Genomic DNA, 55,539 nt, shown 5'->3' with positions numbered 1-55,539 from the left:
CTGATCGCCAGCCTCCGCACCCTGCCCTCTCCGCGCGGCTGGCTTTTCTGTCTCGCGGTCTCCGCCACGACCCTGGCGCTGATGCTGCTGATCGGCTTCGTCAGCGGCCTCTATCATCTCACCCCGACCCAGCCCGGCCTGGCCCCGCGCCTGCTGGTCGTGTTCTTCATCCCGGCCCTGGGCGAGGAGTTGCCGTTCCGAGGCCTCCTGACCCCGGGTCCCGAGTCGACCGCGAGACCCCGCGTCGAGATCGCGGTCTCCACCGCCCTCTATACGCTCTGGCACGTGGTCGAGGGCGTGACCTTCCTGAAGTCGGCCGCCAAGGTCTTCCTGCGCCCGGACTTCCTGCTGTGCTGCGCGGTGCTGGGCCTGGGCTGCGCGGTGATGAGGCGGCGCACCGGCTCGCTCTGGCCCGCCGTGCTGCTGCACTGGGCGCTGGTGGTGGTCTGGCAGACCTGGCTGGGCGGGATCAGCGCCCTGGCGGCTTAAGGACGCGAGACGGCGCCTATGCCTCGGCCGTATAGAAGGTCTTGGTCGCCGGACCGTACTTGTTGGCGCCTTCCGCGCTGTCCTCGATCATCAGGAAATAGAACGGGATCAGATTGACGAAGGGAATCCAGGTCAGGAGCCAGATCCAGCCCGATTTTCCCGTGTCATGCGCGCGCCGGAACGTCATCGCCATATGATCAACGACGCAAACCGCGCCCAAGGGCAAGGTCAACAGGACGATGACGCCGGCCAGGATCCCGCCGGCGCCCGGTGTGTCGCCCCTGGATAAGGCCGCGCCGAAGCCGAGCAGTACGAGGACGCCAAAGCCCACGCCGACCCAAGCGGCGAAATTCGCCCACCAGTGCGATCGGCGGGAACGACCCTTGAAATCGAAATTCAGGAACCAAGGCGTCATTCTATCCCCGCGCGACTTAACCAACGACTTATCGCCCACCTTGCAACAACGGTCGGGGGCGTCAATCCCTCGATCCCGCCCACGAAAAAGCCCGCCCGGCCAAGGGGGACCGGACGGGCTCTCTTCAGGACGCGGCCAGAGGGACGGAGCGGACGCGCCCCGAAACTCTAACCGTCCTTAGGCGCGGTAGACGTAGGCGGTGGACACGTAGCCGACGCCGACGCCGTCCTGGCCGACCAGGATCCACTTGCCGTCGCCGGTGCGGCCCAGGGCCTGGAACGTCGCGCCCGACTCCAGGGCGCCCAGGCGCGGGGCGCGCGGCGAGGCGGCGGCGCGCAGGTTCAGGGTCGAGCGGGCGACGTACTTGCCCTGGGTCTCGATCAGCGGCGCGGCCTGGACGCTGGTCGCGTAGCGGACGCCGCCGGCCTTGTAGATCCCGCCCACGGCCTGGGCCGCGTCCTCGCGTTGCAGGCCGCAGCCGATGGCCGAGCCGGCGCCGGCGCCGATCACCGCGCCGATGGCGGTGCCGGTCCCGCGATCGTTCTTGGCCAGGTTCGAGCCGGCCACCGCGCCGAGCAGGCCGCCCAGCACCGCGCCGACCTCCTGCTTGGAGCCCGAGGCCTTGCAGCCCAGGATGCCGGCATTGGCTTGCGGCGCGGCGGCCAGCGACAGCGCGGTGGCGGCGGCGCCCAGGGTCAGGGTGATCGTCTTGATCTTGCCGATGGTGGTTTGAGCGATCGTCATGGTGGTCTTCCTTCGTCCCTTTTCGGTTTCGCCGGGGTCGGCGACCCCGTGAGACGCACCATGGCAGGGCCAAGCTGAACGGTTGCGCGGACCGATTCAGCAGATTTCGTTCATGTTGAGATTTTTCGCGGCGCCGCGTTCCGGCGCCGCCAATCCCTCCCCCTTCGATGGGGGAAGGGAGGAATTCGCGAGCGCGAAGGACTATGTCACGCCCCCAGCGCGTACGGCCCGCCCTTGTCCAGCGCCGCCGTCCAGGCCGGGCGGGCGTGCATGCGACCGATCCAGGCGGCCATGTGCGGATAGTCGGCCAGCTTGCCCATCGCCTTGGCGACCTCGGGCACGAAGCTCATCTGGATGTCGGCCCCGGTCAGGGCCTCGCCGACGAAGAACGCGCGGCCGGCCAGGCTGTCGTTGACGAACGACAGGTGGTTGTCGATCTCGGACTGGATGCGCGGGTGCAGCGGCGCGCCGGCCTCGCCCAGGCGGCCGACATACATGTTGAGCATCAGCGGCAGCATGGCCGAGCCCTCGGCATAGTGCAGCCACTGCTGATAGCGGTCGTAGTCGGCGCTGGCCGGATCGGGCGCCAGACGGCCGCCGCCGTGGCGACGGATCACATAGTCGATGATCGCGCCGGACTCGATGACCACCCGGTCGCCGTCCTGGATCACCGGCGACTTGCCCAGCGGATGCACGGCCGTCAGCGACGGCGGCGCCAGGCGGGTCTTGGGATCGCGCGTGTGCGGGACGATCTCGTAGGGCAGCGACAGCTCCTCCAGCAGCCACAGGATCCGCTGCGAGCGCGACTCGTTGAGGTGGTGGACCTTCAGCATCTCTCTCCCCGATTTCCCACATTATGTTGCGGTGCGGCATTGCTCGCAGGTGCGAAAGGAGCCACAGTGAAAGAAAACAACTGTTTGGGCGCGGGGAGCAAGCCATGACCGACACGGTCGCCGAGAAGACGAACGAGACTCTGATCCTGCCGGGCTTGACCGGCCTGCTGCGCGAGGCCGCCGACGCGGCCGGGCTGTTCGTGGCCGAGGCCAAGCCGGCCGTGCTGGCCCACATCGCGCCCGACGGCGGCAAGGTCGACCGCAAGCTGGCCGACGTGCACCAGCACCGCGTCCACGGCTATGGCTGGTATGCCTCCTATGCCGAGCTGATGAACCAGGTCGCCGGCTGGGCCGAGCGGCTGGAGGCCGAGGGCCGGTTCGGCGAGATCGAGGCCCTGCTGGCCCAGCTCCTGTTCTCCGAATACTGCGCCCAGCTGGTCGGCGGCGTGCCGATGAATCAGGGCGAGATCGTCCGCCCCGCGCATCTGGTCGAGGACCGCGCGGTGCTGAACCGCCTCTATTCCAACGGCCTGATGAAGCTGATGGTCGAGGGTGGAACCCAGGCCGTGAAGGCCAGGATCGCCCAGCGCCTGGCCGAGGCGCGCGGTCGCCCGACCCTGGAGCAGACCGGGCTCGACGAAACCTTCGAGATGATCCGCGACCAGTTCCACGCCTTCGCCGAGGAAAAGGTCACGCCCCATGCCCACGAATGGCACCTGAAGGACGAGCTGATCCCGCTGGAGCTCGTCCAGGAACTGGGCGAGCTGGGCGTCTTCGGCCTGACCATCCCCGAGGAATTCGGCGGCAGCGGCATGGGCAAGACCGCCATGTGCGTGGTCTCCGAGGAGCTGTCGCGCGCCTGGATCGGCGTCGGCTCGCTGGCCACCCGCTCGGAGATCGCCGGCGAGCTGATCCTGACCGGCGGCACCGAGGCCCAGAAGGAATACTGGCTGCCCAAGATCGCCAGCGCCGAGATCCTGCCCACCGCCGTCTTCACCGAGCCGAACACCGGCAGCGACCTTGGCGCCTTGCGCACCCGGGCCGAGCTGAAGGGCGACCACTATGCGGTGACCGGGAACAAGACCTGGATCACCCACGCCGCCCGCGCCGACGTGATGACTCTCCTGGTCCGCACCGACCCGGCCACCTCCGACTATCGCGGTCTTTCGATGCTGCTGGCGCCGAAGCCGCGCGGCACGGACGAGGCCCCCTTCCCCGCCGAGGGCATGAGCGGGGGCGAGATCGGCGTCATCGGCTATCGCGGCATGAAGGAGTATGAGCTCGGCTTCGACGGCTTCACCGTGCCCGCCGAGAACCTGCTGGGCGGCGTCCCCGGCCAGGGCTTCAAGCAGCTGATGGCCACGTTCGAGAGCGCCCGCATCCAGACCGCCGCCCGCGCGGTGGGCGTGGCCCAGGCCGCGCTGGAGGTCGGCCTCTCCTACGCGCTCGATCGCAAGCAGTTCGGCCAGCCGATCTTCGACTTCCCCCGCGTGCACAACAAGCTGGCCATGATGGCCGCCGAGATCATGGGCGTGCGGCAGCTGACCTATTTCGCCGCCCGCCAGAAGGACGAGGGCAAGCGCTGCGATCTCGAGGCCGGCATGGCCAAGCTGATCGCGGCCCGCGTCGCCTGGGCCGCCGCCGACAACGCCCTGCAGATCCACGGCGGCAACGGCTTCGCCATGGAATACGCCGCCAGCCGCCTGCTGGCCGACGCGCGGATCCTCAACATCTTCGAGGGCGCCGGCGAGATCCAGGCGCAGGTGATCGCCCGGCGGCTGCTGGACGGCGGGAATTAAAGAGACCCTCTCCCAAAGGGAGAGGGCGGGGCCCACGCCGAAGGCGTGGGAGAGTGAGGGGTCTTACGGCCGGCGGTTTACCCCCTCACCTCCCATTGCTACGCAATGGGTTCCTCCTCTCCCAGGGGAGAGGATTCTTATTAGGGGACCCGCCATGCTGACCACCACCCGTCGCACCGCCCTCCTCTCGGCCTTCGCGGCCAGCAGTCTGGCGGCGTTCGGCGACAGGGCCCTCGCCCAGGAGACCGGCGCGGTCGGCGCCGCGGTCGACAAGCTGGCCCAAGACGTCATGGCCGCCTTCCCCGATCAGCCTGGCCTGGGCGTCGCGGTGGTCGAGAACGGCAAGGTCACCCTGGCCAAGGGGTACGGCGTCAAGACGCTCGGAACCCAGGACCGCTGCGACGAGAACACCGTCTTCGGCATCGCCTCGAACACCAAGGCCATGACCGCCGCCCTGATCGGGATGCTGGTCGAGGAGGGCAAGCTGGCCTGGGACGATCCGGTCACCAAGCACCTGCCGGCCTTCCAGATGAGCGACCCGGTGGTCACCAAGCTGATGACCGTGCGCGACCTCCTGGTCCACCGCAGCGGCCTGACCCTGGGGGCCGGCGACCTGATGATCTGGCCGGCGCCGACCCATACCCGCGCCGAGATCGTGGCGGGGCTCAAGTACCTGCCGATCGGCGGTCAGTTCCGGGGCGGCTATGCCTATGACAACGTGCTCTATGTCGCCGCCGGCGCGGTGATCGAGGCGGTGACCGGCCAGAAGTGGGAAGAGGTGATCACCGCGCGAATCTTCCAGCCGCTGGGCATGACCAGCACGGTCCCCAGCCCCGCCCTGGTCGACCGCGCCCGCCGCGCCGCGCCGCACGCGCGCCTGGGCCCGCCCGTCCGGGGCCTGGGCCGCCAGACCGTCCTGCCGTTCGACGCCAGCTTCGACGCGGCCGGGCCGGCCGGCGGGACCAACTCCACGCCCAAGGACATCGCCCGCTGGATGCTGGTGCAGCTGGGCCTGGGCATGACGCCCGAGGGCAAGCGGCTGTGGAGCGAGGCTACCGCCCGCGAGCTGTGGAAGCCGCAGACGATCACCTCCTCGTCGGAAGGGCCGACCGCCGAGAACCCCGTGCGCCCGTCGCTGCAGGCCTATGCGCTGGGCTGGTTCGTCCAGGACCATCGCGGCGAGCGCCTCTTGTGGCACACCGGCGGCCTGGCCGGCTTCATCTCCTATACGGGCCTGCTGCCCGGTCGGAAGTCGGGGATCATGGTGATGACCAACGCCGAGGAGAACCCGGTGCTGCGCACGATGCGCTACGGCGGCCCCGATCGGTTGCAAGGCCGGAGCGACTTCGACTGGATCGCCTCGTCCAAGCGCGTCCAGGCCGAGAACGACGCCCAGACCCTGAAGGACGCGGCCAAGGCCGTGACGCCCTCGTCCGGCGCCAAGCCCAGCCTGCCGCTGGCCGCCTATGCCGGCGTCTATCGCGATCCCTGGTACGGCACGGTGACCATCACGGTGACCGGCAAGGGCAAGGCCCAGGGCCTGCGGGTGTCGTTCGACAAGACCCCGCTGCTGCGCGGCAAGCTGGAGGCGTTCGACGGCGAGACCTTCAAGACGGTCTTCGAGGATCGCACCCAGGAGGACGCCTTCTTCACCTTCGACCTGAAGGACGGCAAGGTGGCCTCGGCCCTGGTCAAGGCGGTCTCGCCCCTGGCCGACTTCAGCTACGACTACCAGGACCTGCGCCTGACCAAGGTCGGCTGAGGCGCGAGACCGGCTCCACGCGCTAAACGTCGGGCGGGAAGAGGGGTCAAATACGCCTTCCGATTGCACGACGTCCCGTTTCGTGCAAGCTTGGCTTGGGCGCGCCTTGATCGCTGTCGGCGCGCCTGCAGGAGGGGCGATGAGCATCTGGGCGTGGCGGAAGGGTCCGGTCTTGGCGCTGCGCGCCATGATGCTGGTGGGCGCGCTGGCCGCCCTGACCGGGTGCGCGGCGATCAGAGGGGCGGCCAAGCCCGTGTCGCCGGTCGACACGCGCCTGGCCCTGATCAAGACGTATCCGGAAGACCAGGTCTATCGCGCCTTCTACAAGCTGTCCGACGCCTGCGATGCCGGCGAGACGGCCTGTCGCGGCGGTCTCGGGCGCACCGACTATCGCGACATGATCGTGGCGCTGTATCTCAGCGCCGCCGACGCCCGCTACGAGGAGTTTCGCCTGTCCCTGTCGCGCGAGGCCAAGGGAACCGCCTTCGGCGGAAACCTGGCGGTGCTGATCATGAATGGCGCGGCCGTGGTGTCCGGCAACGAGGCCCGACGGGCGCTGGCCGCGGGCTCCGCCGTCGTGTCCGGCGGCCAGGCGGCGGTCAGCAAGGATCTCTTCGTCGAGAAGACCCTGCCGGCGGTCCTGGCGTCGATGGACGCCAATCGCTCGACCGCCCGCGCGGCGATCATCACCAAGCTCAGGCTGGGCGCCGACGAGTACACGCTGCCGGAGGCGATTTCCGACGTCCGCGCCCTGGAAGGTCAGGCGCGGCTGGACGAGGCGGTCCAGACCCTGACCACGACGGCCGCGGCCGACGCCGCCGCCAAGAAGAAGGTCCTGGACGCGGCCTATATGGTCAAGCTGCAAGGGCCGTTGGCGGCCCGCAAGCAGGCGCTGCTGCTGGACCTGCAAGCCCTGGACGACGAGAAATTGGGTCAGGCCGCCCAGGCGCTGGGCGCGCCCACCGCCGCCGGTCGCGCCGAACAGACCGCCAGGATCCGCGTCTGGTTCAACGCCAATGTCCAGAGCGACGCCGCCTTCGACCAGGCCGTGGCCAGAGTGAAATCCCTGACCGGCAAGGAGGCGTATCACTGATGAGCGACCACACCATCGCCGCGGAGCCGAACCTCGACCTCCTCGAGTTGAATCAATGGGTCAAGGAGCAGGAGATGACCCTGGGTCCGATCACCGCGATCGGGCTCGACGACGGCCGGACGGCGGCGAGCTTCAACGTCTATGGCGATCTGGTCACCAGCCATTGGGCCAAGATCGTCTTGCGAGTCGGCGACGAATGTCCGCTCGAAGCGGGCTGGACCTTAATCTGCAAGGGCGAGGCCTATGTCAGCGGCGCGGCCACGCCCGTCTGCGTCATGCGGCCCGGTTAGGCCCGTCGAGACCTATTGACGATAAGAACTTTGCTACGCAAAGTTCCCCGGGCCGTCGGGGGGAGACGGCGCTGGGAGACACATCGCATGAACCGTTCGTTCCTCGCCGTCGGCGTCGCCGCCGCCGTCCTGACCGCGTCCGCCGGGGCGGCCCTGGCCCAGGTCCCGGCCGATCCCGCGCCGCGCATCGCCGCCCAGGCCGAGGCCATGAAGAAGCTGTCGATGATGGACGGCGAATGGCGCGGTTCGGCCTGGACCCTGACGCCCGTCGGCCGGCGCGAAGTCACCCAGACCGAGCGCATCGGTCCGCTGCTGGGCGGCGCGATCAAGGTGCTGGAGGGCCACGGCTACAATCCCGACGGCTCGACGGGTTTCAACGCCTTCGGGGTGATCTCGTTCGAGCCCTCGACCGGCGCCTACAGCCTGCACTCCTACGCCATGGGCCAGGCGGGCGACTTCAAGCTGACGCCCGCCGCCGACGGCTATGTCTGGGAGATCCCGGCCGGCCCGATGACCATCCGCTACACCGCCGTGATCAAGAACGGCGCCTGGCGCGAGATCGGCGAACGGGTCGTTCCGGGCCAGGCGCCGATGCAGTTCTTCGAGATGAACCTGAAGCGTCTCGGCGACAGCGCCTGGCCGGCGGCGGGAGCGATCCCGCCGAAGTGAGCCCGCCCGACCGGCAACGTTCGCGCGCGCGGATCGTTAGGTCCGCGTCCTTCTTGCCCAAGATGGAGGCGTTCGGATGAAGCCTTTCGTGGTCCTCGGCATCATCGCCGCTCTGACCGGCGCGCGCGCCGAAGCCGCCCCCCTGGACGGCAAGCTGAAGGCGTTTCTCCAGACCTATGTGAGAAGCGCCTCGGCCGATGACTCCGTCAGGGTGTCGGTCGCCGCGCTCGATCTGCGGGGCGACGGAACCAGCGAGCGCCTGGTCTATCTCCAAGGCCGCGACTGGTGCGGCTCGGGCGGCTGCCCGCTGCTGGTGCTCGCCCCCGCCGGGACGTCGTTCAGGCTGGTGTCGAAGACCACGGTCGTCCAGCCGCCGGTCCGTGTCCTGTCCACGCGCACGAACGGCTGGCGCGACCTCGGCGTCACCGTGGCCGGCGGCGGCGTCAAGCGGGCCTATGTCGCGCGACTGCCGTTCGACGGCGCCGGCTATGCGCCGAACCCCAGCACGCCCCCCGCCGTTCGGCTCAAGGGCTCGCCGGGGGTGGTCGTGATTTCCGCGCGGAGCCCGCGGGAGCGGCTCTTCCCGTAACGGCCCCTCAGGCCTCGCCCTTGGCACCGCCCGACCGCTGGAACAGCTGCAGCGTGCGCAGCAGGGCCAGACGCGCGCTGTCGGGATGGTGGCCGCTGGGCGCCACGAAGGCGTGGCCGGCGTCATAGAGGTAGATCGGCAGCTCCGGATGCGCGTCGCGGATCGCTTCGACGTCGTTCATCGGGATCAGGGCGTCGGTCTTGCCGAAGTGCAGGATGGTGGCGACGCGCGGCGTCTCTTCCCGATAAGCGACGATGTCGCCGCCATAGAAGGCCGAGACCGCCGTCAGCCCCTGGCAGCGGCAGGCCGCCAGCCACGCCGTCGTGCCGCCATAGCAGAAGCCCATGGCGAACACCGGGCCCTCCAGCGCATCGACGCAGGCCTGGACGCGCGGCAGCGTCGTCGCGCCCCAGCCGGTCAGCTTGCCCATCGCCATGCGGTCGTCGAGGATCGCCGGCGTCAGGTTCTCGGCCGGAAACTCCGCGTCGGCGGCGTCCATCAGGCTGGGCGCGATCACCTCATAGCCCTGCTCGGCCAGGCTGTCGGCGAGCTCACGGATGTGCGGCGTCACGCCCCAGATCGCGTGCAGCATGACGACGCCGCCGCGCCGGGCTTCCTGGGCGGGCGCGTGATAGGCGGCGAACGGCGCGCCGTCCCGGCCTGCCAGGGCGATCCGTTCGCCCATCAGAGCCGGCTCGTGAACAGCTCGACCGTCCGCTGGCGGGCCAGCTCGGCGTCGGCGAGGTCGCTGTCGGGCCGGCCGTCATTGTTGAAGCCGTGGCCGCTGTTTTCGTAGATATAGACCGGCACGTCGGGGTGGGCGGCCTCGACGGCGGCCTTGACCTCGTCGGCGGGGATGTAGGCGTCCTTGCGACCCAGATGCACGATCACCGGACAGGTCAGGGCGAACTTGGCCATGCCGCCTACCTGGCTTCCATAGTAGCTGGACGCGCCTGACAGCCCCTCGCAACGGGAAGCGGCCAGCCAGGCCATGGTCCCGCCGTAGCAGTATCCGACGATAAACACCGGCCCGCGCGGCTTCAGGAAATCGATGCAGGCCTGGATGTCGCCCATGGCGTTGTCCGGGCCGTTGCCCAGCGCCAGCTCGCGACCACGCGCGAAGCCGGCCTCGTCATGCTGGGCGACGAAGCCCTTCTGGCCGCGGTCGAACATCGACGGCGCCAGCACCTCGAAGCCCTTGGCCGCCCAGCGCGCCACGTCCGCCTGGACATACTCGTCGAGGCCGAAGATCTCCTGGATCACGATCACCCCGCCCTTGCGCTCGCCTTCGGGCTGGGCGTGCAGGGCGTCGAAGGCGAAGCCGTCATGGGCGGCGGTCAGGGTGATCATCTCGGGCATGGGCGCTCTCCCTAAAAGCGAACGGCCGGGCGTTCCCGCCCGGCCGCTGATGTTCTTTTTAGACGTTGAACCGGAAGTGCATCACGTCGCCGTCCTTGACGACGTAGTCCTTGCCTTCCGAGCGCATCTTGCCGGCCTCCTTGGCCCCGCCCTCGCCGTTCAGGGCGACATAGTCGTCGAAGGCGATGGTCTCGGCCCGGATGAAGCCCTTCTCGAAGTCGGTGTGGATCACGCCGGCCGCCTGCGGGGCGGTGTCGCCCACATGGATCGTCCAGGCGCGGGCCTCCTTGGGGCCGACCGTGAAATAGGTCTGCAAGCCCAAGAGCTTATAGGCCTCGCGGATCAGGCGGTTGAGGCCGGGTTCGGCCAGGCCCAGGGTCTCCAGGAACTCGGCGCGCTCTTCCTCGTCCAGCAGGGCGATCTCGCTCTCGATCTGGGCCGAGATCACCACGCTTTTCGCGTTGTCGCGCGCGGCGCGCTCGGCCACGAGGTCCGAATACTTGTTGCCCTTGTCGGCGCTGGCTTCCTCGACATTGCAGACATAGAGGGCCGGCAGCGAGGTCAGGAGCTGCAGCATGGCCCAGGCCTTGGCGTCTTCCTTGTCGATCTTGGCGGCGCGGGCCGGGCGGCCGGCGCGCAGCTGCTCCAGCGCCAGATTGATCAGGCGCAGGGTCTGGACCATGTCCTTGTCGCCGCCGCTCTTGGCGCGCTTCTCGACATTGGGCAGGCGCTTTTCCAGGCTTTCCAGGTCGGCCAGCATCAGCTCCATCTCGATGATCTCGAGATCGGCGATCGGGTCGATGCGGCCCTCGACGTGGGTGATGTCGCTGTCCTCGAAGCAGCGGGCGACGAAGGCCACGGCGTCGCAGTCGCGGATATTGGCCAGGAACTGGTTGCCCAGGCCCTCGCCCTTGGACGCGCCGCGCACCAGGCCGGCGATGTCGACGAAGTTGATCCGCGAGGGGATGATTTCCTTGGAGCCGGCGATCTTGGCCAGGGCGTTCAGGCGCGGCTCGGGCACGGCGACGTCGCCGGTGTTGGGCTCGATCGTGCAGAACGGATAGTTGGCCGCCTGGGCCGACGCCGTCTGGGTCAGGGCGTTGAACAGGGTGGACTTGCCGACGTTGGGCAGGCCGACGATGGCGACTTTCAGGGCCATGGAACTCTCGTGAATTTCGTTGGGCGGGCGCTTAGCACGGATGGGGCGGAAAGGCGAACCACGCCCCTTGCGCAAACCGCAACCAGTGCTGATATCGATCCGCGAAAAGGAGCCCGCCGATGAGCGTTCGACCCGTGCTGAAGATCGTCAAGGGCGTGCCCGCCTCGGACGGCGACGGCGTGCGCCTGACCCGCATGCTGGGCACGCCGCAGGCCCAGATGTTCGACCCGTTCCTGATGCTGGACTGCTTCGACAACGACAAGGCGTCCGACTATATGGGCGGCTTTCCCGACCACCCGCATCGCGGCTTCGAGACCGTGACCTACATGCTGGAAGGCCGGATGCGTCACAAGGACAACACCGGCCGCGAGGGCGTGATCGGGCCGGGCGGGATCCAGTGGATGCGGGCCGGCAAGGGCATCGTCCACTCCGAGATGCCGGAGCAGGCCGAGGGCCGTATGCGCGGCTTCCAGCTGTGGGTGAACCTGCCCGCCCGGCTGAAGATGAGCGCGCCCGGCTATCAGGAATTCGAGGCCGACAGCATCCCGGTCGAGGCGCGCGACGGCGGCGTCTCGGTCAAGGTGATCTCCGGCGCGACCGACGCGGGAACCGCCGGACCGATCGGCGGCGGGGCGGTCGACGCCCTCTATTTCGATGTCGTGCTGCCGGCCGGAACCGTCTTCGAGGAGCCGGTCGGCGACGACCGCAACGCCATGCTGGCGGTCTATGAAGGCCAGGTCCGGGTGGCGCACGACACGGTCGACGCCCTGTCGGGGGTGTTCCTGGGGACCGGCGACACGGTCCGCGTCGAGGCGGTCACCGACGCCCGCGTCCTGCTGTTGGCCGGCCGTCCGATCGGCGAGCCGGTGTTCTGGCACGGCCCGTTCGTGATGACCTCGCGCGAGGAGATCGTCCAGGCGTTCGAGGACTTCCAGCGCGGGCGGTTCTGAGGCCGGCGGCTCAGGCGGTTCGATCTTCGAGCCGCCGCCGGGGGTTCAACTCGAAGGCGCCTCCCAGTCCTCGCACAGCAGGCCATCGACCCGCTTGAATTCGGCGAGATTGCCCGTCACCACGATCAGCCCCCTCGAGCGCGCATGCCCCGCGATCAGGATGTCGTAGCCGCCGATCGACTGGCTGGCGCGCTCCAGCGTGGCGCGGATGTCGGCGGCGTGATCGGCGGCGGCGGCGTCGAACGGCAGCACCTCCAGCCGAGCGGCGAAACGCTCGACCTCTCGCCGGTTGTGATCGGGTCGCGCCGACTTCGCCGCGCCGTGCAGCAGCTCGGTCAGCACGATGGTGGAAAGACAGAGCGACTCGGCGCGAGCGTTGAAGAGCTCTCTGAGGCCCGGGGGTCGGTCGCGCAGCACGCGGATACAGAGATTGGTGTCGAGCAGATAGGCCGGCACTAGAAGGCTTCGCGCTCTTGCGCGGCGGGTTGATCGCGCGGCCCGAGGTCAATGCCCGGCGCGGCGAAGAAGTCGTCCCAGACCGCGTCCGCCGGCACGATGACGCGCCGAGCGCCCTCGCGCAGGACGACGACCGACTTCACGCCGTCCGGAAAGGCGACATCCTTGGGCAGGCGAACGGCCTGGGTGCGGTTGGATTGGAAAAGCGTGGTTTTCGTCATCGCCGCCTCTGGATATACGAGATGTATATCCCATCGGCGAGCGTCACGCCACAGGCGCTCTAGATCGGCCGCCCGGTCAGGCGCCACAGCAGCGGACGGCACACCGACATCAGCATGATGGCCGGGGCCAGCAGCACGGCGGCGGCGAACAGCTGGAACGAGTCGGCGCGCTTGATGAAATAGCGGGTCAGGCCGACGCCCTTGTGGAACTCGACCTTGACCGGGTGCTCCAGGCTGGTGTGGCCCAGATGCACGACCTCGGCCCGGGGCTGGAACAGCACCTGGCCGCCCGCGCGGCGGGCCCGCCAGCACAGATCGATGTCCTCGACGTGCAGGAAATAGCCTTCGTCGAAGCCGCCCAGCGCCTCGAAATCGCGCCGGCGCAGCGCAAAGCAGGCGCCCGAGATCGTCGGCATCGGCGCCGGCTCGGACGGCAGCGGCTCGTTCTCGCGATGGATCTCGAAATTGGCCAGCTTGGGATAGCGGCGGGTCAGCTGGCCGAAGCTGAGCACGGTGCTCATCGGCGTGACCTCGCCGCGACGACCGCCGCGCTGCTCGGTGCCGTCGATGTTCAGCACCCGCGCCCCGACCACGGTCGGCGTGGGCTGGCCCTTGAACGCCTTGACCAGGGCCGCGACGCAGCCGGGCTGCAGGTTGGCGTCGGGGTTCAGGAAGACGATATATTCGCCGCCGGCCGTCTGGGCCCCCAGATTGGCGCCGCGCGCGAAGCCGATATTGCCGTGGCCCTGCTTGAGCACCACCCGCGGCTCGGTGAGCGCCAGCGACCGCAGCATGTCCTCGTCGCGGGCGTTCGAGCCGTTGTCGACGATGACGAACTCGTCGACCAGCGGCTCGGCCAGCACGTGCCGGATGCTCTGGGTCAGCGCCTCTCCCGTCCGATAGACGACCATGACCACGGACACGTTCGGACGAGCCGGACGCGCGCCCACGGCAAGGGTCGAGACGGACGGGAGGATGCTGTTCATCAGACGGTCGCGGCCTCCCCGACGGGCTCCTTCGCGGCCGGCCGGGCCAGCCCCTGGAGACGGGCGAGATCCGGCGGCGTCGCATCGGCCTTCAGCACGCGGAGCGCTTCTTCCAGCGACAGCACGCTTTGGCCCTCGCCGCCGAGACGACGCAGGGCCAGTTGGCCGGTTTCGGCTTCCTTGCGTCCGACCACGGCGATCACGGGAACCTTGGCGAGACTGTGCTCGCGGATCTTGTAATTGATCTTCTCATTACGCAGATCCACCTCCGCGCGCATTCCCAAGCTCGTCAGCTTCTCGACGACCTCACGGGCGTAATCATCGGCGTCGGACGTGATGGTGGCCACGACCACCTGAGTCGGCGCCAGCCAGACCGGCAGCGCCCCCGCGAAATTTTCCAACAGGATGCCGATGAAACGCTCGAAGGACCCCAAGATCGCCCGGTGAAGCATCACCGGACGCTTCTTCGAACCGTCCTCCGAAACGTATTCGGCGTCCAGTCGTTCCGGCAAGACGAAGTCGAGTTGCAGCGTGCCGCATTGCCAGACGCGGCCGATGGCGTCCTTCAACGAGAATTCCAGCTTGGGGCCGTAGAAGGCGCCCTCGCCCGGCTGATCGACGAGGCGTTCGCCGGCGGCTTCGGCGGCCGTGGCCAGGGCGTGCTCGGCCTTGTCCCAGATCTCGTCCGTGCCGGCGCGAAGCTCCGGCCGGGTCGAGAACTTCACGTCGTGAAGCGTCATGCCCAGGTCGTTATAGACGCTGCGCAACAATTCGATGAACCGCGCGCTCTCCTCGGTGACCTGCTCCTCGCGGCAGAAGATGTGGGCGTCGTCCTGGGTGAAGGCGCGCACCCGCATGATGCCGTGCATGGCGCCGGACGGCTCGTAGCGGTGGCAGGCGCCGAACTCGGCCATGCGCAGCGGCAGTTCGCGATAGCTCTTCTGGCCGACGTTGAAGATCTGGATGTGACCGGGGCAGTTCATCGGCTTGACCGCCAGGACCTCGCCCTCGGCGCTCTCGCACATGAACATGGCGTGGCCGAACTTCTCGGCGTGGCCCGACTTTTCCCACAGGCTCTTGTCGAGGATCTGCGGCGTCTTGACCTCGCGATAGCCGGCCGCGTCGAGCCGGCGGCGCATGTAGTCCTCGAGCACCCGATAGAGCGCCCAGCCCTTGGGGTGCCAGAACACCATGCCCTTGCCCTCTTCCTGGATGTGGAAGAGGTCCATGGCCTTGCCCAGCTTGCGGTGGTCGCGGCGCTCGGCTTCCTCGATGCGCTTCAGATAGGCCTCGAGATCGGCCTCGGACGCCCACGCGGTGCCGTAGATGCGCTGCAGCTGGGCGTTGTTCTGGTCGCCGCGCCAATAGGCCCCGGCCAGCTTGGTCAGCTTGAAGGCCTTGCCGACGTGCTTGGTCGACGGCAGGTGCGGCCCGCGGCACAGGTCCTTCCAGTTCCCCTGGCGATAGACCGTGATCGTGTCCGTCGGCGGCAGATCACGGATGATCTGGGCTTTGTACTGCTCGCCGATGCCGTCGAAGTGGGCGATGGCCTCGTCGCGGTCCCAGACCTCGCGCGTGATCTTCTCGTCGCGGTCGACGATCTCCTTCATGCGCTTTTCGATCTTTTCCAGATCGTCCAGGCTGAACGGCTCGTCGCGCGCGAAGTCGTAGTAGAAGCCGTCCTCGACGTTCGGGCCGATCGTCACCTGGGTGCCGGGGAACAGCTCCTGCACCGCCTCGGCCAGCACGTGGGCGGTGTCGTGGCGGATGGTGTCCAGCGCCTCGGGCGCCTCGCGCGTCAGGATCTCGAACTTGCGATCGCCGGTCAGCAGGTCGGGCGTCAGGGGCCGATCCAGATCCAGCAGCTGGCCGTCCAGCTTGATCAGCAGCGCCTTCTTCTCCAGCGACTTGGAGATGGCGGCGGCGACGTCGCGACCCGTCGAGCCGTCCGGGTACTGACGGGCAGAGCCGTCGGGAAAAACCAGATCGATCATTCTTCACACATCCACTTGCGTGGCTGAGGTCGCGGAGGCGGCGGGTCGTAGCCCGATCCACCCAACGGATTGCAGCGGCAAATCCGTCGCAACGCCAACCAGGAACCCTTGAGCGGGCCATGATCCTTGAGGGCGGCCGCCGCGTACTCCGAACAGCTCGGCGCGAAACGGCACTGCCGCCCGATGAGGGGCGAAAGCGTCAACTTGTAGGCTCGAAGGCCCAGGTCGACGGTGCGGTCGTAGAAGGTCATGCCGGCGCGCGAATTGTTGCGATGCTGTTACACACCCCGAAAGGGGTCGCGATCAAGCCGCGCCGGCGGTGCTAGTTCGCGTTTCGCCGACGCCTGTGGCCTTCCGGACAGCCTCGACCGTCGCATCGAACGCCAGCAGCGTCGAGGCGTGACGAGCGGGATAGTCCTTGACCGGCTCCAGCACGGCGAGCTCCGCAAACCGGCCCACGGGAGGCGAACCGTTCGCTTTCAGCATAGCGGCAAGAGAGTCGCGCGCCAACTCGATGTCGGCGAGGTCGGCCCCGATCACGTTCTGCCCGAGGATCGCCGCGGCGGCCTGGCCCAGGGCGCAGGCGGCGACGTCCTGCGCGTAGTCGACGACCTTGCCGTCCCGGACGGCGACGTCGACCGTGATCTTGCTGCCGCACAGCTTGGCGACCTTCTCGCTGCTGGCGTCGGGCGCGGCCAGGCGTCCGGCCCGCGGCATGTTGGCCACCAGCTTGAGGATCTTGGCGCTGTAGAGATCGTCGATCATCGCGAGCCTTAAGATGGGGTCTGGCGGCGCTCGGACCAGAGGCTTTCCGCCCGATCGCGCACGGCCTCGCCCATCCGGGTGAACGCCGCCTTCAGCGTCCGCCGCTCCTCGCGCGAGACGAAGCGCAGCAGAAGGCCCATGAACAGCTCGCCGTTCGAGAAGGTGGCGTTCTCGGGACCCATGTTCTCGATCTCGAGATAGCGGATCGCGGTGACGAACCCGCCCATCCGGCTCGAGCGCCAGTGCAGCTGCTCGTAGGGCACCCAGTCCTGGACGATCGGCGTGATCACGGTCGGCGGCCGGCCGGGCAGGTGCTGTTCCAGGCTCAGGGCCGTGCCGATCTTCAGCTGGCCCTCGGCCCGGCGGTAGAGCGGATTCCAGTGCGTCCAGGCGTCGAAGTCGGACACGACCTCCCAGACGATCTCGGCGGGGGCCTGGACCCCGATACGGTGCTCGACGGCGCGTTTCATGGGGTGGGGGTTTAGCACCCAGCGCTGGGACCCACCACCCAGGCCGATCGACCATGGAAAAACGACACGCCTAAGCCGCGCTCACGCTGTCCACAACCATATGTTCATGATACGTTCCGATCATGAACCGAATGTTCGCCGTCTACATCATGGCCAGCGGGCCCTATGGCACGCTGTACTGCGGCCACACGGACGACCTGCCGCGGCGAGCCTGGGAGCATCGCGAGAAGACCCGCAAGGGCTTCACCGCCAAATACGGGGTCGATCGTTTGGTCTGGTATGAGCTCGGCGAGACACGTGAGGGCGCGGTCCTGCGCGAGCGTCAGATCAAGAAATGGCGACGGGCCTGGAAGATCGCCTTGATCGAAGCGCTGAATCCGACCTGGGCCGATCTGTACGACACCCTGAACCGCTAATTCCCCCGACTTTCCCCGCGAAAGCGGGGACCCAAGCTGAATCGGCGGGGATGGTCGCGGTCAGCGCGGCTTTGCTGACAGCTCGCTTGGGTCCCCGCTTTCGCGGGGAAAGTCGGATGAGGGCGGGCTGGAGACGCGGCCTTAGTCCTTCATCCGCCAGGTCGCGCCCGACGGGCCGTCCATCACCACAACGCCCAGGGCGTCGAGTTCGGCGCGGATGGCGTCGGCGGCGGGCCAGTCCTTGGCGGCGCGGGCGGCGAGGCGTTTGGCCAGCAGGTCCTCGACCTGGGCCTTCAGCTCGTCCGACGCGTCGCCCTCGAACCAACTGTCCGGATCGGCCCGCAGGAAGCCCAGCAGGGCGCCGGCCTCCAGCAGGCGGGCCTTGTTGGCGGCGATGGCGACGGTGTCGCCGGCGGTGACGGCCTTCTCGATCAGGCTTGACACCTCGAAGAAGGCCGAGGTCGCCAGCGGCGTGTTCAGGTCGTCCATCAGGGCGGCGATCACCTCGGCCGGGGCCTCCATGGCCTGGTCGGGGGCGACGTCCTTGGCGCGGCGCAGGGCGCCGTACAGGCGGTCCAGCGACTTCTTGCTCTGCTCCAAGAGCTCGGGCGTCCAGTCCAGCGGCTGGCGGTAATGGGCCGACAGCAGCGCCCAGCGGATCACCTCGCCCGGCACGGTCTTCAGGAGCTCGTGCGGGATGATGACATTGCCCAGGCTCTTGGACATCTTCTCCCCGCCCATGTCGAGGAAGCCGTTGTGCATCCAGTAGTTGGCCAGCACCGGCGTCCCATGAGCGCAGCGGCTCTGGGCCACCTCGTTTTCGTGGTGCGGGAAGGTCAGGTCGATGCCGCCGGCGTGGATGTCGATCGTGGTCCCCAGCGCCTTGTCGATCATGGCCGAGCACTCGATGTGCCAGCCGGGGCGGCCGGCGCCCCAGGGGCTGTCCCACTCGGGCTCGTTTTCCTTCGACGGCTTCCACAGCACGAAGTCGGCGGGGTGGCGCTTGTAGGGCGCGACCTCGACGCGGGCGCCGGCGATCATCTCGTCCAGCGGCCGGCCCGACAGCTGGCCGTAGTCGGGGAAGCTCTGGGTGTCGAACAGCACGTGACCCTCGGCGGCGTAGGCGCTGCCGTTGTCGACCAGCTTGCCGATCATCTCGACGATCGCGCCGATATGCTCGGTGGCCTTGGGCTCCAGGGTCGGCCGCAGCGCGCCCAGGGCGTCGGCGTCCTGGTGATAGGCGGCCAGATAGCGGTCGGTGACGACCTTGATGTCGACGCCCTCGTCGGCGGCCTTCTTGTTGATCTTGTCGTCGACGTCCGTGACGTTGCGGGCATAGACCACCGCGTCCTCGCCATAGAGGTGGCGCAGCACGCGATAGAGCACGTCGAACACCACGACGGGCCGGAAATTGCCGATGTGCGCGTGGTTATAGACCGTCGGCCCGCAGACATACATCGTCACCCGCTTCGGATCGGCGGGAACGAAGTCGCGCTTCTCGCGCGCCAGGGTGTCGTGGATCTTCAGGGTCATGGGGTCGTGGCGGCCTGACGTAGGGAGATGTTGCCCGATCGGCGGGCGGGCCCCATATATCGTTCAGATGCGGTCAGGGCCACGCCCAACACGACGTCCGGTCAAGATACGTCTGGTCGGACGGACGGACCGTATCCGTGAAACGGGTGGCACGCGTCATTCCAGGACGACAGGCGTCCTGGCGCAACTCAGCCCGTGGAAAGAACCCCGCCAACATGGACGCCCTGACCCGCGACCGAGCCCTGATCGGCTCCGACGACACCACCGGCCTCGACCTGGAACCCACCCAGCGCCCCTCGCGCGACGAGGCGCTGGCCGCCGTCCGCACCCTGCTGGCCTGGGCCGGCGACAATCCGGATCGAGAGGGTCTGCTGGATACGCCCAAGCGCGTGGTCGACGCGTTCGGCGAGTGGTTCTCGGGCTATCAGGGCGATCCGGCCAAGGAGCTGTCGCGCACCTTCGAGGACGTGCAGGGCTATGACGACATGGTCATGCTGCGCGGCATCGACGTGCAGAGCCACTGCGAGCACCACATGGCGCCGTTCCTGGGCAAGGCCTGGGTGGCGTACATGCCGACCGGCAAGGTCGTGGGCCTGTCGAAGCTCGCGCGCCTGGTCGAGATCTTCGCCAAGCGTCTCCAGACCCAGGAGACCATGACCATGCAGATCGCCGACGCCATCGAGGACCACCTGTCGGCCGCCGGCGTCGCCGTGCTGATCGACGCCGAGCACCAGTGCATGAGCACGCGCGGCGTCCACCACCACGACGTCTCGACCATCACCACCCAGTTCCGGGGCGTCTTCAAGACCGACAAGGTCCTGCAGCAGCGGTTCATGGACCTGGTGCGTCCTTCGAGGCGCGCTTAGAAGCGCGCACCTCAGGATGAGGAGGCTGTGCTCAACCCCTCATCCTGAGGCGCCCGCGCGGCGGGCCTCGAAGGACGCACTGCGCCCCTCTAAGCCGCCCGCCAGATTCCCTCGCGCAGCCGCGCCACGCAGGCGTCCACCGGCCGGTGCACCAGGGTCACCAGCACGAAGCTGATCAGCATCAACAGATACCAGGCGCCCATCTTCTCGATCGGCACCAGGCGCCACCCGTCCGCCTGGCTGGGATAGATCCAGGCCCCGGCGAAGGTGCCGAGGTTCTCGGCGAACCAGATGAACAGCGACACCAGCACCGCGCCCATCAGCATCGGCATCCGCCGCGCCGTCTGATCCGGCGTGAACACGAACCAGGTCCGGCCGAACAGGATCGCCGAGAGGGCGAACAGTCCCACCCGGAAGTCGATCATGTAGTGGTGGGTGAAGAAGTTGGCGTAGATGAGCACCGCCAGGATGTGGGTCGTCCAGAACGGCGGGTAGCGCTCGAAGGTGATGTCGAACAGACGCCAGATCCGCGCGATGTAGCTGCCGACGCAGGCGTACATGAAGCCGGTGAACAGCGGCACGCCGCCGATGCGCAGCAGGCTGGGCTCGGGATAGATCCACGAGCCGTGGGCGGTCTTGAACAGCTCCATCACCGTGCCGACGGCGTGGAACATGAAGATGACCAGCGCCTCGTCCCAGCGCTCCAGCTTCAGGGCCAGCAGCAGGGCCTGGATGGCGACCGAGGCGATGACGAGAAAGTCGTAGCGGGCCAGCGGCGCGTGGGCGGGCCAGAACAGGTGGGTGCCGACCAGCAGGGCCAGCATCAGGCCGCCGAACAGGCAGGCCCAGGCCTGCTTGAGGCCGAACAGCAGGAACTCGTAGGCATAGCCGTTCCACCGCGAGCGTCGCGCCCAAGGCCGGGCCCAGACGTCCAGAGCCGCGACGGCGGCCTTGATCCGGTCTTTCAGGTTCATCGCCTTCCCCAGAAGCGGCCGGAACCTAGCGCAGGCGACCCTTTCGCGCCATATGTGGCCCATGAGCACCGACCTGTTTCCGGAAGTCCACAGCAAGGCCGAGCTGGAGCGCGGGACGGCGCTCGCGCCGCGCTTCAACGGCGACGGCCTGGTCGTGGCGGTGGCCCAGCACGCCGACACCGGCGAGATCCTGATGCTGGCCTGGATGAACGACGAGGCCCTGAAGCTCACCATCGAGACAGGGATCGCCCACTATTTCAGCCGCTCGCGCGGAGAACTCTGGAAGAAGGGCGAGACCAGCGGCCAGTTGCAGGACGTGGCCGAGCTGCGGGTCGACTGCGATCAGGACGCGGTGCTGCTGAAGGTGCGCCCGCGCGGCGACGGCGGGGCCTGCCACGTGGGCTTCCGCTCGTGCTTCTACCGCGTGCTCGAGGACGGCAAGCTGGTCGAGAAGCCCTGAGGCTTGCGCGCCAGCAGGCTGGCGGCCCAGGGCTCGAACCACCGGTGCGCGGCCCAGGCGGCGACGAGCGCGGCGGGAATCGCCAGGGCGCCGAGGCCCCAGTGCGCCAGACCCAGCACGATCGGGATGTGCAGGGCGTAGAGGGCGTAGGACAGCCCCGCCAGGCGATCGAGCAGCGGGCGTAGGACGCCGACCTCGGCGCCGGCCGCGCTGGCGACCACCAGCGGGAACACCGCCAGGGCCGCGACGAGATCGAAGACCCCTCGGGCGAATTCGGGAACCGGCGGCGACAGGGTCAGAACCACCAGCGCGAGCAGCACGGCGATCGGCGCGTCCGGGACCTTGAACCTCTGGCGGGCCAGCAGCACGCCGGCGAAGAAGCCGAACACGACGCGCGGCGCGCCGGCCCACCCGTCCTGGGCGTAGGGCCCGAGCGAGCCCGTGCCGTGGCTCAGGACTAGGCCGGCATGCGCGACGCCGGCGACGAGGACGAGCCCGATCAGCCGCCGCGTCGTCAGCCACGGCGCGACCAGGGCATAGGCGAGGTTGGCCAGCAGCTCCCACATCAGCGACCACTGCGGCCCGTTCAGCGGGAAGACGTCGCGCCCGCCGGTGAACGGCGCGAAGACGAGGCCGAGCGCCAGCAGCAGCATGACCGAGACCGGGTCCTTGCCCTGGCCCAGACAGATCGCCGCGCCCAGCAACAGGCCCAGCAGCGCCATCGGATAGAGGCGCTTGAGGCGGCGGACCATGAACGCGCCGCCCTCGCCGGCCGTCAGCCGCTCATCATACGCCCGCGCCAGCACGAAGCCGCTGATCACGAAGAAGAGGTCGACCGCCAGATAGCCATGACCCAGCGCCACCGGAGGCCAGATCGCGGCGAGCGGCGCGACGGTTCGTGCATGATAGCCGAGCACCAGAAGCGCGGCGAGGCCTCGCAGGGCGTCCAGGCCGGGGATGCGGCTTGCGGTCATCCGACGAGAAAGCCATGGATTGGTTGAGAAACCCGGAAAGGCCGCGATGACAACCAGCCAGGCGCTGATCGCCTTCGCCTTCGCCGCCGGCCTGCTGACCCTGACGCCGGGCCTCGACACCGCGCTCGTTATCCGCACCGCCGCCGCCGAGGGACCGCGCCGGGCGGCAGGGGCGGCGCTCGGGATCGGTCTCGGCTGCCTGATCTGGGGCGCGGCGGCGGCGTTCGGAGCCGGCGCGCTGCTGACCGCTTCGGAAACGGCCTATGCGATCCTGAAGTGGGCGGGCGCGCTGTACCTGGCCTGTACGGGCCTTCGCATGATCGTAAAGCCGCGCGACCGGTTCGAGCCCGGCGAGATGCGCGCCGTCGACGCCGGTCCGATCGCGGCGCTGCGCCGGGGCCTGCTGACCAACCTGCTCAATCCCAAGGTCGGGATCTTTTACGTCTCGTTCCTGCCGCAGTTCATTCCGCCCGGCGTCGATCCGGGGCGCTTTGGCCTGCTGCTGGCCGGCATCCACGTGGCGGAGGGCCTGGCCTGGTTCGCCGTCCTGATCGCCGCCACCGTGCCGATCGCCGGCCTGCTGCGCGTGGGCGCGGTCGTGCGTTGGCTCGACCGCGTCACCGGCGGGGTCTTCGTGGCGTTCGGCCTGCGGCTGGCGCTGGAGCGGCGCTAGACTTCCTTCAGCGGCTCGACGCCGCCGGTCTTGGCCGGGGTGACGACGAAGCGCTTCAGGACGCTGGTGGTGTAGTCGGTGGCGTGGATCGTCGAGACGGCGATCAGTTCGCCGGTCGCCTTGCCGTGCTCCAGGGTCAGCAGCAGGAAGCCCTTGGCGGCGGGGTGGACGTACTTGACTTCCTTGTTGCGCTGCACGAAGGCCTCGCCGATCGGCGCGCCGGGGATGGCGTCGCCGTAGCCGGGCGAGGTCACCGACGTCGTGCCGAACTCGGCGGCCACCAGCGTGTCGCCGGCGTCGTTCCACAGCTCGTTGGCCCAGAACATGTGGCTGTCGCCCGACAGCACGATCGGCCGCGCCTTGGCGGCGGAGAAGATATCGTAGACCCGCTGGCGGTCGGCCGGATAGCCGTCCCAGGAGTCGAGGTTCGAGGGGATGTCATAGGCCGACATCGCCGCCGACTCCGCCACGCGCTTCTGGACATAGGCCGGCAGCTTGGCCATGGCGGCGGCGTAGGCCTGGTCGCCCATGGTCTTGCGCAGGTCGGCCGGCGCGACGCGGGCCATGACCACCTGGTTGCCCAGCACCTGCCAGGCGACGCCAGCCTTCATCGACTCGCCGACCGACTTGGCCAGCCACTGTTCCTGGCCCTCGCCCATCATCCGGCGCGAAGGATCCTTCCACTTGGCGATGAAGGCCGCCGCGTCGGGCTTGCCGTCGACGAAGGTCAGGTCGGTCTCGTAGCTCAGCTGATGAGTGCGGGCCGTCAGGCGGGTCTCGGTCATCAGCAGGGTGGCGACGTCGCCGAACTGGAAGCCGCGCCAGGCGGCCTCCGGCAGGGCGCCGGGGGCGGGCTCGCGGATCGGCATCCACTCGTAATAGGCCTTCAGAGCCGCGGCCTTGCGCGTGGCCCAGTCGCCCTCGGTGGCCGGCTGGTGGTTCTCGGCCCCGCCGGTCCAGCTGTCGTTGGCGGTTTCGTGGTCGTCCCACACGACGATCCAGGGCGCGCGGGCGTGGGCGGCCTGGGACGCGGGGTCGGTCTTGTAGAGCGCGTGGCGCTGGCGATAGTCGGCGAGACTCAGGATCTCGCGCGGGGGCTGGGGCGTGCGCAGCTTGGCGACCGGCGAGTTCATGCCGTAGTCGCCGGGCGCGGCGCCGTACTCATAGATGTAGTCGCCCAGATGCAGCACCGCGTCGACGCGCTTGAGCTTGGCGATCGCGTCGTAGGCGTTGAAATAGCCGTTCGGATAGAGGCTGCACGACACCACCGCCAAGACGGCGTCGGTGGTCGGGCCGACCGGCAAGGTCTTGGTGCGGCCGATCGGCGAGACCGCGTCGCCCGCCTTGAAGCGGTACCAGTATTCGGTCGCCGGCTTGAGGTCCGGGCCGGTCAGGTCGTGCTTGACGGTCCAGTCGCGGGCGGCCGGCGCGACCAGGCCCTTGGTCCGGCGCAGGATCGTCTTGAAGGCCGGATCCTTGGCCACTTCCAGCTCGACCGGGATGTCGGCCGTGGTCGCCTGCTTGGGCGTCACGCGGGTCCACAGGATCACCGCGTTCGGCCCGGGATCGCCGCTGGCCACGCCGTGCTCGAACGCCACGGGTCCGGCATAGGCGCCGGCGGGGGCGGCGACCGCCTCGCTGGCGGCGGCGGCGCCGGACACGCCCAGAAGACCCAGAAGCTTGCGGCGATCGATCGTCATGGCGCTCTCCCCGAACGGCTTTGGCGTACGAAACAGCAGGATGGCCGCGCCGTCATCCCACGATGCGCTCGCGAGACGACGGCGACGGGCCTTAGTGGCGGAAGCTGACCCCGATCCCCATGATGCGCGGCTTGCCGGCGATGAAGGTCGGGATGCCGAAGCTGTCGCCGGTGTTGCCGGCGTCCTTCAGATAGTGGACGTCGCCGAGGTTCTCGACGAAGGCCTCGACCTTCCAGCGATCGTCGACCGCGCCGAAGCCGACGCACAGATTGAGCAGGCCATAGCCGTTCTGGAATTCGTCGACGATGGTGTCGGGGAACAGGCCCGAGGCCTGCAGGTCCGAGCGGTCGTTGTCGTCGTCGAAGAACATCTTCGAGCGCCAGGTGTAGGTCGGGGTGAAGGTCACCTTTCCACCGAGCGCCTCGCGGCTGAACAGGGCGCCGAGCGAGACGGCGTGGTCCGGCGACAGGCGGAAGTGGTTGCCCGCGCGCAAGCCGCTCTCGAGACGGGCGTGGTTATAGCCGTAGGTCCCGAACAGGGTCCAATAGTCGCCCGCCTGGAGACGCGCCTCGCCCTCGAAGCCGTAGGCCTTGGCCTTGCCGGCGTTGAGCGTCACGACCTGCGCGCCCTGGCGGAAGCTGGTGGCGAAGTTGTCGTAGTCGTAGCGGAACACCGCGCCCGACAGATAGAGGCGGCCGTCCATCAGCTTGCCCTTGGCGCCAGCCTCGTAGCTGTCGACCGTCTCGGCGTCGACCACGCTGAAGCGGGCGGCGCCCAGGGCGGCCGCCGGGGCGCTGGCCGAGATCACGTCCGGGCGACGGCCGCGGGCGTAAGAGGCGTAGAGGCTGAGGTTCTCCGACTGGGCGTAGCGGCCCACCAGGCGCCAGGTCAGGCCGTGGTCGTCGATCTTCTTATCGTACCTGTCGCCGTTGTTGGAGGTGGGCTGCGAGATCAGGCCGATCTTGGGGAAGGCCGGATTGTTCACCGCGTTCGGCTGGGCGGCGAGGAACAGGTTGGTGGGCGTCGGGGCGTTGATCAGGACGCCCAGGATCGAGCCGCCGTTGTCGACGCTGGAGCGGAAGCCCGCTTGGCGGTCCTCGGTGGTGTAGCGCAGGCCGGCGGTCAGCTCGAACTTGTCGGTCAGCTTGAACGTGCCGTCCGCATAGACGTCATAGGCGGTGTTTTCGCCATAGTTGGCGAAGGTCTCGCGGTGGATCGGCTTGAGGTTGGCGGCGATGCCGGGCGCCAGGATCGAGGGCACGCCGAAGCCCAGTTGCAGCACCTGGGTCAGGTAGGCCGGATTGGTCAGATAGGCCAGCGGCTGCGGGTTGGGACGGCTGATGCCCAGCGGCGAATTGCCGGCCAGCAGGGCCAGCACCAGCCGCTCGTCCATCTGGCCCGGAATGCGCCACGAGCCGGTCTCGTGGAAATAGTTGGCGCCGACGAAGCCCGAGAAGCGGCCGCCGGCGTCGTAGCGCAGGCGCAGTTCCTGGCTCTGCTGACGGCCCTTGGCGTCCTCGGCGAAGGTCAGGATCGGCAGGCTCGCGCCATCGGGATCGAACACCTCGGTGGAGTGGAAGGCGCGGGCGGCCGTGATCGACGACAGGGTCAGGCTGTCGCTCAGGCGATACTCGGCCAGGGCCGTCACGCCATAGACCTTGCGGTCCAGACCCAGCGGCTTGCCGCCCTCGAAGCCCGCGCCCGGCGCCAGGGTGGCGGCGGAGCTGACGCCCGTATCGCCCAGCACCGCGCCGGTGACCGGGTTCGTCGGGTTGAAGGTGTGGCTCTTGAACGAGGTGCCGGTGGTCTTGTCGACCTGATAGTTGCCGATCAGGTCGAACTTCAGGGCGCCTGGCTCGACGTGGAAGGCCGCGCGGACCGCCTGGGTGTCGGTCGAGTTGTAGGCGTCGCCGCCGGCGGCGTCCTTGACGTAGCCGTCTTCCTGACGCGAGCGCGCGGCCAGGCGGAAGGCCGCGCCGCCGGCGCCCAGCGGGGCGTTGATCATCGCCTCGCCGATCACCCGGCCCTCGGTCCCGACCTCGGCCTTGGCCGACCAGTCGAAGCCGCCCGGATTGGCCTTGTTCTGCACCAGGTTCACCGCGCCGATCAGCGCGCCGCGCCCGAACAGCGTCGATTGCGGTCCCTTGGCGACCTCGATCCGCTCCATGTCGAACAGCTCGACATAGGAGCCGCGCGAGCGCGAGATCGGCACGCCGTCCTGATAGATCGAGACCCGGGTCTCGTCGGTGGCCGAGCCGCTGTCGGAGGTGATGCCGCGCATCACGAAGCCGGAATTGTTGTTCGACTGGTTCTGCACCAGGAAGCCGGGGGTGAAGGCCGACAGCTCGTCGAACGCCTTGACGCCGATCGCCTCCAGGAACTTGCCGGAATAGGCGGTCACCGCGATCGGCACCTCGACCGGATCCTGGGCGCGCTTCTGGGCGGTGACGACCAGCTCGCCCAGCTGGGTCGGTTCGGTGTTGCTGGCGGGCGTGGTTTCGGCGGCGAAAGCCGGCGCGGCGGCGGCGAGGGCCAGAAGGCTGGCGGTCAACAGCGTGGTGGTGCGAAAGGCGCGCATCGACTATCCCCCAGGATACGAACTCGGGCCCGCCCTAGGCACGGCCGATGTCGGCGACGCGACGAGCGTGTGACGGAGCGATGAAACCCCCGGTGAATGGCGCGGACGACACACTGGATGATGACATCCTGGACGACGGCGCCCTGGAGACGAGCGACGCGGGCGATCGCCTGATCGCCGACCTGCCGCAAGCCCTGGCCGGCCAACGCCTCGACAAGGCGCTGGCCGCGCTGTTCCCCGACCTGTCGCGCGCCCGTCTGCAGGCGCTGATCGGCGAAGGGCGCCTGGCCGTGGACGGACAGGTTCTGACCGACGTCTCGCGCAAGGCGCGGGTCGGAACCTACGCGCTGAGCGTGCCGCCGCCCGCCCCTGCCGAGCCGCTGGCCCAGGCCATTCCGCTGACGATCCTCTACGAGGACGCGCACCTGATCGTCGTCGACAAGCCCGCCGGCATGGCGGCGCATCCCGGCCCCGGCACGCCCGACGGCACGCTGGTCAACGCCCTGCTGCGCCACTGCGGCGCCAGCCTGTCGGGCGTCGGCGGCGTGGCGCGGCCCGGCATCGTCCACCGGCTGGACAAGGACACCTCGGGCGTGATGGTCGCGGCCAAGAGCGACGCGGCCCACCAGGGCCTCTCGAAACTGTTCTCGACCCACGACATCGACCGGCTCTACGTGGCCCTGACCCGCGGCGCGCCGGCCCCGGCGCAAGGGACGATCGACACCCAGCTGGGCCGCTCGCCCAGCGACCGCAAGAAGATGGCGGTGCTGAAATCCGGCGGCCGCCGGGCGATCACCCACTATCGGGTCGAGGCCGCCTTCGGCGCCCCGGACCGGCCGCTGGCCGCGCGGGTGGCCTGTCGGCTCGAGACCGGCCGCACCCACCAGATCCGCGTCCACCTGGCCAGCAAGGGCGCGCCCTGCCTGGGCGATCCGGTCTATGGCGCCGGCCAGCCGGCCGAGGCGGTGCGCGCCGCGATCCAGGCCGCGGGCCTGGCGCGTCAGGCGCTGCACGCGGCGGTGCTGGGCTTCGTCCATCCGATCACCGGCGAGGCCCTGCGCTTCGAGACCGCCCCGCCCGCCGACATGGCCGCGCTGGAAGCCGACCTGCGGACGCTTTAGCCGCGCTGCCCGAACGCGGAGGGCGAAAAACTTGCCGGCGCGCTACAAAGGCGCCCTAATTGCGCTGGCTTGGCGGCGCAGTTTGCCGATCGTGTCAGCCGGAGCGTTCCCATGCGGCCCCATCTCACGATCCTCGCCCTGAGCGCCGCCCTGGCGAGCCCGGCCCTGGCGGCCAGCGCGCCGGACGACGAAGTCATCGCCACCGCCCAGGGCAAGCCCGGCGCCCAGGCCCTGACCGCGACCGCCGCCCAGGTCGCGTCGGCCGCGGCCACGACGCCGGCCCGGCCGCTGACCACCCAGGACCAGATCGCCGCCTTCGTCGCCGCCAACCCGAACCCCGAGGTCGAGGGCGCGGCCCGAGGCCTGCTCCCCGCCGACCGCGACGAGGACGGCAAGCGGCGCGTTCACGGGTCGATGGGCGTATCGGTCGGCACCGGCGGCTATCGCAGCGGCTATGTCTCGGCGCTGATCCCCGTGGGCGAAAGCGCCACCGTCGGCGTGGCCGTCTCCAAGACCGAATTCGGCAAGCGCGGCGGCTGGATCGACCCGGCCTATGACGGCTACGGCCATGGGCCGGGCTACGGCTACCGAGGCGGCGGCGCGCGCCAGTCGATCGCCCTGTCGGTGATGTCGGGCGCTCGCGACCACGCCGACGTCCCGCCCGGCTGCGCGCCGGGCTTCCGCGTCGACGGCCGCTATGTCGAGCCCGCCTGGGTCGACGGCCTGCGGGACGGCGCCCATCCTTGCGCGGCCGCGGACGTCGCCTCGCGCTGACGAGATCGTCGCGCTCCAAGGCTCCAGCCGTTCGCGGATGTTTAACGGCTTGGCCCTCATGGTGTCCGCGTCGGGCGCCTGAGGCTAATTAATGCAGCCGGAAATCATCGCTTATCGCCATCCCGCGACCGGGACGGTGACCTATCTGATCGTCGATCCGGCCACCTTCCTTTGCGCCATCGTCGACCCCGTGCTGGATTTCGATCCGGAGACGGAGGCCGTCGACACCAGCTTCATCAATCGCATCATCGCCGAGGTTCGCGCCCGCGACCTGGGCCCGACCTGGGTCCTGGAGACCGGGCTGCACGCCGGCCACCTGTCGGCGGCTGGACACGTCAAGTACGAGACCGGCGCCTCGGTCTGCATCGGGGCCGGCGTGGTCGACAGCCTCAAGCGCCTGGCGCCCAAGTTCGACGAGCCGATGGTCGATCTCGAGGGTTGGGACTTCGACAAGCTGGCCCAGGACGGCGACCCGTTTCCGATGGGCGGGCTGGAAATCACGCCGATCGCCCTGACCGGCCGCCTCCCCGGCGCGGTGGCCTATCGCGTGGCCGATGTCGTGTTCACCGGCGATCTGATGCTGGCGCCGGCCGAGGGCGCCGGCCGCTGCGACCTTCCCGGCGCCGACCCTGGTCGCGCCTGGGACGACGCCCGCAAGCTGCTGGCGCTGCCGCCCGGCACCCGCGTGCTGCCCGGCCTAAGCGCCGGCGAGCCCAGCGAGTCGACCATCGCCGAGGAGAAGGCCGCCAACATCCAGCTGAACGACGGCATCGACCGGCTGGACTTCATCGCCCTGCGCACCGCCGCCGACGCCATCCTGCCCGATCCGGACCTGGCCAGCGTCGCCCTGCGCGTGGCGATCCGCGCCGGCAAGCTGCCGGCCGAGACCGACAGTGGGCGTCGCTTCCCGATCGTCGACCTTTCGGGGCTCTAACCCATCCATCCTCTTTGAAAACGGACTTGCGCCGCCGGGTCCGCGCGTTCATACGCTTCGCACGCGAAGCAACGAACGGGAACGTCCGATGGCCGAGGATTTCAGCGCCGCCCTGACCGACGGCCAAGCCGGCAGCCTGCCCGACCTCCTGGGCCTGCAATGGATTTCGGCCGTTCGCGGCCACGTGAAGGGGCGCTTCGACGTCGACAAGCGGCACATGGCGCCCAACGGCTTCCTGCACGCCGCCAGCGTCATCGCCCTGGCCGACTCGGCCAGCGGCTATGGCTGCATGGTGTCGCTGCCCGAGGGCGCGACCAGCTTCACCACCATCGAACTGAAGGCCAACTTCCTGGGCACGGCGCGTGAAGGCGGCGTGGCGGTCGAGGCCAAGCTGGTCCACGGCGGCGCCACGACCCAGGTCTGGGACGCGGTGGTGACCAGCGAAACCACCGGCAAGACCATCGCGCTTTTCCGCTGCACCCAGATGATTCTGCGGCCGAAGGCCTGAACGCGAAAAACCTCCGGCGAGGGGGTTGCTTCCCGGCGGCGGCGCCGTTAGGTATCGCGCCCTCGACCTCGGGCGGCCCCAAAGGCTCCCGGAAGGCGCCTTGGAGAGGTGGCAGAGTGGTCGATCGCGCCGCACTCGAAATGCGGTTTACGTGAAAGCGTAACGTGGGTTCGAATCCCACCCTCTCCGCCACTCGCCTTCCTTCAAGACCCCACGCTTTCCGCGTTCAGGCCGCTTCGTATCTGTAGAAGGTGTTCACGGTCAGACGGCCCGCGCGCGGGTCCTGGCTGACCGGCGCGTCGGGCAGGAGTCCGGCGTGCAGCAGGCGGCTGGGATAGACGACGATCCGGTCGAAGGCCGCCTCGACGGCGCCGATCTTCTCGAACAAGTCCGTGGACTCGCGGATATAGCCGGGCTGGACCTCGGGTCCGCTCATCTGGCGCGTCAGGGCCAGCATGTAGTCGCGCGCCCGGCTCTCTTCGATGATCTCAAGACCGGTCTCCCGGTGACGGTAGAACGCCGTGCCGCCGTGCTCGGGACCGCAGAGATAGTGCAGCACGGCCAACTGGCGCGGGTCGGGGGTGTCGATGTGCGGCAGACGCTGGACCAGGGTCGCCTGGGCCGCCGGCAAGGTCGCCATGGAGAGGGCGCAGGTGACCCCGGCGCGACCCGAGGCCGGGACGCCATGGACCTCCGTCATGTGCGGCCGCAGGGTCCGGACCAGGGCCTGGACATAGGCCGGCGGCGCGGGCGCGCGGACGCCGGGATAGAAGTTGGCCCCGGCCTTGACCGGCGCCAGGGTCGCGACCTCGGCGGCGTGATCGACCAGGGCCGCCGCGCCGGTCATCAGCCCGTCGACCACCAGGATCTTCGTCGCCCGTTCCCCCACCTCAAGAACCTGGACGCGGGGATAGGGCTGGGCCTCGAAGATCATCGGCGGAGGGTCTCGGCGGCTTCGGACGCGGCCGCGTCGAGGGCCTTGCTGGAGAAGCCCTCGGCCAGGACCCGCGTCAAGAGCGCGCGATGGTCGGGCAGGCTTGAGGCGGCGCGGCGGCCGGCCTCCTGAACGCGGGCGAAGTCGGCGCGGGCCAGGTCCAGATGGGCGTGGGCGGCCGGGTCGACCTTGGTCTGAAAGCCCATGCCGTAGAGAATGTACTGGTAATTGAAGTACTTGAAGCTCTCGTGCAGGTTCGGGAAGTCGAACACGTTCGGCGGACGGTGCCTCCACATCGCCAGATGGTCCTGGAGGCTCTCCGGGATCGAGGCCGGGTCGCAATTGTCGGTCCAGAACGCGTGGTCGGTGCGCTGGCTGATGCAGTAGTGCAGCTTGATGAAGTCGATGGCCCGCAGATAGCGGTCGGTCATGGCCTGGTTGAACTGCCGGGCCGCGGCCTCGAAGCCCCCGTGGCGCGGCAGGTTGCGGGCCAGCATGTAGGCGGCGGCCTCGATCAGCATGATGCCGGTCGATTCCAGCGGCTCCAGGAAGCCGCCGGACAGGCCGACGGCGACGCAGTTCTTGATCCAGTGCCTGTCGCGATGGCCGACCTTCAGCTTCAGCGGCCGGGGCGTCAGCCCCTCGGCGGCCGGGCCGATATAGCCGCGCAGGATCTCCTCGGCGCGCTCGTCGGTGGTGTGGCGGCTGGAATAGACATAGCCGATCCCCCGCCGCTCGGGCAGGCCGATGTCCCAGGTCCAGCCGGCCTCGTGGGCCGTCGAGATGGTGGTGGTGGCCAGCGGGGCGTCGGGGCGGTCGTAGGGAACCTGCATGGCCAGGGCGCGATCGACGAACAGGGTGTCGCCCTTGTCGATCCAGGCCGAGCCCATGGCCTGGCCGATCAGGGCGCCGGCGAAGCCCGTGCAGTCGATATAGAGGTCCGCCGTCAGGTCGCCGTGCTCGGCGGTCGAGATCGAGGCGATCGCCCCGTCCTCGGCCTTGTTCACGCGGGTGACGTTGCCCAGCAGGTGCTTGACCCCGATCGCCTTGCCGACGTCGCGCAGCAGGTTGGCCAGCTTGCCGGCGTCGAAGTGATAGGCGTAGGCCATCGGCCCGCCGTATTGCGGATCGTCGATCCGCTTGGGCGCGCGGCCGGCGTCGCAGACCTTGTCCTGCAGGGTGACGGCGTCGCTGAACGGAAGATCCCCCGCCCCGCCCATCAGCCAGTAGGGCGCCAGGTCCAGGCCGCCGTTCAGCAGCCGGGGCTGGGCGAACGGGTGGTAGTAGTGGCTGTGGACGCCGTCCTTCGGCGCGGTCTTCCAGTCGACGAAGCGGATGCCCTGTTTGAAGGCCGCCCCGGCCCCGCGCAGGAACTGGGCCTCGTCGATCCCGATCGTGCGCAGGGTGTTCTGGATGGTCGGGAAGGTCCCCTCGCCCACCCCGATGATGCCGATCTCGCTGGACTCGATCAGGGTGATGCGCACGCCGCCGGGGCGGTCGGTCCCCAGGCGTCGGGCGAGATAGGCGGCGGTCATCCAGCCGGCCGTGCCGCCGCCGACGATCAGGATGTCGTCGATGGGCGAACTCACGGCAGCAGACACCGAACGGCCTCACCGATGCGCTCGGCGTCAGGACCCAGCACCACGTGGACGACCCGCTCGCCGACACGGACGACGCCACGCGCGCCCAGGGCCTTCAGGTCGGGCTCCCTGACCGCGCCGGCGTCGGCGAGAACCAGGCGCAGGCGGCTGGAACAGGTCCCGACGCTCTTCAGGTTCGCCGCCCCGCCCAGCGCGCCGACCAAGGCCTCGGCCTTGCGGTCGTCCTCGGGCCTGGGCGTCGCGGCCGAAGACGCGGCTTTGAGGGCTGACGAGGCGGGCGGCGGCGCGCCCATCGCCGCGCGGATCTCGCCGGCCACCGCGTCGGCGATCGGGCCCAGCACGACCTGCAGCGCCTTGTCCGAGGGACGGATGACTCCCCGCGCGCCCAGCGCCTTCAGGGCCGGCTCCTTGACCGCGCCCTGGTCGGCGACGATCAGGCGCAGGCGGGTCGTGCAGGCGTCGACGCTGACGAGGTTGGCCGCGCCGCCCAGGGCAGCGAGGAAGTCCGCGCCGCGTCCGCCGCCGGTGACAGCCGGCTCAACGGTCGCCGCGAGATCGTCCGTCTCGCGGCCGGGAGTCTTCAGGTCGAAGCGCTGGATGCAGACCCGGAACAGGCCGTAATAGACCCCGCCATAGACCGCCCCCACCGGCAGCAGCCACAGCGGATGGGTCGCCTTGCCATAGTTCAGCACATAGTCGAAGAGGCCCGCCGAGAAGGTGAAGCCCAGCTTGACGTGCAGCGCGTTCATCAGGGCCATGGCGACGCCGGTCAGCAGGGCGTGAAGGGCATAGAGCGCCGGGGCCAGGAACATGAAGCTGAACTCGATCGGCTCGGTCACGCCGGTCAGGAACGAGGTCAGGGCCAGCGAGGCCAGCATGCCGCCGACGGCCTTTTTCCGCTCGGGCCGCGCCGTGTGGTACATGGCCAGGCAGGCGGCCGGCAGGCCGAACATCATGACCGGGAAGAAGCCGCTCATGAACGCGCCGGCGCTGGGGTCGTCGGCGAAGAAGCGGCGCAGGTCGCCGGTCGCGCCGTGGAAGTCGCCGACCACGAACCAGGCGATGTTGTTGAGGATGTGGTGCAGGCCGGTGACGATCAGGATCCGGTTCAGGAAGCCGTAGACCAGCAGGCCCAGCTCGCCCGAGCCGACGACGGCACGGCTGGCCGCGTCGACCGCGCCGTTGACGCCGTCATAGCCGAGCCCCAGCAGCACCGCGATCAACAGGCCGGCCAGGCCCGAGATGATCGGCACGAAGCGCCGGCCGCTGAAGAAGGCTAGGTATTCCGGCAGCTTGAAGGTCGAAAAGCGGTTGTAGAACAGGCCGCCGACCACGCCCGAGACGATGCCGATCGGCACGCTGAGCTTGGCCAGCGCCTTGGCCTTGTAGGCCGCCGCCGCGAGGTCGGCGTGGGCCTTGATCAGGCCGGCCGTGACGTCGGCCGGCACGTGCAGCAGGGTCTTGGCGCCTTCGGTGGCGATCAGGAAACAGACAAGGCCCGCCAGGCCCGCCGCGCCGTTGTTCTCCCTCGCCAGACCCACCGCGACGCCGATGGCGAACAGCAGGCCGAGGTTCGAGAAGATCGCGTCGCCGGCGGCGGCGATGAAGCCGATGTTCAAGAGATCGGGCTGGCCCAGGCGCAGCAGGAGGCCGGCCACCGGCAGCACCGCGATCGGCAGCATCAGGGCCCGGCCCAGGGGCTGCAGGATTTCGAGCGGAGACTTCATCGGCTTCAGGCTCCGAAGGCTTTGACCAGCGCCCGCACCGCCTCGGGCGAGGTCTGGTCGAGGGCGCGGGCGGCGAGATCGCGGCAGGCGTCGAGGCAGAGGCTCCGCACCCGCGCCTTGATCTCCGGCGCGATCGCGGCGGTGGTCGAAAGCTCGGTGACGCCCAGGCCCAGCAGGATCGGCGTCGCGGCGGGCTCCGAGGCCAGACCGCCGCAGACGCCGACCCAACGGTGATGCCTGGCCGCGCCCCGGCAGGTCTGGTCGATCATCCGCAGCACCGCCGGGTGCAGGGCGTCTATCCGCGCCGCAAGCTCCGGATTGCCGCGATCCATGGCCAACACGTACTGGGTCAGGTCGTTGGTGCCGATCGACAGGAAATCGGCTTCGGCCGCGATCAGGTCGGCGGTGACGGCGGCGGCGGGGGTCTCGATCATGACGCCCAGCTCGACGCGCTCGACGACGCCCATCTCGCGCTTGGCCTCGTCGAGCACGGCGCGGACGGCGCGCAGCTCGTCGAGGCTGGCGACCATCGGGACCATGATCCTGCACTGGCGCTCTTTAGCGCCTTCTGGGGGCTTGACCCGCAGAATGGCGCGCAGCTGGGTCTTCAAGAGGTGCGGCCGCCACAGGCTGACGCGGACGCCGCGCAGGCCCAGGGCCGGGTTCTCCTCGGCCGGGATCGGCAGGTAGGGCGCGGCCTTGTCGCCGCCGATGTCGAGCGTGCGGACGATCAGCGGCTTGCCGTCCAGGGCCGAGGCGATGGCCTGGTACTGACGGGCCTGCTCGTCCTCGTCCGGCGGGGTCTCGCGGTCCAGGAACAGGAACTCGGTGCGCAGCAGGCCGCAGCCCTCGGCGCCGTTGGCGACGGCGGCCAGGGCGTCGGCGACCGAGCCGGTGTTGGCGAACACCTCGATCCGGACGCCGTCCTTCGTGACGCAGGCGTCGTGGGCGGCGGCCTTCGCGGCGGCCTTGCGGGCCTGGCGCTGGGCCAGGGCCGTCTGGGCGGCTTCCAGGGCGGGGGCGTCCGGGGCCACGCGCAGGGTTCCGCCGTCGGCGTCGAGGATCAGGGTCGCGCCGTCCTCGACGGCCAGCGCCGCGCCGCCCAGCGCCACCAGGGCCGGGATGCCCATGGCCGCGGCCAGGATCGCCACGTGCGAGGTCGGGCCGCCGCGCGCGGTGGCCAGGCCGGCCACGGCGGCCGGATCGACACCCATCAACTGCGACGGCAGCAGCTCGTCGGCCAGCAGGATCGAGCCGGGCGGCAGGACGGCGCCGGCCTCCTCCTCGCCGGTCAGGGCCCGCAGCACCTGGCGTTCCAGGTCCACGAGGTCGTCGACGCGCTCGGCCAGCCGCCGGTCGCCCAGGCCCCGCAGCGCCTCGACATAGCCGCCTACGGCCTTGCGCCAGGCGAAGCCCGCGCTCTTGCCCTCGGCGATCAGGCGGCGGGCGCCGGCCGAGAGCTCGGGGTCCTCCAGAAAGGCCAGGTGCGCGCCGAGAATGGTCTTGCGCGCCTTGTCGCCCTTGGCGGCGGCGGTCTCGAGCCGGCCCCGGACCACGCCGAGCGCGGCGGCCAGGGCCGCTTCCTCGTGCGCGACGCCCTCGCCCTGCTCGCGCACCACGATGTCGGCCGAGGCCAGGCGCACAGCCTTGCCGATGGCCAGACCGGGCGCGGCCAGCACGCCCTTCAGCACGCCGTCGCGGGGCGGCTCGACGGGGTCGGGGACTTGAACCGCGACGGCGGGCGCGACCGGCGCGCCCTCGCCCATGCCGCCCTCGATCAGCGCGACCACCGCCTCGATCGCCGCCTCGGCGTCGACGCCGGAGGCGACGACCTGGATGGTGTCGCCATGGCGGATGGCCAGCGACATGACCCCGACCGGGCTCTTGGCGCTGGCCCGGCGATTGACGGCCACCAGCGCGACCTCGGCGACGAACTTGCGGGCCGTCTCGGCGATGCGGGCGGCGGGACGGGCGTGGATCCCGTGCGCCAGCGGCACGACCACCGCGCGCGCCACCTCGCCGGCGGCCACCAGGTCCGCCCCCGCCGCGCCGCCCACCGGCGACAGCTCCATCAGAAAGTCGCCGACCTCGATCGCCCGGTCCTGGTCGCGACGGACGATCTCGAAGGCGTCGGGATTGGTCACCACCACCGGGGTGATCAGGCTGCGGGCGCGCTGGGCCAGCAGATCAAGGTCGAAGCCGAGCAGCTTGTCGCCCGCCTTCACCGCCTGGCCCTCGCGCACGAAGACGTTGAAGCCCTGCCCCTCCAGCGCCACGGTCTCCAGGCCGACATGGATCAGGATCTCGGCCCCGTTGGCGGCGCGCAGGGTGACGGCGTGGCGGGCGCGGTGCACGGTCACGACGGTGGCGTCGCAGGGCGCGTGCAGGGTGGAATCCAGCGGATCGATGGCCAGGCCGTCGCCCAGCATCCGCTCGGCGAACACCGCGTCGGGCGTCTCGTCGAGCGGCGCGACCCAGCCCCTGATCGGCGCGGACAGAACGAGGTTGGACACGGGCGCTACTCTCTCAAGGTCCGGGCGTCAGGGTCACGCGGTCGATGGCCCAGAAGGGATCGACGCTCTTGGCGGTGAAGGTCAGGCACAGGTCGGCCTTGCCCGGTCGGGCGGGCAGTCGGCCGGTGAGGGTGGAAAGCTCGGGGTTCCTGGCCGCGTCGCCCAGCGGGATGGCGGCGAGACGCTCGCCGTTGCAGCCCAGGCGCGCCTCCAGCTCGCCGCCGGGCGTGGCGGGCGGGCGCAGCGGGATGTTGTCGCGGTCCTTGCCGACCTGGAAATTGAACGGCAGCTGGCCCGCGCGCACGGTCAGGGTCGCGCCTTTCGACAGGTCCGCGCCCTCCCAGATCCAGCACGGATTGAGGATGTCGACGAACAGCATGGCCCGCTTGTCGAAGGCGGCGGGGGCGTCGTCGATCAGGGTCAGCGGCACCTTTTCGGTGCAGAGTTTCAGCTGGGCGCTCAGGCGGGTGTGGAGCATCGTGGGGTCGATCTTCCACGTCCGCTCGCGGCCCAGCGGCTGGCCGTCGACGAAGGTCCGGGCCTTCACCGTCGCGCCGGTCGCCAGGTCCAGCGGGCCGGCATAGGCGCGCGAGGCGGCGGTCGGCGCCTGGCCGTCGAGGCTGTAGCGGATCTCGCCGACCCCGAGGCCGGTCGCGAGCGCCAGCCGCGTCTTGCCGCCCTCGCCCGCGGTCGGCGCGGCCTGCGGCTCGAACGGGACGGTGTCGGCGCTGACGCCCAGGATCTTCAGCCGCGCCATCTCGGCCGGCAGGCGGCGGGCGAAGTCGTCCCACGCGGCCGCGCCGGCCGGCGTCCAGCCGCGTTCGGCCAGGGCCACGGCGCGCGGGAAGGCCATGGCCTGCATCCGCGCGTCGGTCTGCATGTGCTCGGTCCAGACATTGGCCTGAACGCCGAGGATGTGGCGGCGCTCGTCCGGCGTCAGCTGCGCCGGGGCCGGGTCGAAGGCATAGACGTCCTTGAGGCTGACCACCCGGCCGCGCCCGGTCGGCTCCTCGGGCGAGGCGCTCTGGCGGTTGTCGAGATAGAGGGTCGGATGCGGCGACAGCACCGTGTCGTGGCCTTGCCGGGCGGCGGCGATCGCGCCGTCGATCCCCCGCCAGGACATCACCGTGGCGTTCGGCGCGAGCCCGCCTTCCAGGATCTCGTCCCAGCCCACCAGCCGACGGCCGCGCTGGGCCAGGGTCTGACCGACCCGCTGGATGAACCAGCTCTGCAGTTCGTGCTCGTCCTTCAGGCCCAGCGCCTTGATCTTGGCCTGGACCTTCGGGCTGGCCTTCCACTGGTCCTTCAGCGCCTCGTCGCCGCCGACGTGAATGAAGGTCGAGGGGAAGATGTCCATCACCTCGTTCAGCACATCGTCCAGGAAGGCGAAGGTGGCGTCGTCGGTGTTGTAGAGCCACGGGAAGACGCCCCAGTCGCCCATATGCGAGGCGTCCGGCGGCGCGACGCCGAGCGCCGGATAGGCGACGATCGACGCCAGGGCGTGGCCGGGGGTCTCGATCTCCGGCACGATGGTGACGTTGCGGGCCGCGGCGTAGGCGACGAGCTCGCGCGCCTGGTCCTGGGTGTAGAAGCCGCCATACTTCGGATAGGTCCGCGCCGCGCCGGGGTCGCGACGCCGGGCGCCGACCTCGGTGAGTTTCGGATACTTTTTGATCTCCAGCCGCCAGCCCTGGTCGTCGACCAGGTGCCAGTGGAAGATGTTGAGCTTGTGGACCGCCATGGCGTCGATGACCGCCTTCAGCGTGTCCAGCGACTGGTAGTGGCGAGCGCTGTCGACCAGCAGGCCGCGCCAGGCGAAGCGCGGCGCGTCCTCGATCGCCACGGCGGGCAGGTCGACCGCCCCCTTGGCCGCGTCGGGCGTCGCCAGCTGCCATAGCGACATGGCGCCGTAGAACAGGCCGGGCCGCTTGGCGGCGGCGAGGGTGACGCGGCTGGGCGAGACGTCGAGGCGATAGGCCTCGCCGACGGGCCCCTCGCGGGTCAGGACGATGGCGGCCTCGCCGGCGGCGGGCGGTCCCGCGACGACGGCGGGCGAAAAGCCCCGCGCGCGGCGGATCAGGTCGGCGAGCTGGCGCGCCACGCCATGGGCCTCGAGATCGCCCTTGGCGACGTGGATGCGGGTGGCGGCGGACAGCTTGAACGTCCCCTCGGCGCGGACCGCCTTGGCCGGCGCGGGGGTCAGGGTGAGCCCGGACGTCTGGGCGTTCGCCGCCGTCGCGCCGAGCGCTGCGGCCAGGACCAGGGCGGCGATGCGGAGCGGGGTCAGGGTCACGCGGCCTCGCGGGGGAACAATCGGCAAAAAGCGGGCGGGATAGCCAAGCCATCCCGCCCCAGCTCCAGGCTTGCAGTCAGGAGGGGATCGATCGCGATCGGGCGGGGCTGGTCGGTCATCGGGTGATCCTGAACCAAGCCGCGCGCGATGCAAATTCGAAGGTCTTCGGAAAGACGGGGCCCTCGACGCCGAGGGCCCCCTAGTCAGGAGGTTAGAACTTGAAACGCACCCCGCCGAAGACCATGCGGCCGTTCTTGTACAGGCGGGCCGGACGGTTCTTGTCGTTGTCGTAGTAGTCGGTCTGCTTCTCGTCGGTCAGGTTGATCGCGTCGATATTCAGCGAGATGTTCGGCGTCAGGTTCACGCTGGCCGAGGCGTCCAGCGATTTCAGCGAGTCGGACCACAGCTGGCGGTAGCCGCGCTCGGCGTCGTAGTCGACGAAGAACTTGGACCGATAGTTGTAGGACAGACGGGCGCTGAAGCGCTCGTTCTCGTAGTAGCCGCTGATGTTGGCGATGTGCTTGGAGGACGAGGGCACCGGCACGCCGGTGGTCGAGCTGGCGTCGGTATAGGTGTAGTTGGCCAGCACGCCGAAGCCGTTCCAGACGGGCATCTGCAGATTGAACTCGACGCCCTTGGTCTCGCCGCCGGCCACGTTCACCGGGCGACCGACATTGTAGTTGCAGCTGTAGAGGCCGGCCGTTTGCAGCACGCAGCCATTGGCCGCGTTCAGCACGCGCGGGTCGGTGGCCGAGGCCTGCAGCGGCAGCTTCTCCACCGTCGCGCCCTGGACGATGAAGGTCGAGATGTCCTTGTAGAAGACGTCGGCCGAGAAGATGGCCTGCGGCGCGAAGTACCACTCCAGCGAGGCGTCGTACTGGTTGGCGCGGTACGGATCGAGCTTCGGATTGCCGCCGCTGGCGGTCAGCAGCGACTCGGTCAGCGAGGTGAAGCCGGCCATCTGGGCGTAGTCCGGACGCGCCATCACGCGGCCGGCGGCCAGACGCAGCACCACGTTCTCGCGGACGTCGAACGCGAAGTTCGCCGACGGCAGGATGTCGGTGTACTGCTTGGTCCCCTGGGTCGGGGCCATCAGGCCGAACGGGTTGTTGATCGCCCCCGGGGTGCCGGCCGAGACGCCGACGCGCCAGGCGTTGGTCTCGATCTCGGTCCGCACGACGCGAACGCCGACATTGCCGCGCCAGCTGTCGCCCTTCAGATTGCCCAGCAGGTAACCGCCGTAGGTCTTCTCGTTGAAGGTGAAGCTTTCCAGCGGACCGAAGTGGTCGCAGTTGGCCAGACCCGCGCAGCCGCCGGCGCTGGGATTGTTCGGATCGTAGATCGTCGCCTTGCCGAGGCCAGCATAGATGGCCTCGATCTTCTTGTGGTCGGCCGTCAGGTAAGAGCTGAGCACGCCCGGAACCTTGATGCCGTCCAGATAGTCCGACGGCGTCAGGCCGCCCTGGACGTCCGTCAGCGAGCAGGCGTGGCCGCCGCAGGCCGTCGCGCCGAACAGGGCGCGGCGCTGGCCGTAGGTCTGGTTCACGTCGCGGTCGTGGTCGGTGTACTTCAGGCCGAACTCGATCGACTTGAAGGCGCCGGCGTCGATGAACCGCTCGCCGTCGACGAAGGTGTAGAACTCGTCGTCGTCATTGACCGTGGTGTTGGCCGACACCCAGCCGATCGTCATCTGATCGTTGGCGGTGGCGGGGTTCAGGTTGGTGAAGCTGACCTTGGGCACGCCGCCCGAGACGTCGTAGGTCAGGCCGGTCGGGGCGTTGGTTTCCCAGAACGGCTGCAGGTCGGTGGCGCCCTTGGCCTTGGTGTAGCCGATGCGGCCGTGGAACTTCCAATCCTCGTTCGGGCGATAGGTGGTCTCGAGGTCGATCGACTTGACGTCGGTGTGGGCCAGACGGTCGATGGCGTCGAACACCGCGCCGTTGCCGCCGACCGCGTTGAACGTCCCGGCCGTCGCCGTGCCGTTGTCGGCCTTGGTGATGTTGAACGCAGAACCCGGCGTGCCCAGGGCGCCGATCTTCTGGCTGATCCACGCCATGTAGTTCTGGTTGAAGTTGTCGGCGTTCATCTTCGAATAGAGGCCGGTGATGTTCACATCCAGCTTGTCGTTCGGCGCGAACTGGACCGCGAAATTGGCGCCCTTGCGCTCGCGGGTCTGGGTGAACAGCGACGAGCCGATCAGGCTGGGCGCCAGCAGGGTCTGGCCGGCCGGGACGCCGGTGACGTTGCCGCCGGTGGTGACCGGGCCATAGCCCAGCACCTCGATGCCGTCGCGGCGGATGCGGCGCTTGTCGTAGATGCCGCCGACCAGGACGCCGAACGTCTTGTCGGCGTTGTGCCAGCTCAGCATGGCCGAGGCGGTCGGGTCGGTGTTGCCCGACTTGTCGTCGTGGAAGGCCTGGACCGAGCCGGAGACCGACAGCGGCGCCAGGTCCAGCGGGTTGCGGGTGTGCACATTGACCGTGCCGCCGACGCCGCCTTCGTCGATATTGGCGACCGGGCTTTTGAAGACCTCGACCTTGCCGACGATTTCCGACGGCAGCATCAGGTAGTTGAACGAGCGGCTGGCCTTGAACTGGTCGAGAATGAACCAGTCGGCGGTGGCGACCGCGTGGCCGTTGAGCAGAGTGCGGTTCAGGGTCGGGGCGGTGCCGCGGATCGAGATCCGCTCGCCCTCGCCGAATTCACGCTGAATGGTGACGCCGGGGACGCGCTGCAGCGATTCGGCGACGTTCTTGTCCGGGAACTTGCCGATGTCCTCGGCGGTGATCACGTCGATGACGGCGTTGGCGTTGCGCTTGGACTCGACGGAGGCCTGCAGCGACGCTCGGATGCCGGTGACGACCACCTCGTCGACCTGGTTGCCGGCGGTCTGGGCCAGGGCCGGCGCGGCCAGGGCGACGGCCAGGGCGGACGCGGACGTCGACATAAGGATCTTGTGGAATGACTTCATAACTCGGCTTCTCCCCATTTTTGCCGGGCCGATCAGGCCAGGAGCCGAACCCCAAGCCCAATTTGATACCAATTTTCTGGGAGGATCCGCAGAACGTGGTACTTCTCAGGCCTCGGGAGGGAACTGTGACGGAAATTTTTCGGATGACAAGGCCAAAAAGAAACCAATTGCGGACCACGTTCTTATTGGTATGAAAATGGTCATATGCTATCGACACCGGCGAGGGTTCCTGGGCGAACCTGCGCGATCGCTAGGCAGGGAGGGCTGTGAATGACGTTTGCTGAACGGATCGGACGGCTCGACGCCGCCGACGACCACGCCCCGCTTTACCGGCAGCTGCAGCGCGCCCTGCGCGAGGCCATTCAGAAGAAGGTGCTGGCGCCCGACGACGCCCTGCCCGCCGAACGCGACCTGGCCGAGGAGTTCAGCATCTCGCGCATCACCGTGCGCAAGGCGCTGGACGGCCTGGTCAGCGAAGGCCTGCTAACCCGCCGCCAGGGCGCGGGCACCTTCGTCGCCGCGCGGGTGGAAAAGAGCTTCTCGAAGCTGACCTCGTTCACCGAGGACATGATCTCGCGCGGGCGCGTGCCGCGCAGCGAGTGGATCAGCCGCGGCGAGGGCCGGGTGACGCCCGAGGAGTCCCTGACGCTTGGCCTCTCGCCGGGCACGCCGGTCTATCGCTTCGCCCGCATCCGCTTCGCCGACGGCGCGCCGATGGCCGTGGAATATACGACGATCGCGGCGTTCGCCCTGCCCTCCACCGAGGTCGTGGGCACCTCGCTCTACGAGGCGCTGGACGCCACGGGCCATCGGCCGGTGCGCGCGCTGCAACGGCTCCGTGCGGTCCTGTTCCAGGCCGAACAGGCCGATCTGCTGGGCGTGCCGGTCAAGGACGCGGGCCTGCTGATCGAGCGGCGCGGCTTCCTGAAGGACGGCCGGGCCGTGGAAGTCACCCAGTCCTATTATCGCGGCGACGCCTACGACTTCGTCGCGGAACTGAACGCCCTGTCCTGACGATTGGAGGCGTTGATTTGGAGGCGACCGTCTTGACCCGTCCCGAGGCCCCCGCGTCGCCGCGGCTCGCCCCCGAGGCCACGCGCATGTTCCTCGAGGCCGGCCAGGCCTCGGCGGTCGCGGCCGCGCAGCTGACCGCCAACGCGGGCCGGATCGCGCGCCTCGCCGAACGCCTGCGGGCCCAGCCGCCGCGCGTGGTCGTCACCTGCGCGCGCGGCAGCAGCGACCACGCCGCCACCTTCGCCCGCTATCTGATCGAGACCCGCGCCGGGGTGCTGACCTCGTCGGCGGGCCTGTCGGTCAGCTCGGTCTACGACGCCTCGCCGAACCTGGAGGGCGCGCTCTATCTGGCCATCTCGCAGTCGGGCAAGAGCCCGGACCTGCTGGCGGCGGTGAAGGCGGCCAAGGCCGCCGGCGCCCACACGGTCGCTTTGGTCAATGTCGTCGATTCTCCGCTGGCCGCCCTGGTCGACGAGGTGATCCCGCTGCACGCCGGGCCCGAGCTCAGCGTCGCGGCGACCAAGTCCTATATCGCCGCGCTGGTCGCCATCACCCAGCTGATCGCGGCCTGGACCGAGGACGACGCGCTGGCCACGGCGCTGGCCGGCCTGCCGACGGCGCTGGCGCAAGCCTGGGCGCTGGACTGGTCGCCGGCCGTCGAGCGGCTGAAGCTGGCGCGCAACCTCTATGTCCTGGGGCGCGGCGTCGGCTTCGGCGTCGCCCTGGAGGCGGCGCTCAAGTTCAAGGAGACCTGCGGCCTGCACGCCGAGGCCTTCAGCGCCGCCGAGGTGCTGCACGGGCCGATGGCCCTGGTGAAGGCGGGCTTCCCGGCCCTGGTCTTCGCCCAGAACGACGAGAGCCGCGCCAGCGTCGACGAGATGGCCGCCGGCCTGCGCGCGCGCGGCGCCGAGGTGCTGCTGGCGGGATCGGGCGACGCGGGCGCGGGCGCGCTGCCGACGCTGTCCAGCCACCCGGTTCTCGAGCCGATCCTGATGATTCAGAGCTTTTATCGCATGGCCAATGCGCTATCGGTGGCGCGCGGCTACGATCCCGACAGCCCGCCCCACCTCAACAAGGTCACCGAAACCGTCTGATGCTGGCTGCACTGGTCAATGGCCGCGTCCTGACGGAAGCCGGCGTCGTCGACGGCAAGGCCGTCCTGGTCGAGAACGGCGTAGTCGCCGGCGTGGTCGAGACGCGCGAGGTCCCGGCGAGCGCCGCGCGGCGCGAACTGGACGGCGGCCTGCTGGTTCCGGGCTATATCGACACCCAGGTCAATGGCGGCGGCGGGGTGCTGTTCAACGACTCGCCGACGGTCGAGGCCATCGCCGCGATCGGCGCCGCCCACCGGCGCTACGGCACGACGGGCTTCCTGCCCACCCTGATCAGCGACGACCTGTCGGTGGTGGACAAGGCCATGCGCGCCGTCGAGGCGGCGATCGAGCGGGGCGTGCCCGGCGTGCTGGGCGTCCATATCGAGGGTCCGTTCCTCAATCCCAAGCGCAAGGGCATCCACGACGCCGACAAGTTCCGCGTGATCGACGAGGCGGCCCTGACCCTGCTGACCTCGCTGAAGGTGGGCAAGACCCTGATCACCCTGGCCCCCGAGCGGACGACGCCCGACATGATCCGGCGGCTGGCGGACGCGGGCGCGCGGGTCGCCGCCGGTCACACCAACGCGCTCTACAAGACCATGCGCCAGGCGCTGGACCACGGCCTGACCGGCTTTACGCACCTGTTCAACGCCATGTCGCCGCTGACCAGCCGCGAGCCCGGCGCGGTCGGGGCGGCGCTGGAGAGCCAGGAGGCCTGGTGCGGCGTCATCGTCGACGGTCGCCACGTGGATCCGGTGGCGCTGCGCATCGCCCTGCGCTGCCGGCCGCTGGACCGCTTCATGCTGGTCACCGACGCCATGCCGACCGTAGGCATGGCCGACAAGCAGTTCGACCTGCAAGGCCGCCGCATCCGCGTGGTCGACGGCGTCTGCGTCGACGATCACGGCACCCTGGCCGGCTCGGACCTCGACATGGCGGCGGCGGTGCGCAACGCGATCGCCATGCTGGGCCTGACCCTGGACCAGGCCGTTATGATGGCCTCGGCGGCCCCGGCGGCGTTCCTGGGGCTGGAGGGCCGGAGAGGCCGGATCGCCGTGGGAAGCGCGGCGGACTTCTGCCTGCTGGACGACGATCTGAACGTCACGGCGACGTGGATCGACGGGGTCGAGGGGTAAAACCCAAAGCCGTTCTCCCCGGCGAATGCCGGGGTCCAGATCGAGCCCTCTCCCGACCTTGTCGTGGGCGATGCGCGCTTTCGCGTCCGCCAAGCCTCTCGGGATGAATCGGGCCCCGGCATTCGCCGGGGAAACGGCGTTTGAGCCACGAAAAAGGGCGCTAACCTTCCAGCTAGCGCCCTTCTTTTTAAGCTCAACTATCCGCGGAAGCCTAGAACTTCCACTTCACGCCGAGATAGAACTGACGGCCGTAGTGGACGTACTCTTCCGACGCCATCCGGGTGGAGTCATCGACCTTGCTGTCCACCTGGTCGGTCAGGTTGATGCCTTCCAGGGTGACGGTGAAGTTCTTGAACTGGTAGCTGAACTGGGTGTCGATGTTCAGCGTCTTTTCCTTGATCCGCACGTCGTTGCTGTTGGTCGCCGACGGGGCCACCTGGATCAGATAGGGGTCGCGGTACGAGGCCGAGACCCGGCCCTTGAACGGCCCGCGCTCGTAATAGAGCGTGGCGTTGTAGGCTTCGGGCGACAGGTTCACCAGCGGCTGGGTCAGCAGCACGGCCGGCGCCGTCTGCACGCGCGGCGTGCCGGCGTACGTCGGGTTCTTGATCACGTACTGGATGTCGCTCTGCACGTGCGTGTAGTTCAGGATCGTGCCGAAGCTGTCGAACGGCGCCGGCAGGAAGGTGAACGGACGCTGCAGCGAGAGCTCGTAGCCCTTCAGCTTGCCGCCGGGGGTGTTGATCTGGGTCGTGACCGTGAACAGCGTGTCGGGCGTATTGCCGTTGCTCAGCAGGGCGTTCGACAGACCGGTTTCGGCCCACGGGATCGCGACGGCCGAGGTCTGGATGTAGGACTTGATGTCCTTCTCGAACAGGCCGACCGAGAACAGGGTTTCCTTGTCCGGATACCATTCGAAGCTGAGGTCCAGGTTGTTGGACAGCATCGGGTTCAGGTCGGGATTGCCGCGCGTCAGGGTCTGGGCCGACTGGCTGTTGGCGGTGAAGCCGGGCGTCAGGTTCTGCAGCTGCGGACGCGTCATCACCTTGGCGGCGGCGAAGCGGACGAAGAAGTTGTCGAACGGCTGAGCCGAGACGTTCAGCGACGGCAGGGTGTTCTTGTATTCGCGCGAGGTCTGCTGGACGCCGTCGGTGGGGACGGTGGTCGAGATCGTGCCGAACGGCGTGGCGACCGGGGTGGTCACGCTGCCGGTGTTCAGGTGACCCAGCGCGTCCTGAACGGTCTTCACATAGCGGACGCCGATATTGCCGCGCACCGGGATGTTGAAGACGTCGTAGTCGAAGTCGCCCTGGATGTAGAGGGCGGTGTCCTTCTCGGTGATCTGGCGCAGGGCGCCCAGCTGGTTCAGCACGCTCAGGCGGAAGTCGCCGTTGGCGTTGATGCAGTTACAGTCGTAGCCGAGCTTGGACTTCAGCTTGTCGAGATCGGGCGCCAGCCACGAGGTCGGCACGCCCGACGGCAGGCCAAGGCCGCGACCGAAGCCGCTGATCACGCGCGAGACGTCGGCGACGGTGACGCCCGCCGGCAGGCCGAAGCCGGCCTCGGCGGTGAAGGTGTTGCCGGTGGCCGCCAGGTTGCGCGAGAAGAGGCGCTGCTCCCACGAGCTGAAGCCGTATTCCTTATAGTTACCGCCGTACCGCAGCTTGAAGCCGGTCAGGATCTGGTAGTCGACGTCGGCGCGGAACGTCTTGAAGGTGTTGACGGCCTTGCTGGGACGCAGGCGCAGCAGCGAGGCGTCGCCGAGGGCGTTGCTGGCGCTGTAGACGTAGTTGGCCGGATTGGTCGGATCGAAGCCGTAGTTGAAGTTCGGCAGCTTGTCGTTGGCCGAGTAGTCGTAGCTGTAGCCGTCGGTGTCGTAGCGATCGAACGAGAAGGTCGTCTGGACCGGGTTGTTCTGGATCGAACGCGACTGGCCGTAGACGACGTTCAGGTGACCGGCGTCGCCGAACTTGGTGTCGTAGGTCAGCGAGAACTGGTTGAACTCGGTCTTCAGGTCGTCGTGGCGATACTCGACCCGGGCGTCGACGTCGTCGAACGTGCCCTTGATCAGGTTGCCCTTGCTGTCGGCCGTGAAGTTGACGACGTCGGTCTGCGGCAGGCCCGCTTGCGAGCGGCTGAACGAGATGACCTCGAGATAGGTCTCGTCGCGGTTGTTGGTGAACTTGGCCAGCATCGCGTCGAGGCTCAGGGTCGAGCGGTCGGTCGGACGCCATTGCAGCGACGCGGTCACGCCCAGACGCTTCTGATCGTAGTCCAGGCGGCCGTAGCGTGGGATGCGCGGGTGCCAGAGGTTGTTGGCCGCGCCGGCCTTGGCGGGGGTCGTCCCGGTGACGGGCACGCGCGCGCCGGTGACCGGATCATAGCCATAACCGATCGACCCATCGGCGCAGGCGGCCGAGGTCGCGACGGTCGCGCCCCCCGGCGTGTATCCGGTGGTCTGCGGGTTGTAGGCCGCGCCGAAGCACGGGAACGCGGTCGACGAGTTGAACGGAACCGACGGGTTTTCCCAACGGCCGGTCGAGGAGCCTTCCTCGCGCTGGGCGCGGGTGGCGTAGGCGACCGACAGCAGGGCGCCGACCTCGCCGAGGCCGGTGTCCCAGCGGTTGCTGACCAGGAAGGTGTAGCGCGGGTCGCTCTTCCGGGACAGATCGTTATAGCCGATCTTGCCCGAGGCGCTCATCGTGAAGCCCTTGTAGTCGAAGGGCCGCGCGGCTTGCAGGTCGACGATCGCGCCCAGCGAGCCTTCCTCGTTCATGGCCGAGGTCGACTTGCGCACGGTCACGCTGTTGAACAGCTCCGAGGCGAAGATCGAGAAGTCGAACTGGCGGCCGCGGTTGGCGCCGCCCGAGCTGTCCTTGCCGCCGGTGGTGGCCAGGGCTTCCAGGCCGTTCAGGCGCACGACGGTGAAGTCGGGGCCGAGACCGCGCACGGTGATGCTGCGGCCCTCGCCGCCGTCGCGGTCGATCGACACGCCCGGCACGCGCTGCAGCGACTCGGCGAGGTTCAGGTCGGGGAAGTCGGCGATGTCCTGGGCCTTGATGACGTCGACGAGGTCGTTTTCACGACGCTTGACGTCCAGGGCGTTGGCCAGCGAGGCGCGGAAGCCGGTCACGACGACGGCTTCGACCTCGGATTCGGCGGGCTTTTGCGTGTCTTGAGCCGACGCGGCGCCGGCGAAGGTCATCGCCAGGGCCAGGGCGCCGCCGGAAACGCCGTAATGCAGAGCGCGCACGCGCCCGAAAGTCTTGGACATAGAGCCTCCTCCCGTTCGACCATTGACGGCGACGTGATCGCCGCCTCGGCCTTCGTCTCGATCCCGCGTCCTTCCCGCGAAATCGCCCCCCGGCCTTGAAGTCTTGGTTTTTGCCACCGGTGTCAGAACCGTACTATGGTTTTTGACACCGGTATCAGACTGCTAACAAAGCCGGCGTCGGCCGACAAGGCCACAAAGTGGTCACATCTCGTGAGAGTCCTAGCGCCGTTGCGTTTGCGACACATGGCGACGATACGCCACAGGGGCGTGGACGGACGAAAGCCGGCGTCAGGCCTCTTCGGGCCGATGGAAGTGGCTGACCTGGTAGAGGCCCTCCAGCATGGCCTCGCGCTGATCGGCGGGCAGCGACGCGCCGACGCTCCGCAGCAGGCGCAGCGCGTTCAGGTGCACGTCGACGGCGTCCCAGCGCCAAGCGCCCGTCTCGGCGCAGTCGTCGGCCAGGGTGCACAGCGACACCGCCGCCTTGTCGACGCCCGAATCCGACACGAAGGCGCCGACGTCGATGATCCGCGAGCCCAGCAGATAGAGGGCGTCGAACGTCTCGGCCTGGCGCCCCAGCGCGTCCTTGCCGAAGCGGCGGTCGATCTCGGCGAGGGTCTGGTCGAGCGCCGCCAGCGACGACTCGCGCAGGCTCTCGACCCCGCGCTCGGCGGCGGCGATGGCGTCCTGGGCCAGAACGCCGCCCTTCTGCTTGATCAGCGTGGAAAGTCGGTTGTTCGGGCGGAACTTGCGGACGTTCATACCTGCACCTTCGCTGGGCGCATCATGTTGGCGATTTCGTCATCCGTCATGTTGGGCGTCTGCGCCTCGCCCACCTCTGCCGGGAGGTCATCCTTCCGCCGTCCGTCGGTGCCGGGCGGGGGTCCCTCATGCTTGAAACGTCGATCCGGGCCGATATAGGCCTCGCACTCGATGAACGCCCGCTCCTCGCGGGCCACCCAGAAGATCCGCTCCAGCAGGACCTTGGGCGTGATCGGCTTGGCCACCACGTAGTTGGCGCCGGCGTCGCGCAACTTATAGACCTGGGAGGTGCGGGTGTGGCCGGTCACCAGGATGACCGGAATGTAGCGGTTCGTCTCGCCGCCCTCCTTCCTCAGCCATTCGATGAACTCGATGCCGTCGGTCACCGGCATCTGCACGTCGCTGATGACGAGGTCGAAGGTCTTGGTGCGGATCAGCGACTGGGCGTCGGCGACGCTCTCGGCGCGATGCAGCTGCTTGACGCCAAAGCCGGACACCACCTGCGAGAGGATGTCCAGCGAAGCGCCATTGTCGTCCAGGACGAGCACCGTGGCCCGCTCGAGATTGATCCGCGTCGAGGGCAGGAGCGCGTCGGTCATCGGCCCCTAGAAGAAGTCCAGCTCGCCAGGATCGGCGCGATCGGCCGCCGGCTCCTCGGCGCGCAGGCGCACGGCCATGTCGGACAGGCCAAGGCCGGTGAGCAGCGGCTCGACGGAGACGCTCCATTCGCCGGAGGCGTGCTGGCCGATGCGCTCGAGCACCTCCGAAAGGCCGTGCAGGCGCTGGCTCAGTTCGTCGAGCGCCTGCAGGCGGGTGAGATTCGCCAGCGTGGCCCCGCCCTGGGCGAGGTCGCCGGCCAGATGTTCGCAGTCCCGGCAGATCGCCGCGGCCGAGGCCAGTTCCGCGGCCAGCCGGCGCGACAGCTCTCCGACCGGCAGGTGCTCGGTCGTGTCGCTGGGCGGCGTCTGGCGCGGTTGGGCGCTCATCGTCAGAACAGGTCCACGTCGCCGCTGGCGACGGCCGGCATCGGGGCCGGGGTCGGACGCCGGACATCCTGCGGCGCGTTGTCCACCGCCACCAGGCGCTGGCGCACGCGGCCCGAGGTCGGCCAGAACTCGACCCGACGCGCCGAGACGCCGCCGGTGCTGGACGAGACGATCGGGATCCCTTCGTCGCGCAGGAAGCGCTCGGCGAAGGCGGCGTTGCTGGCGCCGACGTCCGACAGGCCGTCGAACAGCTTGGCGCCGCCGAAGATCTTGGCCTCCAGGCGCTCGCGCCGCGCGCCGCGCTTGAGCAGGTCGTTGATCAGCACTTCCATGGCGTAGGCGCCGTAGCGCACCGCGTCGCCGCCGCCCCGGCCGTCGCCCTCGGGCAGCAGGAAGTGGTTCATGCCGCCGACGCCGGCCTGCGGGTCGCGGATGCACGCGGCGATGCACGAGCCCAGCACCGTGGTCATCACCACGTTGGGATCGGCCGTCACATGGCTTTCGCCTTGGGTCACGTGAACCTTGGTGGACCGTTCGAGGTCTTCGTTTTGGAATGGCGTCATGTCAGCTGTCCGAACACCTGTTCGATCTTGTCGCGCAGTCCCTGAACGGTGAACGGCTTGACGCAGTAGTTGTTGACGCCGAACTGCACCGCCCGCTGGACCAGTTCGCGGTCGGCTCGGCCGGTCAGCATGACGAAGGCGGTCTGGCGGATGGGCGGGTGCGAGCGCACGGCGCGCAGCAGCGCCAGGCCGTCCATCTTCGGCATGTTGAAGTCCGAGATGACGAGGTTGGCGGGCTTGGCCAGGAGGTTCTTCAGAGCCTCCTCGCCATCGGGTGCCTCACGGATGTCCTTGAAGCCGATCTGCTGAAGCGCATTTCGGATCAGGGCGCGCATGGTCAGTTGGTCGTCGACCACGAGAACGGAGATGGTGCTTGCTTGGGGCATGGGTTCAGCGCCTCGCCGAGGCCAGATCGAGGATGGACTGGCCCATGGAGGACAGGGACACCTGTTTCTCCACCGCGCCGATTTCGAAAGCGGCCCTGGGCATGCCGTAGACGACGCAGCTGGCTTCGTCCTGGCCGAGGGTGCGCGCGCCGGCCTTCCGCAGGGCCAGAAGGCCTTGGGCCCCGTCGCGGCCCATGCCGGTCAGGATGACGCCGATGGCCTTGTCGCCGACCGCGTTGGCGACGGACTTCAAGAGCACGTCCACCGAGGGGCGGTGACCGCTGACCGGGTCGCCCTGGACGAGGCGGCACCGCAGGCCGGCCGAGCGGACGACTTCCAGATGGGTGGCGCCGCCGGGCGCGACATAGACCTTGCCGGCCTCCAGCAGCGCGCCGTCGGTGGCCTCCTGCACCTTGGCGCCGCTGGCGCGATCCAGGCGCGCGGCGAAGCTGGCGGTGAAGGTCGCCGGCATGTGCTGGGTGATGACGGTCGGCGGACAGGTGTCGGGGAAGAGCTGCAGGATCGACAGCAGCGCCTCGACCCCGCCGGTCGACGAGCCGATCGCCACGACGTCGCCCGAAGGCATGAAGTCCTTGCGCCGCGGCGGGGCGGCCGCGGGGGCGGCGCCGGCGTTGGTGCGCACCGAGGCGCGGGCGGCGATCTTCACCTTGGCGACGATCTCGGCCAGGGCGTCCTGGGTGCCGGTGGCGTCGGCGGGCTTGCCGACGCAGTCGACCGCGCCCAGCTCCAACGCCCGCAGCGTCATCTCGGCGCCGGCCTGGGTCAGGGTCGAGACCATGACCACCGGCATGGGCCGCAGGCGCATGATCTTCTCGAGGAACTCGATGCCGTTCATGTTCGGCATCTCGATGTCGAGCGTGACGACGTCGGGGTTCAGGGCCTTGATCATGCCCCGGGCCTCGAACGGGTCGCCGGCGCCGCCGACCACCTCGATGTCGGGGTCGCGGTTCAGGGCGGCGGTGATCAGGCTCCGCATGGTGGCGGAGTCGTCGACCACGAGAACGCGGATCTTCGGCATCAGCGTCCCACCTTCCTGTAGGCGGTCAGACCGCAGTTCTCGAACGCCGTCACCGACGCGCCCACGCGTTCTGAGTGACCGACATAGAGCCGACCGCCGGGCGCGACGAGGGGCGCGAAGCGGTTCCAGACTCGTTCCTGGGTGGGTTCGTCAAAGTAGATCACGACATTCCGGCAGAAGATGGCGTCGAAGGGTCCCTTCATTGGCCATGACGGACCGTTGAGATTTAGTTCCCGAAAGGCCACGAGCCGCCGCGCGGCCTCGCAGACGCGCCAGCTGCGACGGTCGGAGGGATCGCGCTCGAAATACTGGCTCCGCGCCGCGGCGGGGATGCCTTCGAGCAGCGGCTCGTCGTAGACGGCGGCCCGGCCGACGGCCAGGACGTTGGTGTCGATGTCCGTGCCCAGGATCCGGATGTCCAGGTCGGCGGCGTTTGGCCACACCGACAGCACGGTGAAGGCCATCGAATAGGGCTCCTGCCCCGTCGAGCTGGCCGCGGACCACAGCCGCAGGCGCCCGCCGGCGCGGATCTCGTCGGCCAGCGGCTCCAGCACGTTGGCGCGCAGGTCGTCGAAGTGGTGCGGCTCGCGGAAGAAGCGGGTGACGTTGGTGGTCAGGGCCCGCAGCATTTCCTGGCTCTCGTCGTGGCCGTTCTCGCCGCCGACGAAGGCGCAGTATTCGTTGAAGGAGCGCATGCCCAGGGCGCGCAGGCGCTTGGCCAGGCGCGAATAGACCAGCGTCGCCTTGCTGTCGGGCAAGCTGATGCCCGCCAGGTCGTACAGCAGCGCGGCGATGCGCTTGAAATCCTGGGTCGTGAACGCGAACTCGCCATCGACGATGGCCTCGCGCCGCTCCGACAGGGGGGAGGACGTCGTGGTCATCAGGCGGCCAGCGCCTCCCGCTCGGGCAGGATGCGGTCCAGCGAGATCTCGCTGATCATCCGGCCCTCGATCGAGATGATGCCGCGCACGAAACTGCGGACCGCGTCGCAGGCGACGTCGGGCGTGGGCTGCATCATGTCGTCGTTGATCGACAGGATGTCCGACACCGCGTCGACCAGCAGGCCCACGGTGCGGTCGCCCGCCTTGACGACGATGAAGACGCTGCGGACGGTCGGCTCGATTACCGGCATGCCCAGGCGGCAGGCCAGGTCCATGATCGGCAGCACAGCGCCGCGCAGATTGATGACGCCGCGCATGTAGCTGGGCGACTGCGGCAGGGTCGTCGCCGGGCTCCAGCCGCGGATCTCGCGAACGGCCATGATATCGACGCAGTATTCCTGCTCGCCCACGCGGAAGGAGATCAGTTCGCGGCGGTCGGCGCCCGTGGCGGTGGCATGGTCGGTCATGACTTACTCCGCGGCGATGAGGCTAGGTTCGGGAGGACGCGGCGCGCCGCCCTCGCGGCGACGCATGGCGATCGTCGCGTCGACGTCCAGGATCAGGGCGACGCGGCCGTCGCCCAGGATCGTGGCGGCGGCGACGCCCTCCACCTGCTGATAGTTCTGCTCCAGCGACTTGATGACCACCTGGCGCTGGCCATGGATGGCGTCGGCCACCAGGGCGGCGCGCGAGCCGTCCTCGCCCTCGACCAGCAGCACGACGCCGTCGGTCGGATGCGGGCTCTCGTCGCGATAGCCCAGGGTCAGGCCGACGTCGATCAGCGGCACGAAGCTGTCGCGGACCGCCAGCACCGAGCCGACGGGGCCCAGCGGGCGCACTTCCTCGGGCTTGGGACGCAGGCTCTCGACGATGGCGGCCAGCGGCACGACCAGGGTCTCGCCGGCCACGTCGACGACCATGCCGTCCAGCACCGCCAGGGTCAGCGGCAGGCTGAGCGTGAAGGTCGAGCCCTGGCCCGGACGCGAGGAGATCGAGATGCGGCCGCCCAGGGCCTGGACCGACCGCTTGACCACGTCCATGCCCACGCCGCGGCCCGAGACGTCCGAGATCTTCTCGGCGGTCGAGAAGCCCGGCAGGAAGATCAGGTTGTCGATCTCCTCGTCGGTCAGCTGCAGGTCGGGCGCGATCAGGCCCTTCTTGACAGCGATGCCGAAGACGCGCTCGCGGTTGATGCCCTTGCCGTCGTCGGAGACCTCGATGACGATCCGGCCGCTGCGGTGCAGGGCGGCCAGGCGCACGACGCCTTCCGGATTCTTGCCGGCCGCCTTGCGCTCCTCGGGGCTTTCCAGCCCGTGGTCGATGGCGTTGCGCAGCATGTGGGTGATCGGATCGGACAGACGCTCGATGACCGTCTTGTCGACCTCGGTGTTCTCGCCGTCCATCACCAGACGGGCCTGCTTGCCCGTCATGTTGGCGACTTCGCGGACCAGGCGCGGCATGCGCTGGAACACCGACTTCACCGGCTGGGCGCGGATGGCCATGACGCTGTCCTGGATCTCGCGCGTGAGCTGCTCCAGCTCGTCGAGGCCCATGGCCAGGTTGGAGGACGGGGCGATGCCGTATTCGCCGACGCGCTGCGCCAGCATGGCCTGGTTGATGACCAGCTCGCCGACCAGGTCGATCAGGCGGTCGATGCGTTCGGGATCGACGCGGATGACCGACTGGCCAGGACCCGGCACCTCGACGGGGGTGGCCTTGGGCGCGGCGGCGGCCGCGACGGCGGGCTTGGCGGCCTCGACGACGGCGGCGAGGACGGGCGCGGGCTCGGGGGCGGGCGCGGGAATGTCGAC

At 69.1% G+C, this 55,539-nt stretch carries 53 protein-coding genes and 1 tRNA gene (1 of these 54 only partly in view); 20 read left to right on the top strand and 34 right to left on the bottom strand.

All coding sequences use genetic code 11. The annotated features are described in order from the left end of the window. Positions 1-489, top strand: the 3' portion of a protein-coding gene (locus tag Q0V34_RS12515) for a CPBP family glutamic-type intramembrane protease (protein WP_297512309.1). Its footprint begins 24 nt before the window's first position; only the last 489 of its 513 coding nucleotides appear in the window; its start codon lies beyond the left edge, outside the window; the stop codon is at positions 487-489. 16 nt (positions 490-505) lie between these two features. Here the strand turns inward: Q0V34_RS12515 and Q0V34_RS12510 are convergent, their stop codons facing one another. The 3 genes from Q0V34_RS12510 to Q0V34_RS12500 all read right to left on the bottom strand — a co-directional run bounded on the left by Q0V34_RS12510 (position 506) and on the right by Q0V34_RS12500 (position 2,481). Then, positions 506-904: a DUF805 domain-containing protein gene (locus Q0V34_RS12510; protein ID WP_297512307.1), complete on the bottom strand. Its 399-nt coding sequence runs from the start codon at positions 902-904 to the stop codon at positions 506-508. 177 nt (positions 905-1,081) lie between these two features. Beyond that, the gene (locus Q0V34_RS12505) at positions 1,082-1,648 is read right to left on the bottom strand and encodes an SH3 domain-containing protein (RefSeq protein WP_297512303.1); all 567 of its coding nucleotides are present in this window, start codon (positions 1,646-1,648) and stop codon (positions 1,082-1,084) included. A gap of 206 nt (positions 1,649-1,854) precedes the next feature. Beyond that, the gene (locus tag Q0V34_RS12500) at positions 1,855-2,481 is read right to left on the bottom strand and encodes a glutathione S-transferase (RefSeq protein ID WP_297512301.1); all 627 of its coding nucleotides are present in this window, start codon (positions 2,479-2,481) and stop codon (positions 1,855-1,857) included. 104 nt (positions 2,482-2,585) lie between these two features. Between Q0V34_RS12500 and Q0V34_RS12495 the strand changes: the two genes are divergently transcribed. From Q0V34_RS12495 to Q0V34_RS12470, 6 genes are all read left to right on the top strand, one after another. After that, positions 2,586-4,280, top strand: coding sequence for an acyl-CoA dehydrogenase family protein (locus Q0V34_RS12495; RefSeq protein ID WP_297512298.1), 1,695 nt, complete (start codon positions 2,586-2,588; stop codon positions 4,278-4,280). A gap of 154 nt (positions 4,281-4,434) precedes the next feature. Beyond that, positions 4,435-6,042: a serine hydrolase gene (locus Q0V34_RS12490; protein ID WP_297512295.1), complete on the top strand. Its 1,608-nt coding sequence runs from the start codon at positions 4,435-4,437 to the stop codon at positions 6,040-6,042. 139 nt (positions 6,043-6,181) lie between these two features. Further along, a complete protein-coding gene (locus Q0V34_RS12485) occupies positions 6,182-7,135 on the top strand; it encodes a hypothetical protein (protein ID WP_297512292.1) in 954 nt (317 codons plus the stop codon). Then, on the top strand, positions 7,135-7,425 hold the full coding sequence (locus tag Q0V34_RS12480; RefSeq protein WP_297512289.1) for a hypothetical protein: 291 nt from the start codon (positions 7,135-7,137) through the stop codon (positions 7,423-7,425). Before Q0V34_RS12485 ends, Q0V34_RS12480 begins: the two co-directional genes overlap by 1 nt. An 87-nt stretch (positions 7,426-7,512) precedes the next feature. After that, entirely contained in the window at positions 7,513-8,094 is a 582-nt protein-coding gene (locus Q0V34_RS12475; RefSeq protein WP_297512286.1) for a DUF1579 domain-containing protein, read from the top strand. 76 nt (positions 8,095-8,170) lie between these two features. After that, the gene (locus Q0V34_RS12470; RefSeq protein WP_297512284.1) at positions 8,171-8,683 is read left to right on the top strand and encodes a hypothetical protein; all 513 of its coding nucleotides are present in this window, start codon (positions 8,171-8,173) and stop codon (positions 8,681-8,683) included. 7 nt (positions 8,684-8,690) lie between these two features. Here Q0V34_RS12470 and Q0V34_RS12465 read toward each other — a convergent pair whose 3' ends face one another. Genes Q0V34_RS12465 through ychF form a run of 3 tightly spaced genes read right to left on the bottom strand, consistent with a single transcriptional unit; the run spans position 8,691 to position 11,201 of the window. Continuing rightward, positions 8,691-9,368 (bottom strand): dienelactone hydrolase family protein, encoded by a 678-nt coding sequence (locus Q0V34_RS12465; protein ID WP_297512282.1) that lies wholly within the window; start codon positions 9,366-9,368, stop codon positions 8,691-8,693. Beyond that, the gene (locus tag Q0V34_RS12460; protein WP_297512280.1) at positions 9,368-10,042 is read right to left on the bottom strand and encodes a dienelactone hydrolase family protein; all 675 of its coding nucleotides are present in this window, start codon (positions 10,040-10,042) and stop codon (positions 9,368-9,370) included. The genes Q0V34_RS12465 and Q0V34_RS12460 overlap by 1 nt, the downstream gene beginning before the upstream one ends. Before the next feature lie 58 nt (positions 10,043-10,100). Further along, positions 10,101-11,201 (bottom strand): redox-regulated ATPase YchF, encoded by a 1,101-nt coding sequence (gene ychF / locus Q0V34_RS12455; RefSeq protein ID WP_297512278.1) that lies wholly within the window; start codon positions 11,199-11,201, stop codon positions 10,101-10,103. Positions 11,202-11,320: 119 nt separating this feature from the next. Here ychF and Q0V34_RS12450 point away from each other — a divergent pair, with 119 nt between their 5' ends. Next, complete coding sequence (locus Q0V34_RS12450) at positions 11,321-12,151, top strand: pirin family protein (protein ID WP_297512276.1); 831 nt, start codon at positions 11,321-11,323, stop codon at positions 12,149-12,151. Positions 12,152-12,196: 45 nt separating this feature from the next. Here the strand turns inward: Q0V34_RS12450 and Q0V34_RS12445 are convergent, their stop codons facing one another. The 7 genes from Q0V34_RS12445 to Q0V34_RS12415 are packed head-to-tail and all read right to left on the bottom strand — an operon-like array spanning position 12,197 to position 17,043. Continuing rightward, on the bottom strand, positions 12,197-12,607 hold the full coding sequence (locus tag Q0V34_RS12445) for a PIN domain-containing protein (RefSeq protein ID WP_297512273.1): 411 nt from the start codon (positions 12,605-12,607) through the stop codon (positions 12,197-12,199). Then, the gene (gene vapB / locus Q0V34_RS12440) at positions 12,607-12,828 is read right to left on the bottom strand and encodes a type II toxin-antitoxin system VapB family antitoxin (RefSeq protein ID WP_297512270.1); all 222 of its coding nucleotides are present in this window, start codon (positions 12,826-12,828) and stop codon (positions 12,607-12,609) included. Before vapB ends, Q0V34_RS12445 begins: the two co-directional genes overlap by 1 nt. Before the next feature lie 59 nt (positions 12,829-12,887). Beyond that, a complete protein-coding gene (locus Q0V34_RS12435) occupies positions 12,888-13,814 on the bottom strand; it encodes a glycosyltransferase family 2 protein (RefSeq protein ID WP_297512267.1) in 927 nt (308 codons plus the stop codon). Further along, entirely contained in the window at positions 13,814-15,808 is a 1,995-nt protein-coding gene (thrS, locus tag Q0V34_RS12430) for a threonine--tRNA ligase (protein ID WP_297512264.1), read from the bottom strand. The genes Q0V34_RS12435 and thrS overlap by 1 nt, the downstream gene beginning before the upstream one ends. Next, positions 15,805-16,059, bottom strand: coding sequence for a membrane protein insertion efficiency factor YidD (gene yidD / locus Q0V34_RS12425; protein WP_297512261.1), 255 nt, complete (start codon positions 16,057-16,059; stop codon positions 15,805-15,807). Before yidD ends, thrS begins: the two co-directional genes overlap by 4 nt. A gap of 52 nt (positions 16,060-16,111) precedes the next feature. After that, positions 16,112-16,573: an iron-sulfur cluster assembly scaffold protein gene (locus tag Q0V34_RS12420; RefSeq protein WP_297512258.1), complete on the bottom strand. Its 462-nt coding sequence runs from the start codon at positions 16,571-16,573 to the stop codon at positions 16,112-16,114. 8 nt (positions 16,574-16,581) lie between these two features. Next, complete coding sequence (locus Q0V34_RS12415) at positions 16,582-17,043, bottom strand: SRPBCC domain-containing protein (protein WP_297512255.1); 462 nt, start codon at positions 17,041-17,043, stop codon at positions 16,582-16,584. Positions 17,044-17,165: 122 nt separating this feature from the next. On the opposite strand from Q0V34_RS12415, the gene Q0V34_RS12410 reads away from it, so the two are divergent. Continuing rightward, on the top strand, positions 17,166-17,459 hold the full coding sequence (locus Q0V34_RS12410; RefSeq protein ID WP_297512252.1) for a GIY-YIG nuclease family protein: 294 nt from the start codon (positions 17,166-17,168) through the stop codon (positions 17,457-17,459). 141 nt (positions 17,460-17,600) lie between these two features. On the opposite strand, the gene cysS is transcribed toward Q0V34_RS12410, so the two are convergent. Beyond that, positions 17,601-18,992, bottom strand: a complete 1,392-nt coding sequence (gene cysS / locus Q0V34_RS12405) for a cysteine--tRNA ligase (protein ID WP_297512248.1) — start codon at positions 18,990-18,992, stop codon at positions 17,601-17,603. Between the two features lie 215 nt (positions 18,993-19,207). On the opposite strand from cysS, the gene folE reads away from it, so the two are divergent. Further along, positions 19,208-19,858 carry a GTP cyclohydrolase I FolE gene (folE, locus tag Q0V34_RS12400; RefSeq protein WP_297512245.1) on the top strand — a complete coding sequence of 217 codons (651 nt, stop codon included), beginning with the start codon at positions 19,208-19,210 and terminating at the stop codon, positions 19,856-19,858. A gap of 89 nt (positions 19,859-19,947) precedes the next feature. Here the strand turns inward: folE and Q0V34_RS12395 are convergent, their stop codons facing one another. Then, positions 19,948-20,832 (bottom strand): DUF817 domain-containing protein, encoded by an 885-nt coding sequence (locus Q0V34_RS12395; protein WP_297512243.1) that lies wholly within the window; start codon positions 20,830-20,832, stop codon positions 19,948-19,950. A 61-nt stretch (positions 20,833-20,893) separates the two neighbouring features. Between Q0V34_RS12395 and hisI the strand changes: the two genes are divergently transcribed. Next, a complete protein-coding gene (gene hisI, locus Q0V34_RS12390; RefSeq protein WP_297512239.1) occupies positions 20,894-21,292 on the top strand; it encodes a phosphoribosyl-AMP cyclohydrolase in 399 nt (132 codons plus the stop codon). On the opposite strand, the gene Q0V34_RS12385 is transcribed toward hisI, so the two are convergent. Then, positions 21,250-22,266: an acyltransferase gene (locus Q0V34_RS12385; protein WP_297512235.1), complete on the bottom strand. Its 1,017-nt coding sequence runs from the start codon at positions 22,264-22,266 to the stop codon at positions 21,250-21,252. The genes hisI and Q0V34_RS12385 overlap by 43 nt on opposite strands. Positions 22,267-22,312: 46 nt before the next feature. On the opposite strand from Q0V34_RS12385, the gene Q0V34_RS12380 reads away from it, so the two are divergent. After that, a complete protein-coding gene (locus tag Q0V34_RS12380; protein WP_297512233.1) occupies positions 22,313-22,939 on the top strand; it encodes a LysE family translocator in 627 nt (208 codons plus the stop codon). Here Q0V34_RS12380 and Q0V34_RS12375 read toward each other — a convergent pair. Together Q0V34_RS12375 and Q0V34_RS12370 are read right to left on the bottom strand one after the other, a co-directional pair. Next, the gene (locus tag Q0V34_RS12375) at positions 22,936-24,639 is read right to left on the bottom strand and encodes an alkaline phosphatase D family protein (protein WP_297512231.1); all 1,704 of its coding nucleotides are present in this window, start codon (positions 24,637-24,639) and stop codon (positions 22,936-22,938) included. The two genes, Q0V34_RS12380 and Q0V34_RS12375, sit on opposite strands and share 4 nt — an antisense overlap. Positions 24,640-24,730: 91 nt before the next feature. Further along, the gene (locus Q0V34_RS12370; protein WP_297512226.1) at positions 24,731-27,217 is read right to left on the bottom strand and encodes a TonB-dependent receptor; all 2,487 of its coding nucleotides are present in this window, start codon (positions 27,215-27,217) and stop codon (positions 24,731-24,733) included. Between the two features lie 92 nt (positions 27,218-27,309). On the opposite strand from Q0V34_RS12370, the gene Q0V34_RS12365 reads away from it, so the two are divergent. From Q0V34_RS12365 to Q0V34_RS12345, 5 genes are all read left to right on the top strand, one after another. Next, positions 27,310-28,338, top strand: coding sequence for an RluA family pseudouridine synthase (locus tag Q0V34_RS12365; RefSeq protein ID WP_297512341.1), 1,029 nt, complete (start codon positions 27,310-27,312; stop codon positions 28,336-28,338). 111 nt (positions 28,339-28,449) lie between these two features. Then, the gene (locus Q0V34_RS12360) at positions 28,450-29,112 is read left to right on the top strand and encodes a hypothetical protein (protein WP_297512223.1); all 663 of its coding nucleotides are present in this window, start codon (positions 28,450-28,452) and stop codon (positions 29,110-29,112) included. Positions 29,113-29,203: 91 nt separating this feature from the next. Further along, positions 29,204-30,046 (top strand): MBL fold metallo-hydrolase, encoded by an 843-nt coding sequence (locus Q0V34_RS12355; RefSeq protein ID WP_297512220.1) that lies wholly within the window; start codon positions 29,204-29,206, stop codon positions 30,044-30,046. An 88-nt stretch (positions 30,047-30,134) separates the two neighbouring features. Beyond that, a complete protein-coding gene (locus Q0V34_RS12350) occupies positions 30,135-30,554 on the top strand; it encodes a PaaI family thioesterase (RefSeq protein WP_297512217.1) in 420 nt (139 codons plus the stop codon). A 102-nt stretch (positions 30,555-30,656) separates the two neighbouring features. Then, a tRNA-Ser gene (locus tag Q0V34_RS12345) sits at positions 30,657-30,746 on the top strand. A 34-nt stretch (positions 30,747-30,780) separates the two neighbouring features. Here the strand turns inward: Q0V34_RS12345 and Q0V34_RS12340 are convergent. The 6 genes from Q0V34_RS12340 to Q0V34_RS12315 form a co-directional block, all read right to left on the bottom strand. Continuing rightward, positions 30,781-31,488, bottom strand: a complete 708-nt coding sequence (locus tag Q0V34_RS12340) for a DUF6445 family protein (RefSeq protein ID WP_297512214.1) — start codon at positions 31,486-31,488, stop codon at positions 30,781-30,783. Beyond that, positions 31,485-33,077, bottom strand: coding sequence for a tryptophan halogenase family protein (locus Q0V34_RS12335; protein WP_297512211.1), 1,593 nt, complete (start codon positions 33,075-33,077; stop codon positions 31,485-31,487). The genes Q0V34_RS12340 and Q0V34_RS12335 overlap by 4 nt, the downstream gene beginning before the upstream one ends. Further along, positions 33,074-34,816 carry an N-acetylglucosamine-specific PTS transporter subunit IIBC gene (gene nagE / locus Q0V34_RS12330; protein WP_297512209.1) on the bottom strand — a complete coding sequence of 581 codons (1,743 nt, stop codon included), beginning with the start codon at positions 34,814-34,816 and terminating at the stop codon, positions 33,074-33,076. Before nagE ends, Q0V34_RS12335 begins: the two co-directional genes overlap by 4 nt. A 5-nt stretch (positions 34,817-34,821) precedes the next feature. Then, the gene (gene ptsP, locus Q0V34_RS12325; RefSeq protein ID WP_297512206.1) at positions 34,822-37,329 is read right to left on the bottom strand and encodes a phosphoenolpyruvate--protein phosphotransferase; all 2,508 of its coding nucleotides are present in this window, start codon (positions 37,327-37,329) and stop codon (positions 34,822-34,824) included. A 13-nt stretch (positions 37,330-37,342) separates the two neighbouring features. Then, positions 37,343-39,622: a family 20 glycosylhydrolase gene (locus Q0V34_RS12320; RefSeq protein WP_297512203.1), complete on the bottom strand. Its 2,280-nt coding sequence runs from the start codon at positions 39,620-39,622 to the stop codon at positions 37,343-37,345. 211 nt (positions 39,623-39,833) lie between these two features. Continuing rightward, a complete protein-coding gene (locus Q0V34_RS12315) occupies positions 39,834-42,569 on the bottom strand; it encodes a TonB-dependent receptor (protein WP_297512199.1) in 2,736 nt (911 codons plus the stop codon). A gap of 294 nt (positions 42,570-42,863) precedes the next feature. Between Q0V34_RS12315 and Q0V34_RS12310 the strand changes: the two genes are divergently transcribed. The 3 genes from Q0V34_RS12310 to nagA are packed head-to-tail and all read left to right on the top strand — an operon-like array spanning position 42,864 to position 45,837. Continuing rightward, entirely contained in the window at positions 42,864-43,607 is a 744-nt protein-coding gene (locus Q0V34_RS12310) for a GntR family transcriptional regulator (protein WP_297512196.1), read from the top strand. Between the two features lie 17 nt (positions 43,608-43,624). Next, complete coding sequence (locus Q0V34_RS12305; protein WP_297512193.1) at positions 43,625-44,701, top strand: SIS domain-containing protein; 1,077 nt, start codon at positions 43,625-43,627, stop codon at positions 44,699-44,701. Then, a complete protein-coding gene (nagA, locus tag Q0V34_RS12300; protein WP_297512190.1) occupies positions 44,701-45,837 on the top strand; it encodes an N-acetylglucosamine-6-phosphate deacetylase in 1,137 nt (378 codons plus the stop codon). The genes Q0V34_RS12305 and nagA overlap by 1 nt, the downstream gene beginning before the upstream one ends. 211 nt (positions 45,838-46,048) lie before the next feature. Here nagA and Q0V34_RS12295 read toward each other — a convergent pair whose 3' ends face one another. The 10 genes from Q0V34_RS12295 to Q0V34_RS12250 form a co-directional block, all read right to left on the bottom strand. Then, entirely contained in the window at positions 46,049-49,111 is a 3,063-nt protein-coding gene (locus tag Q0V34_RS12295; protein ID WP_297512188.1) for a TonB-dependent receptor, read from the bottom strand. Positions 49,112-49,399: 288 nt separating this feature from the next. Continuing rightward, on the bottom strand, positions 49,400-49,873 hold the full coding sequence (locus Q0V34_RS12290; RefSeq protein ID WP_297512185.1) for a chemotaxis protein CheE: 474 nt from the start codon (positions 49,871-49,873) through the stop codon (positions 49,400-49,402). Further along, a complete protein-coding gene (locus Q0V34_RS12285; protein ID WP_297512182.1) occupies positions 49,870-50,472 on the bottom strand; it encodes a response regulator in 603 nt (200 codons plus the stop codon). Before Q0V34_RS12285 ends, Q0V34_RS12290 begins: the two co-directional genes overlap by 4 nt. A gap of 6 nt (positions 50,473-50,478) precedes the next feature. Next, positions 50,479-50,859 (bottom strand): chemotaxis protein CheU, encoded by a 381-nt coding sequence (locus tag Q0V34_RS12280; RefSeq protein ID WP_297512179.1) that lies wholly within the window; start codon positions 50,857-50,859, stop codon positions 50,479-50,481. Positions 50,860-50,861: 2 nt separating this feature from the next. Continuing rightward, complete coding sequence (locus Q0V34_RS12275) at positions 50,862-51,422, bottom strand: chemotaxis protein CheD (RefSeq protein ID WP_297512176.1); 561 nt, start codon at positions 51,420-51,422, stop codon at positions 50,862-50,864. Further along, a complete protein-coding gene (locus Q0V34_RS12270; RefSeq protein ID WP_007675655.1) occupies positions 51,419-51,808 on the bottom strand; it encodes a response regulator in 390 nt (129 codons plus the stop codon). Before Q0V34_RS12270 ends, Q0V34_RS12275 begins: the two co-directional genes overlap by 4 nt. Positions 51,809-51,812: 4 nt before the next feature. Beyond that, positions 51,813-52,847, bottom strand: coding sequence for a chemotaxis response regulator protein-glutamate methylesterase (locus Q0V34_RS12265; protein WP_297512166.1), 1,035 nt, complete (start codon positions 52,845-52,847; stop codon positions 51,813-51,815). After that, on the bottom strand, positions 52,847-53,728 hold the full coding sequence (locus Q0V34_RS12260; protein WP_297512163.1) for a protein-glutamate O-methyltransferase CheR: 882 nt from the start codon (positions 53,726-53,728) through the stop codon (positions 52,847-52,849). The genes Q0V34_RS12265 and Q0V34_RS12260 overlap by 1 nt, the downstream gene beginning before the upstream one ends. Next, a complete protein-coding gene (locus tag Q0V34_RS12255; RefSeq protein WP_297512161.1) occupies positions 53,728-54,195 on the bottom strand; it encodes a chemotaxis protein CheW in 468 nt (155 codons plus the stop codon). Before Q0V34_RS12255 ends, Q0V34_RS12260 begins: the two co-directional genes overlap by 1 nt. A gap of 3 nt (positions 54,196-54,198) precedes the next feature. Beyond that, on the bottom strand, positions 54,199-55,539 hold a 1,341-nt coding region (locus Q0V34_RS12250), incomplete at its 5' end, for a chemotaxis protein CheA (protein WP_297512159.1).

Origin of the sequence: uncultured Caulobacter sp. (genome assembly GCF_947036865.1) — a bacterium.
Lineage (GTDB): Bacteria > Pseudomonadota > Alphaproteobacteria > Caulobacterales > Caulobacteraceae > Caulobacter.
This window is presented reverse-complemented; position numbering and strand designations above follow the sequence as displayed.

Excerpts from the sequence above, each read along its gene's own strand:
- Q0V34_RS12510 (WP_297512307.1), bottom strand. The coding sequence starts at position 904 with ATGACGCCTTGGTTCCTGAATTTCGATTTCAAGGGTCGTTCCCGCCGA.
- Q0V34_RS12505 (WP_297512303.1), bottom strand. The coding sequence starts at position 1,648 with ATGACGATCGCTCAAACCACCATCGGCAAGATCAAGACGATCACCCTG.
- Q0V34_RS12500 (WP_297512301.1), bottom strand. The coding sequence starts at position 2,481 with ATGCTGAAGGTCCACCACCTCAACGAGTCGCGCTCGCAGCGGATCCTG.
- Q0V34_RS12495 (WP_297512298.1), top strand. The coding sequence starts at position 2,586 with ATGACCGACACGGTCGCCGAGAAGACGAACGAGACTCTGATCCTGCCG.
- Q0V34_RS12490 (WP_297512295.1), top strand. The coding sequence starts at position 4,435 with ATGCTGACCACCACCCGTCGCACCGCCCTCCTCTCGGCCTTCGCGGCC.
- Q0V34_RS12485 (WP_297512292.1), top strand. The coding sequence starts at position 6,182 with ATGAGCATCTGGGCGTGGCGGAAGGGTCCGGTCTTGGCGCTGCGCGCC.
- Q0V34_RS12480 (WP_297512289.1), top strand. The coding sequence starts at position 7,135 with ATGAGCGACCACACCATCGCCGCGGAGCCGAACCTCGACCTCCTCGAG.
- Q0V34_RS12475 (WP_297512286.1), top strand. The coding sequence starts at position 7,513 with ATGAACCGTTCGTTCCTCGCCGTCGGCGTCGCCGCCGCCGTCCTGACC.
- Q0V34_RS12470 (WP_297512284.1), top strand. The coding sequence starts at position 8,171 with ATGAAGCCTTTCGTGGTCCTCGGCATCATCGCCGCTCTGACCGGCGCG.
- Q0V34_RS12465 (WP_297512282.1), bottom strand. The coding sequence starts at position 9,368 with ATGGGCGAACGGATCGCCCTGGCAGGCCGGGACGGCGCGCCGTTCGCC.
- Q0V34_RS12460 (WP_297512280.1), bottom strand. The coding sequence starts at position 10,042 with ATGCCCGAGATGATCACCCTGACCGCCGCCCATGACGGCTTCGCCTTC.
- ychF (WP_297512278.1), bottom strand. The coding sequence starts at position 11,201 with ATGGCCCTGAAAGTCGCCATCGTCGGCCTGCCCAACGTCGGCAAGTCC.
- Q0V34_RS12450 (WP_297512276.1), top strand. The coding sequence starts at position 11,321 with ATGAGCGTTCGACCCGTGCTGAAGATCGTCAAGGGCGTGCCCGCCTCG.
- vapB (WP_297512270.1), bottom strand. The coding sequence starts at position 12,828 with ATGACGAAAACCACGCTTTTCCAATCCAACCGCACCCAGGCCGTTCGC.
- Q0V34_RS12435 (WP_297512267.1), bottom strand. The coding sequence starts at position 13,814 with ATGAACAGCATCCTCCCGTCCGTCTCGACCCTTGCCGTGGGCGCGCGT.
- thrS (WP_297512264.1), bottom strand. The coding sequence starts at position 15,808 with ATGATCGATCTGGTTTTTCCCGACGGCTCTGCCCGTCAGTACCCGGAC.
- yidD (WP_297512261.1), bottom strand. The coding sequence starts at position 16,059 with ATGACCTTCTACGACCGCACCGTCGACCTGGGCCTTCGAGCCTACAAG.
- Q0V34_RS12420 (WP_297512258.1), bottom strand. The coding sequence starts at position 16,573 with ATGATCGACGATCTCTACAGCGCCAAGATCCTCAAGCTGGTGGCCAAC.
- Q0V34_RS12415 (WP_297512255.1), bottom strand. The coding sequence starts at position 17,043 with ATGAAACGCGCCGTCGAGCACCGTATCGGGGTCCAGGCCCCCGCCGAG.
- Q0V34_RS12410 (WP_297512252.1), top strand. The coding sequence starts at position 17,166 with ATGAACCGAATGTTCGCCGTCTACATCATGGCCAGCGGGCCCTATGGC.
- cysS (WP_297512248.1), bottom strand. The coding sequence starts at position 18,992 with ATGACCCTGAAGATCCACGACACCCTGGCGCGCGAGAAGCGCGACTTC.
- folE (WP_297512245.1), top strand. The coding sequence starts at position 19,208 with ATGGACGCCCTGACCCGCGACCGAGCCCTGATCGGCTCCGACGACACC.
- Q0V34_RS12395 (WP_297512243.1), bottom strand. The coding sequence starts at position 20,832 with ATGAACCTGAAAGACCGGATCAAGGCCGCCGTCGCGGCTCTGGACGTC.
- hisI (WP_297512239.1), top strand. The coding sequence starts at position 20,894 with ATGAGCACCGACCTGTTTCCGGAAGTCCACAGCAAGGCCGAGCTGGAG.
- Q0V34_RS12385 (WP_297512235.1), bottom strand. The coding sequence starts at position 22,266 with ATGACCGCAAGCCGCATCCCCGGCCTGGACGCCCTGCGAGGCCTCGCC.
- Q0V34_RS12380 (WP_297512233.1), top strand. The coding sequence starts at position 22,313 with ATGACAACCAGCCAGGCGCTGATCGCCTTCGCCTTCGCCGCCGGCCTG.
- Q0V34_RS12375 (WP_297512231.1), bottom strand. The coding sequence starts at position 24,639 with ATGACGATCGATCGCCGCAAGCTTCTGGGTCTTCTGGGCGTGTCCGGC.
- Q0V34_RS12370 (WP_297512226.1), bottom strand. The coding sequence starts at position 27,217 with ATGCGCGCCTTTCGCACCACCACGCTGTTGACCGCCAGCCTTCTGGCC.
- Q0V34_RS12360 (WP_297512223.1), top strand. The coding sequence starts at position 28,450 with ATGCGGCCCCATCTCACGATCCTCGCCCTGAGCGCCGCCCTGGCGAGC.
- Q0V34_RS12355 (WP_297512220.1), top strand. The coding sequence starts at position 29,204 with ATGCAGCCGGAAATCATCGCTTATCGCCATCCCGCGACCGGGACGGTG.
- Q0V34_RS12350 (WP_297512217.1), top strand. The coding sequence starts at position 30,135 with ATGGCCGAGGATTTCAGCGCCGCCCTGACCGACGGCCAAGCCGGCAGC.
- Q0V34_RS12340 (WP_297512214.1), bottom strand. The coding sequence starts at position 31,488 with ATGATCTTCGAGGCCCAGCCCTATCCCCGCGTCCAGGTTCTTGAGGTG.
- nagE (WP_297512209.1), bottom strand. The coding sequence starts at position 34,816 with ATGAAGTCTCCGCTCGAAATCCTGCAGCCCCTGGGCCGGGCCCTGATG.
- Q0V34_RS12315 (WP_297512199.1), bottom strand. The coding sequence starts at position 42,569 with ATGTCGACGTCCGCGTCCGCCCTGGCCGTCGCCCTGGCCGCGCCGGCC.
- Q0V34_RS12310 (WP_297512196.1), top strand. The coding sequence starts at position 42,864 with ATGACGTTTGCTGAACGGATCGGACGGCTCGACGCCGCCGACGACCAC.
- nagA (WP_297512190.1), top strand. The coding sequence starts at position 44,701 with ATGCTGGCTGCACTGGTCAATGGCCGCGTCCTGACGGAAGCCGGCGTC.
- Q0V34_RS12295 (WP_297512188.1), bottom strand. The coding sequence starts at position 49,111 with ATGTCCAAGACTTTCGGGCGCGTGCGCGCTCTGCATTACGGCGTTTCC.
- Q0V34_RS12290 (WP_297512185.1), bottom strand. The coding sequence starts at position 49,873 with ATGAACGTCCGCAAGTTCCGCCCGAACAACCGACTTTCCACGCTGATC.
- Q0V34_RS12285 (WP_297512182.1), bottom strand. The coding sequence starts at position 50,472 with ATGACCGACGCGCTCCTGCCCTCGACGCGGATCAATCTCGAGCGGGCC.
- Q0V34_RS12280 (WP_297512179.1), bottom strand. The coding sequence starts at position 50,859 with ATGAGCGCCCAACCGCGCCAGACGCCGCCCAGCGACACGACCGAGCAC.
- Q0V34_RS12275 (WP_297512176.1), bottom strand. The coding sequence starts at position 51,422 with ATGACGCCATTCCAAAACGAAGACCTCGAACGGTCCACCAAGGTTCAC.
- Q0V34_RS12270 (WP_007675655.1), bottom strand. The coding sequence starts at position 51,808 with ATGCCCCAAGCAAGCACCATCTCCGTTCTCGTGGTCGACGACCAACTG.
- Q0V34_RS12265 (WP_297512166.1), bottom strand. The coding sequence starts at position 52,847 with ATGCCGAAGATCCGCGTTCTCGTGGTCGACGACTCCGCCACCATGCGG.
- Q0V34_RS12260 (WP_297512163.1), bottom strand. The coding sequence starts at position 53,728 with ATGACCACGACGTCCTCCCCCCTGTCGGAGCGGCGCGAGGCCATCGTC.
- Q0V34_RS12255 (WP_297512161.1), bottom strand. The coding sequence starts at position 54,195 with ATGACCGACCATGCCACCGCCACGGGCGCCGACCGCCGCGAACTGATC.